We start from the raw sequence: 55,189 nt of genomic DNA, 5'->3' as shown, positions 1-55,189 counted from the left end.
TTCGCGGACGCCGTCGCCCGGGTGGACGCGCTGCGGGAGGATCTCGGCTGACCCGGGGGTTCGGCGGCTGCCGTCCGTCGGTGGTCACGGCGGCTGCTGTCCGCCGGTGGCGGCGGCGGACGGCGCCCGGGGGGGTGCGCGGGCGGTGGTTCATCCCGGGTTCAAGGGGGCGACGCCCGGGCGGGGGCGGCGGTTCGCCCGTTCGAGCGGGAACGCGCCATCGTCGGTCTCCTTTTGGCCGGGTCGATGCTTCGAAGGGAAAACGGCGCTCTTGCGATGGAATCGCATGGCAGAGTCTTGGTCGTGGCACGTATGAAATGTCATATGTGCCATAACACATTGCTCGATTTCCGTCCCACGAGTTCATTCCTCACACCCTCCGAAGGAGGAGCCATGAACCGCATCACCCGGATCGCGGCGGGCGCGGCCGGTGCCACCGTCCTGCTCGCCACCCCCGTGCCGGCGCTCGCCGCCGGGCAGGAGTCCGACACGGTCACCACCTGCGGGTGGTCCGGCCTGCAGGCCGGGCTGTCCACCAGGGTCTGCGCGGACGTCACCGGCGACGACGTCGTGCTGTACGGGCAGATCGGGCTGGCCGGCCCGCCCTCGCCGGGGACGTCGTGGCCGCCGGCGCCGCAGGAGCTGCGCACCAGCCTGTCGGCGGACGTGGTCGGCGTCGGCCCGATCGGCGTGGCGGCCGGGCGGACCGTCTTCAAGGTCAGCACCGTCCGGGTGGACGGGATCAGCGCCACCGCGCCGTGCGGGTCGGTCGTGCACGCCTCCTTCGCGGTGGAGGGGAGCTTGCGGGGACCGGCCCCGGTCACCGTCGATGTGCCTGTAGGCTGCTGACGGCTCGTCATCCAGACTGCCGGGCCCGGGAGTTGGCAGCGTCCCGGGTCCGGCCCTTCGCCGTCCCGGTCCGGCCGTCGATGTGGGAGTGGTCACCTTCCGCTGTGACGACTTGAAGAAATCTTCATCTGTGGCGATGATGCCTACCGGCCGCGGCACGGACCCCGCCCGGCCGGGCGACCAGGCCGCCACCGAGCCGGATCGAGGGAGGGAACGGGCCATGCCGGTCCCGCTGTACCAGGCCAAGGCGGAGTTCTTCCGCACCCTCGGCCACCCGGTCCGGATCCGGGTGCTGGAACTGCTCCAGGACGGCCCCCGGCCGGTGCGCGAGCTGCTGGCGGAGATCGAGATCGAGCCGTCCAACCTCTCCCAGCAGCTCGCGGTGCTGCGCCGCACCCAGCTGGTCACGGCCACCCGTGAGGGCAACACGGTGGTGTACGCGCTCAGCACCCCGGACGTCGCCGAGCTGCTGCGCGCGGCGCGGCGGATCCTGACCGAGTTGATCACCGACCAGGGCGCGCTGCTCACCGAGCTGCGCGCCGCCGGCGGCCGGTCGCCCCGCTGAGCCAGCAGTCGGCAGTCAGCAGCCTGGAGGTTCGCGCCCACCGGCGGCGACCGTGACCGACCCGAGGAGAGCAGTTCCATGAGTGACAGCACCGGCGCTGCCGACAGCACCCGCACTGCCGACGGCACCAGCGAGGAGAAGCGCCGCCGCAAGGCGATGCTGATCCGCGCGGGGATCTACATCTTCGCCACCCATCTGTTCGCGGGCTTCGTCCTGCTGCTGTTCGCGCTCGGCGACCGCAAGTAGCACGGCCGCCCGGTCGTCGGCGGCGCGCCTTAGCGGCCCCGGTCGCCCGGCACCAGGTAGCGGTCGCTGGTGCTGGTCCAGGCCTGCACGCCGGCGACCAGCTCCCGGGTGCCGTCCAGGTACCAGCGCCCCGCCGGGTGGCGTCGGCCCAGCTCGCGGCAGAGCTGCTCGTTCTCCCGGCGCAGCGCGGTGACCCGGGTGCGCACCGCGCGGACGGCCCGGCTGCGGGTGCAGCCGCGAACCCGTTGCAGGGTGAGGACGGTGTTGAAGGCGGCGGCGCTCTGCCGCTCCTCGCGCTCCAGCGAGTAGAGGTCGTTGATCAGCGTGGCGGCGTCGGCGGTGTTGGCGCGCAGGCGGTGCAGTGCGGGCTCCGCGTGCAGGGCGGCGGGGGCGTCGGCGCCGTGGACCCGTTCCAGTATGTTCATGAACGGGTAGAGACAGCTGCCGTGGCGGCGCAGCCGCATGGTGTCGGCGAGGCCGAGTCCGAGGGCGGGGACGGTGCCGCGGGCGCGGTGTTCGGCCTCGGCGGGGAAGGTGGCCAGGCAGGCGTGCCACTCGCGGGCCGCCCTGGCGCGCCAGGCGGGGGAGGTCGACCGGCTCTGCCGGTCCCACAGTTCCTGCCAGGCGGTGACGAGCCGGTCGCCCGGGGGCTCGGGGCGGGCGTCGCCGTTGAGGGCGGAGATCAGCGGGTCGACCAGGGCGTGGGCCTCGGCGGGTCGGCGGCCGGGCGGGCCGTCGAAGCGGTCGTCCAGGACGGTGAACCAGCCCAGCATGTCCACCAGCAGGTCCAGTTCGGTGCCGCGGGCGCGCGGGAAGGCGTGGCCGATCAGCTCGTGCAGGGCGTAGGCCCGGTAGCCGGGGAGCTCGGTCGGGGCGAGCAGGCCGTGGCGGACCGCCCAGTCGGCGTGCCGGTCGGCGGCGGCGCGCAGTTCGGCGGACGGGCGCGGCAGCGGTACGGCGGCAGGGGTGCCCGGACCGGCCGCGGTGCCCGGACCGGCCGCGGCGCCGGTGAACGGGCAGCCCGCCGGGCGCGGCCGGTCCGCCCGGGTCGGCGCGGGGACCTTCCCGATGGCGGCCCCCTCCTGCATGTCACGTACGGCCGCGGCCGCGACCCCGTCCGTGCGCGGTGCCAGCCGGACCCGCAGTCCGTGGGCCTGGACGGTGGTCCACACCACCTCCCGGGCCCGCGCCCCCGGGACGGCCGCCGGCCGCCAGCGGCGCAGGATGGCGGCGGCCGCGACGGTCAGTTCGGCCCAGGCGAAGGCCTCGCCGATGCACTTGTGCTTGCCCGCCCCGAAGGGCAGGAAGGAGGGCCGTCCGAGTCCGCCGCCGTCCTGCCAGCGTTCGGGCCGGAAGCTCAGCGGCTCGTCGTAGCGCACCGGGTCGCGGTGCAGCGCCGTGAGGCTGTACAGCAGTTCGGTGCCGGCCGGGATCCGGTAGGGGCCGAGGTCGACCGGTACCCCGGCGGTGCGCATCAGGAAGGCGTTGGGCGCGTGCAGCCGCACCACCTCCTGGGTGACGGCGCGGGTGTACGTGAGCCGGGCGAGCGCCTCGGGGGTGGGGGTGGTGCCGGCGGGCAGGTGCTCGTCCAGTTCGGCGAGGACGCGGGCCTCCACCTCGGGGTGGCGCAGCAGTTCGTCGAGCAGCCAGGTGAGCGTGGTGGAGACGGTCTCGGTGCCGGCGCCGAACATGGTGATGGCCTCGGAGCGGACGTCCGCCTCGGTGAGTGGACGGCCGGTGGCCGGGTCGGTGGCGGCGCGCAGCAGGGCGGGCAGGGTGCCGCCGCGCTCGTTCGAACGGGCTTGTCCGGGACGGCCGTTGACGGCCTGGTCGACCACCCGGTTGAGCACTCGGACGGCGGCGTCGAAGCGCCGGTTGACGGGCAGCGGGAGCCGGGCGAGGGCCGGGTGGGGGTAGAGGGACTGGACGATCTGGCCCTTCACCAGGTCCGGCAGGGCCCGGTGGAAGGCGAGGGTGGCGTCTGCGGTGAGTCGGGCGCCGAACAGCGAGCGGGTGACGATCTCCAGTGCGAGGTGGTTCATCTCCTTGGCCACGTCGAGGACTTGACCGGGGCGCCAGCGCCCGGCCCGCTCCTCGGTGACCTGGTGCATCACGGCCAGGTACCCGGCCATCCGGTCCGGGCCGAAGGCGGGCTGGATGATCCGGCGGCGGTCGCGGTGGGCCTGCCCCTCGGACATCAGCAGGCCGTCGCCGAAGGCGGTCTTGAGGGTGTCCTGGACGGCGCCGCGCGGGCAGTCGTGGGCGAGGGCGACGAGCAGGGTGTGGACCAGCCGGGCGTCGGTCACCACGCAGACGGTGCGCGGCCCGAGCCGGATGCGGACCACGCCGCCGTGGCGGGCCAGCGAGCCGAGGAAACCGAGCGGGTCGCGCAGCAGGGCGGCGGCGTGGCCGAGGCCGGGCAGTGCGCCGGGGGCGAACGGGGGGACTGCGGCGCGGGGGGCGGGTGCGGCGGGTGGTGTGGCGGGTGGCGTGGGTCTCGGGGGGACGATTCGTTTCTGTGTCTCCGCCAGCAGGGCATTGGTCGGCAGGGCCATGACACTTCCTCTCACCAGAGGGGCCGGTGCGGCGGTACCGGGGGAGGGCACCGGCGGGCCGGCCGGGTGGCGGGGTCCGGCGAATGCGAACCCCGCGTACGCCAGGGGGCAGAGGGCGCACGCCATGGGAAACGCGCCGGTCCGGCGGGCGTTGCGTCGAACGTGCTCCTATCACTCCAACGGACGATCATCGCGACCCCCTCCGGCGGGTCCGCCCGACCGGCGCCGACGACGGCCTGCAGTACCGATCTGACCTGCGCCGATACCCGGATCCTGGCGGGTCGTGCGGCACCCCGGCGGGAGGGTCTTTGGACCCTCGCCGCACGCCCGCGCGAGGGCCAGCATGGTGTACGGAGAAGGAGGAACCTGATGACCCGTCTGCGCCACCGGCCCGCCGGCTCGGGCTCACCGGGCGCCCGTTCGTCTGCCGCACCGGCCCCGACGACGGTCGGTCCCGGGTGCTCCACCGCCGCTACGACGGCCACTACGGCCTGATAGCGCCGGTAGCGGACGGCCGCGGCGGGGCAGGAACCCCCTCGGCGCGGGACTGATCCGCGAGGCTCCACCACCCTCCGGACTCCACCAACTCCACGACAGGGGAATCGGGACTATGGACTGCGACGACGAGGTCATGCTGACCGTCCGGATCACCGCCGCCGAGCGGGCGCTGCTGCGGGACCTCGCGCGCGGCCACGGCGGCGACCTCTCCGGGGTCGCGGTCGACGGGTTGCTGGAGGTCATCCCCTCGCTGCACGACGACGGTTCGGTGCTGCCGCTGCTGCGGGTCCTGGCCCGGCCCGCGCCCTTCGCCGTCACCCTGTGGCTGCCCGCCCCGGTCGCGGACCTGCTGCCGCTGCTCGGCGAGCGGCTGGTGCGCACCGGTGGGCCGGCGGCGGGCCCGGCCAGCGCCGCGCTCTCCGCCGCGCTGCGGCTGTGGCTCGCCGGGGACCGCGCGGTGCTCGCTGCCGGGCTGGCCCGGTTGCACGGCGGCTGCGGCCCGCTGCCGGAGTCGGCGGACGGTGGCGCGGGCCGGGTCAGAGTCGCGGCCTGAGGAGTGGAGTGAATCGTGTGACGGGTCGTCATATCCGTTGCGACGAAGGCGTGTCCGGTTCGCATACTTCCCCTCCCGGGCCGCTGGCCACGGCTTCGCGGGAGGTCTAGCATTCGACACGACCGCCGGGGTCGCAGGCCCCGGGGCTCCGGCCGGGTGGCCGCCACCACCCCTGTGCCGGGGAGCGCGTACCCCCCGAGTGCGCTCCCCGGCACTTCGCCGCCCGCGCGGCGCCCGCCCGCACTCCACGACCTGCCCGCCGGGCCGCCGGCTCGAACGGGTCCGGGAATTTCGCAAGAGGTTTCTGTTATTCCCGATCGCCCCGGCCGCTCTCCCTCGTGTCGGAAGGTCCGAGCCCCTCACCACAGGGCCCGGGCCGTCGCACGAGGAAAGGAACGCGATGGGACACCGGAGCAGCGAACTCCGTCGGCGCAGGCGCCGCAGGCTCACCCGCAGGAGCGCCCTGGTCGCCGTGGCGGTCGCGGCCGGGCTGGTCGCGGGCACCCTGGGGCTGCGCACCGCGCTGGAGCCCGGGGCGATGCGCAGCACCGTCACGGCGGCGGACGCACCGGTCGACGCGGTCGCGGACGACGGCGGGTCGGGGGAGACCGGCACCGCCGAGGGAGCCACCAGGGCGCCCGCCCCGAAGCGGGACGAGAAGGCGGCCGCGCCCAAGGCGATACCCAAGGACCAGCCCGACCGCGGCCTGGTCTACGCGGGGTTGAACCTGCCGACCAGCGACCGCTGCGGCAACATGCTGGAGGTCACCGGCAGCGCCCAGTGCAGCCACGGCCCGGACGCGCCGCCCAAGGAGGTGGACATCCACAAGGACGTCCCCCCGGTCGCCGCCCCGGCCGCCCAGGCGCCCGCGCTCACCCCGCCGTCCGCTGCCCAGCCGCCCGCCGCCGCCGACCTGTTGAAGGGCGCGGCGCCCGTCCTCGACGCCGCCCAGAAGGCGCTGCTCGGCGACGCCGGTGCGAACGCCGCCCCGCAGGACGCCGCGGCCCCCGCGGCCGGAGCGGCCGCCGGATCGGGCCTGGTCTGCGAGGGTGACGGCAGCAGCGGCAACCGCGTCCAGGTGGTGTACGTGCACACCCCGGGCAACGACCGGTTCGCCCAGTACCTGCCCTCGTTCAAGAAGTGGGCCGCGGACGTCGACGTCATCTACAACGCCAGCGCCGCGGAGACCGGCGGGGTGCGGCACGTCCGCTTCGTCACCGAACCCGACTGCACCGCTTCGGTGTTGAACGTCCAGATCTCCGACTCCGAGATCCAGGACTTCAACGCGAGCAACCGCGCCCTGGCCGCACAGGGGTTCAACCGCAAGGACCGCAAGTACATGATGTTCACCGACGCCAAGGTGTACTGCGGGATCGGCACCTTCGCCGGCGACGAGCGCTCCGGGCAGGACAACCTGAGCAACTTCGGCCCCTCGTACGGCCGGACCGACTCGGGCTGCTGGGGCGGGCACACCGCCGCGCACGAACTCGGGCACAACCTGGGCGCGGTGAACAACAGCGCGCCCAACTCCAGCAAGGCCGGGCACTGCACCGACACCTGGGACCTGATGTGCTACTCGGACGCCCCCTACTACCCGAAGATGCGGGTCGTCTGCCCGGACCGCGCGCATGACGACCGGCTCGACTGCGGCCACGACGACTACTACAACACCGCGCCCGCGCCCGGCAGTTACCTGGCCACGCACTGGAACGTCGCCAACAACCGCTTCCTCATCGCGGGCAACGGCAACGGCGGTGGCGGCGGCACCGGTCCGAACCCCACCCCCACCCCCACCCCCACTCCGACCCCGACCTCGGGGCCGACGCCTACGGGCACGCCCACCCGGACGCCCTCGCCGTCCCCGACGCCCACCGGCAGCCCCACCGCCACGCCCACCGGCTCCCCCTCGCCGACCGCGACCCCGACCACGGGCAGCACCAGCCCTGAGGTGACGGTCAGTCAGATCACCCAGAACTCGGTCATGCTGAGCTGGAACCCCGTCCCGTCGGCCGCCGGCTACGACGTCCAGCTGAACGGCCAGACCATCGGCACCGTCCGCTCGACCGTGGTCGGCCTGGTCCGGCTGGCCCCCGGTACCGGTTACACCGTGGCCGTCGCCGTCCGCGACGCCGCCGGAGCGGTCGGCAAGCCCGGCCGCGCGGCGAGCTTCCACACCCTCGCCGACGCCGGTCGCCCGCAGCCCGGCACCCGCTACACCATGGTCAACGGCCTCACCGGCCAGGCGGCCGACCTGTGGGGCAGCTCGATGAACGACGGCACCGTGGCGATCGGCTACCAGCGCACCGGCTACGCCAACCAGAAGTGGCAGTTCGAGGACGCCGGCCAGGGCGCCGTGCGGATCAAGTCCGCGCGCTCCGGCAAGTGCCTGCAACTCGGCGGCACCCCGGTCGCCGGACAGTACCTGGCGCAGCAGCCGTGCTCCGACGCCGCCGCGCAGAAGTGGCAACTCACCGCCACCGACGGCGGGTTCACCCTGACGGCGGACGGTTCCGGCCTGGTGCTCGGGCTCAGCGACCGTTGGTACTACGGTGGTTGGCTGCTGGAGTTGCAGCAGCCGAACGGCCGGCCGTACCAGAACTGGTCGCTGCTGAAGACCTCGTAGGCCCGCGCCGCCACACCTTGTAGGACCCGCACCATTTCGCACCATCCCGCACCGCGGGTGCGGCCGCCACCCCCCCGGTGGCGGCCGCGCCCGGCGCGCCACCCGCTCCACCGACCCTCACCCCACCGCCCGAGGACCGCCCGACATGCGAACCCGTACCCGCCCGCTGCTCGCCCCGCTCGCCCTCGCCGCCGTCGCCGTCCTGCCCGCCGCCGCACCCGCCGCCGCCCACGGCGACACCGTCCACCTGGACGTGGCGGGCCAGCAGAACGGCCGGGTCGACACCGTCGCCACCTGGGAGAACGACCACGACCCGGTCACCGAGGAGTTCGCCGGCACGCTCTCCGCGACCGCCGCCGACGGCCGGACCGTCGGCCCCTGGCGGCTGGTCGCCGTACCGGGCCGGCCCGGCAGCTACACCACCCGGGAGCTGCTGCCCGCCGGGCACTGGAAGGTCGCCGTCGACTGCGCCTTCCCCTCACTGGGCCACGGCGAGCGCGAACTTGACGTCGAGGCGGCGGCGATCAGCGACCCGGCGCCGGTGGACGCGGCCGCCCAGGCCACCGCCACGCCCACCACCGCCACGCCCACCGCCGCCCCGGCCTCCGTCGGCCCGACCGCCGCCCCGGCCTCCGAAACGCCCACCGCCGGCCCGACCGTGGTGGCCGCCGCGGCCACCGCCGCCGGGCCCGCCCACGGGAGCACCGACGACGCCACCACCTGGGCCGCCATCGGCACCGCCAGCGCGGCCGTGCTGCTGGTCGGCACCGGTTTCTGGCTGCGCGGCCGCACCCGCCGCTGACGGACCGGCCGTCGGCGGTCGGCGACCCGGTGATCCACGACGCGTGGCGAACCGGGAACCGGCCGCGCACGAATCACGTCCCACCGGTCACCGGGCGTCACGGGACGTCCGGCCGATCGCAAGGGAGCATCCGCGCATGAGGAAGGTCCTGATCACCGGCGGCGCCGGCTTCATCGGCAGCACGGTGGCCTCGGTCCTGCTCGACCGGGGCATCACCCCGGTCGTCCTGGACGACCTGTCCAAGGGCCGCGCCGAGTTCGTGGAGAACCGCGTCTTCTACGGGGGCGACATCGCTGACGCCGCCCTGCTGGAGCGGATCTTCACCGAGCACCCGGACATCGACGCCACCGTGCACTGCGCGGCCAGGATCGTCGTCCCGGAGTCGGTCGCCAAGCCGCTGTTCTACTACCGGGAGAACGTCGCCAAGACCGTCGAGCTGCTCGACGCCCTGCAGCGCCACGGCTGCACCCGGGTGGTGTTCAGCAGTTCCGCCTCGATCTACGCGCCCACCCCGGACGGCCGGGTCGACGAGGACTCCGCGGTCGAGGCGAACAGCCCCTACGCGCGCACCAAGCTGATGATGGAGCAGGTGCTCCAGGACTGGACCCGGGGCGAGGGGGCCGAGCGCCAACGGGTCATCGCGCTGCGGTACTTCAACCCGGTGGGCGCCGACCCGCGGCTGCGCACCGGTCTGCAGAACCTCAACCCCAGCCACGCGCTCGGCAAGCTGATCGAGGCCCACACCGAGGGCACCCCGTTCACCGTCACCGGCGTCGACTGGCCGACCCGGGACGGCTCCGGCATCCGCGACTACGTCCACGTGCAGGACCTCGCGGAGGCCCACGTCGCGGCGCTGCTCCGGTTCGACGAGGTGATCGCCCCCGACGCCGCCGACCGCTACCGGGCGATCAACGTCGGTACCGGCGAGGGCACCACCGTCCGCGAGCTGGTCGCCGCCTTCGAGCAGGCCGTCGGCGGCAAGCTGGACGTCCGCGAGGCCGGTCCGCGCCCGGGCGACGTGATCGGCTGCTACGCCTCCGTGGACAACGCCCGCGAGCTGCTCGGCTGGACGCCGCAGCGCACCCTCGCCGAGGGCGTCTCCGACGCGCTCGCCTGGCGCGCCAAGTGGGCCGCCCAGCTCGGCGCCAGCTGACCCCCGCCCGACGGCCACTTCTACTTCACGGCCTCGCCGGACTTCGCCCAGTTGTCGTGCAGGCGGTCCAGGTAGGACTGCGCCTGCGGGCCGATCTTGACGCCCCGCGCGAAGGCGAGCATGTTGCCCGCCCCAGCGTTGTAGCCGAGGGCGAGCAGCTCGTCCTTGTTCAGTGGGGCGCTCACCTTGGCGGGGAGTTGTCCGGCGAGGTCGTGGAGGTGCCAGGCGGCCGCCTGGACGGCCAGGTTGCGGTCGTCCGGCAGCTCCTCCCAGCGGCGGGAGGCGAACGGGCGGCCGGGCTTGGTGTCGTCGAAGGCGGCCCGGTGCATGTTGGCGATGCCGAAGGAGGCGTCCGGCTTGCCGCGCTGCCAGGCCCGTTCGAAGTCGGGGTCGTGCGGCTTGTACGCCTCGTTGTAGAGGATCGCCATCAGCAGCTGGGGGTTGACCCCGGCCTCGGCGGCGTACTGGCGCACCGGCGCCGCGTAGTCGGCGGGTTCGTAGCGGCCGGAGGGCTTCGACGGGGACCCGCCGGGTGCCGAGGGGGAGGCGCCGGAAGTCGACGGGGAGGCGGCCGAGGACGGTGAGCCGGCGGGCGCCGCCGAGGTGGCCCCGGTCTCGTGGCCGCCGCTGCGGACGATCCCCCACCCGGCCGCCGCCAGGACGGCGATCACGATCCAGCGCCCCCAGCGCGGCCCCTTCTGCTCCTCGCCCACCGCTGCCGACCCCTCCCCGTTCGCCCGTCACCCAGTTCGACCGTCGTACGGTCGGCCGTGCCTCGCGGGAGGCCCGGCCGGCCCTATTCGGCGGGCTTCCCGGCCCCGTCGAGGTTGCGCAGGAAGTCCTTCGCCTTCTCGACACCGGTGTCGATCTGCCCGCTGTACTTGCCGTCCGTACGGTCGTCGATCACGTCGCCGACCTTCTCCAGGCCCTGCCCGAGCACGTCGCTGTGCTCGCGGGCGAGGTCGGTGGCCTTGTCCGCGATGTTCTTAAGACTTTCAAACATGGTGACGCTCTACTCCTCTTATGCGTTCCTGTTGGTGTGCCGACGTGGCGGGGATCATGGTCATCCTAACGAGGGCCTGCCGTGCGGTCCGCCGCTGCCGAACGGCGGCGGGTGACTTTGCTGAAATGGGTTTGTATGCTCCACATCAGCCTCTACAGGCCTGTAGACGGTGGGTGTTGCCGCAGGACGGATGGCGTCCCGGCACGAGGGGTGGCGTGGTCGCGTCGCCGCAGCCGAAACGATCGAGGGAAGTGCGCATGGCCGGCCAGCGGGCGAGAACGCCGTACCAGGACGCGGGACCTCGCACCGAGGACGCCGCCGTGCCCGCCCAGCGCTCCCGCGCGGCCGACGGCGAGCCCGACGCGCCGCGGGAGGCCCGCGCCCAGCGTGCCGGGGCCTCGCGCCGCCGCCAGCAGGCCCGTCGGCGCGGCGGACTGGTCGCGGCGCTCGCCGCGGTCGGGCTGCCGCTGCTCGGCGGGATCGCCGACGAACTGGGCGGCCCCGGCGTCGGCATCCTCTTCGCGGTCGGCGCGGTGCTCGGCACCGGCATCGCGGCGGTGCTGTGCAGCCGGTCCGGGCGCTGGTGGGTGGTGACCGCCGCCCCCGTGGTGGTGCTGCTCACGGCCTCGGGCGTCGAGTACGCGGCCAACCCCGACAAGTACCAGGGCAAGGGCCTGGGCACCGGCGCGGTGCGCTGGGTGGTCGGGGCGTTCCCGGTGATGGCCGAGGCGCTGGCCGTCGCGCTGCTGGTGATCGTGGTGCGGGCGGTGCTGGACCGCCGCAGGCCCCCCCGGGCCGGTGCCCCGAGCGGAAGGGGCCGCCGTGGCTGAGCGCACCGAGCGCCCGCGCGGCCGGGCCCCGCGCCGTGCCCCCGCCGCACGCCGGGCCCCCGCCCCGCGTCGGGGCCCCGCCCCGCTGACCGTGGCCGGCCGCAGCCTGGCCTGCGCCGTCTCGGTCGCCGTGCTCGGCGCCAGCGGCTTCACCTGGTACGAGTACCGCAGCCTGGACGACGGCATGATCAAGTCCGGTGCGCTGAACGAGGCGAAGAAGAACGCCCCGCCGCACCTGGACAAGTCCGTCAACCTGCTGCTGATCGGCCTGGACAGCCGCAAGGACATGGACGGCAACGACCTGCCCAAGCAGTTCGTCGAGGACGAACTCCACGCCGGCTCCAGCGAGATCGGCGGCTACAACACCAACGCCCTGATCGTGCTGCACATCCCGGCCAACGGCGGGAAGGTCACCGCGCTGTCGGTCCCGCGCGACGACTACGTGCAGACCGTCGGCGCCGACGGCAAGATGCACAAGATCAAGGAGGCCTACGGCATCGCCAAGGAGGCCGCCGAGTCGAAGCTCGCCGGCAAGGGCCTGTCCAAGGCGGAGCTGGAGCGACAGAGCCGGGAGGCGGGCCGCTCGGCCACGATCCAGACCGTGCAGAGCTTCCTGGACGTCCCGATCGACCACTTCGCCGAGGTCAACCTGATCGGTTTCTACGACATCGCCAAGGCGGTCGAACCGATCCAGGTCTGCCTCAACCACCCGGTCGACGATCCGATCATCGCCCGGACCGCCGCGCACGAGGGCGGCGGCACCGGCCTCAAACTGCCCGCCGGGATCAGCTCGCTGGACGCCGCCCAGGCGCTGTCCTTCGTCCGCCAGCGCCACCACCTCACCAACGGCGACCTCGACCGCACCCACCGGCAGCAGGCGTTCATCTCCTCGGTCGAGTACAAGCTCAAGCAGCAGGGCATCCTCAACGACTTCGGACAGATGCAGAAGCTGTTCGGGGTGGTGAAGAAGGACGTCGTGATCGACAACGAGTGGAACATCCTCGACTTCGCCCAGCAGGCGCCCAACCTCACCGGCGGCAACGTCGAGTTCAACACCCTGCCCATCGCCGGGTTCAAGACCATCGGCGGGCAGGAGGTCAACACCGTCAACCCGGACCTGATCAAGAAGATCGTCCGCCAGCTGTTCAACCGCGAGCAGGCACCCGCCGCCCCGGCCGCCGCACCCGGCGACGCCCAAGGCGAGACGGCCCCGCCCGCGCCCTCGCCCAGCGCCGCGCCCAAGTCGGTGGTCGACGTCAACGCGGCGGCGGGCGCGGGAGCCGCCGCCACCGAGTCCAAGGCCCTGGTCGACCTCGGCTACCAGGCCGGCCGGATCGGCGACGCCCCCGCGCGGACCCGCACCACCACCGTGACGTACGGCACCGGCGCCAAGGCCGACGCCCAGGCGGTCGCCGCCCGCTACGGCGTCACCGCCGTACCGTCCCCGGCCGTCCCGGCGGGCCACGTCCTGGTCACCCTCGCCGCCACCCGGACCGCGACCCCCACCCCGGCCGCGCCCTCCTCGGGCGCCCCGGCCCCGACGGACGGCTCCAGCGACCCGGCCGCCGGGCTGCCGATGCAGGGGCCGGCGGTCAAGGCCGGCGGGATCCCCTGCGTCGACTGACCCGCGGTACGAGCGTCCGGCGGGGGCCGCCCGCCGGACGCGTCAGGTGTCGGGCCGGGGCGTGCGTCGGGTCAGCCCCGACCGGTCAGGCCCAACCGGCCGTCCTGAGCACCGCGGAGGCGACAGCCGGGAGCGGCAGGCGGGTGGTGTCGACGGTGAAGTCCGCGACGCCGGCCTGATCGAGGATCCGATGGAGCCCGTCGGCGCGCTCCAGGTGCCAGGGCAGCGACTCGGGGTCGTTGTCGGCTTCGTGCCGGCGCCTGAGCCGGCCGTGCACGACGGGGAGGTCCGCCGTCAGACGGCACACCTGGAGCGGCATGCCGAGGGCGGCCCGGTAGCCGTCGCGCTCGGCCGTGCTCTCGGCCACCCCGGCCAGGACGAACCGGCGCGCCCCGGCGTCCCGGTAGTTGGCGGTCAGGGCGCGCAGGTTGCGCAGCAGCAGAGCGCGGTTGAACGGGTCGCCCTCGGGGGCGGGCCACGCCTGGCGGAGCCGGTCCAGGTCCAGGACCGCGTGCGGCACACCGGCCGCCTGGAGGAGGTCGCCCACAGCGTCGGCGGCCGTGGTCTTGCCGACTCCGACGGTGCCGGTGATCAGCAGGGCACGCGGCTCCGCCCCGTTCGTGTGGTCCTGGTGGTTCAGCACTGCTCGCTCCTCGTCCGACTGCGTCCGGTCTTCGGCTGCTCCGCGCATCTTGGCCCGGGTGCGGGCGGCACGGCGGTCATCATGGGCGCGGAGCCTTCTCGCCGTGGACGGCGGTGTACTCGGCGGCCAGCCAGGGGGCGAGACCGTCGATCAGGACGGCCAGGGTGGCGCGGTCGCTCGTGGGGGTGCGGGCGACGGCTGCGGCCAGGCGCATCCCGTCGGCGCGGTCGGGGTAGTGGGCGGCGAAGGCCTCGGCGGAGGCGGTGAGGTCGCTGGTCCAGCCGTTGCAGCGGGGCATCACCAGGGTGAAGCCGGTGCGGACGAGGCGGCGGGAGACCGAGCGGCTGAGCGCGTGGAGGTCGGCGTCCGAACCGGCGGCGGCCAGCCGCGCGCGCCAGCCCGGGAGGGCGAGCCCGAGGTCGCCGTTGGTCTCGCGGGCGAGCAGGGCGTCCGGGCGGTAGCGGGGGAGTCGCTCGGCGAGGTCCTCGCCGAGCAGCGGGGTGCACAGGCAGGCGACGAACCAGCCCAGGTCGTGCCGCTCCAGCTCGCTGAGCAGCGTGCCGGTGTCGAACAGGAGCACGCCGACGCCGTCGACCTGGGGGAAGTCCGCGTCGAGGGCGGCTTCGAGGGCGCCCGCCGCGCGCCGGTCGTCGGGGGTGGGCGCCCGGTGCAGGGCGAGCAGCAGGTCGAGGTCGGAGACCCCGGGGACGGCCGTGCCGCGCGGGACGCTGCCGTACAGGTACGCGCTGTGCAGCCGGTCGGGGCCGAAGGCGGCGGCGATCCGCTCCCGGGCGGCGTCGACCACCGCGGTGAACTCCGCCGGGACGCGCTCCAATGAGCCCTCCCGCGCGATGTACCCGTCCCCGTCCAGCCCCTGAATGTCCATGGGGCGAACCCTGCCGTACCGTCACGTGGTTGACCAGCGAATTTCCGGGGCCCGGGCGAATTGTCAGTGGGGCGTGCCAGCATCCATTGCACACGAACACGAGGGGAATTCTCATGGGGACTTGGGACATCGGCCATTTCGACAACGACACCGCGGCGGATTTCGCCGGTCGCCTCGACCGCGCCGCGCCGGACGAGCGCGCGGGCCTCGTCCGGGCGGCGCTGGAGCGCGCCAACCGGAGCTCGGGGCACCTGGACGATGACGAGGGCGCGCAGGCCGTCGCGGCGGCGGCGCTGGTCGCCGCCCAGTGCCCGGGTGGCGGGGCGGTGACGACCGCCTACGGTCCCGAGGAGCCGATCGGCCCGCTGCCCGTCGAGCTGCGCCCGCTCGCGGTCGGGGCGCTCGACCGGGCGATGGCGGAGGAGTCGGAGCTGGTCGCACTGTGGGACGAGGCGGGGGCCGGCGAGCTGTGGCGGGAGCGGATACGTGCCCTGCGGGAGATCCTGGCACCGGCGGAGCCGACGGCGGCGGTTACGCCGCCCGGCGTGTGAGGTCGGCTCAACTGCGCTGCGCCGTCAGCCAGTAGACGAGCGCGGCGAGGCTGGTGGCGGCCCCGAGCAGGCAGACGGCGCTCCAGCCGCCGTGGTCGTACACCAGGGTGGAGGCGATCGCGCCCGCTCCGCAGCCGACGGAGTAGAGCAGCATGTAGCCCGCGGTCAGCCGGCTCCGGGCCTCGGGGCGGACTTGGTAGAGGAGGTGCTGGTTGACCACGTGCACGGACTGCAGGCCGTAGTCGATCACGACCACGGCGAGCACCAGCCACCACACCGAGTGCGGCAGCAGCGCGGCCGGGAGCCAGGCGGCGAGCATGGCCACCAGGCCGAGGCCGGCGGTGCGTTCGGCCCGGCCGCGGTCGGCCTGACGGCCCGCGTGCCCGGCACCGAGGGCCCCGGCGGCTCCGGCCAGCCCGAACAGGCCGATCTCGGTGTGGCTGAGCTCGAAGGGCGGGGCGGCGAGCGGCAGGACCATCGGGGTGAGCAGGACGGTGACGGAGGTGAAGGTGAGCAGGGCGAGCACGGCGCGCACGCGCAGCACGCGCTCCTCGGCGAAGAGCGTGAACACCGAGCCGACCAGGCGCGGGTAGCCGATCCGCCCGGCCGGGCGGCGGCGCTCGGGCGGGAGGGCGGCCGCGACGGCGCAGGCCATGGCGCCGGTCGCGACGGCGGAGGCGAGGTAGACGGCGCGCCAGCCGGCGAGGTCGCCGATCGTCCCGGCGACGGTGCGGGCGAGCAGGATGCCGACCACGATCCCGCTGGTGACGGTGCCGACCACCCGGCCCTGGTCGCCCGGTGCGGCGAGCGAGGCGGAGTGGGCGACGACGACCTGGGCGACGACCGCCAGCACCCCGACGGCGGCCATCGCGGCCAGCAGCAGCGGAGCGGAGGGGGCGACGGCGACGGCGAGCAGGGCGAGGACGGAGAGCCCGAGCTGGGCGGTGGTCAGGGCGCGGCGGTCGAGGTGGTCGCCGAGCGGGACGATCAGCAGCAGGCCGAGCGCGTAGCCGGTCTGGGTGAGGGTGCCGACCAGGCCGATGGCGGCCGGGTCGATGCCGTAGTCCCGGGCGATCAGGTCGAGCAGCGGCTGGGAGTAGTAGACGTTGGCGACGGCCAGGCCGCAGGTGACGGAGAGCAGCCAGGCGACGGCCGGTGACAGGCCGCGCGGCGGCCGCGCCGGCGTGTTCGAACTCGCCCCGGCCGCCGACGGCAGCCCGTACCAGGAGTACCTGCTCACCGAGAAGGGCCGCGCGCTGTTCCCGGTGATCACCGCGCTGCGGCAGTGGGGCGACCAGTGGTTCTTCGCCGAGGGCGAGCCCCGGGCCCGGCTGGTCGACCGTGCCTCGGGCGCCCCGGTCGCCCCGGTGGAGGTGCGCTCGGCGGACGGGCGACTGCTCGGCCCGGGCGACGCGAAGGTGCTGCTGCCCTGAGAACGCGCCGCCGCCACCGGCCGACGGACGGACGGTGGCGGCGGGGATCCGGCCCGGGCGCGCGCCCGGGCCGGGGTCGGGGTCAGGGCGTGGCCGCGCTCGGGCAGGGCGGCAGGGTCGACGGCGCCGTGCTCGCGCAGGTCGCCACGGGAGTCCGCGGCGCGGTGCCGGTCGCGCTCGTGGTGCCGGTGCCCGTCGTGCCCGTACCTGTGGTGCCGGCGCCAGTGGTGCCCGCGCCGCTGGACGTGCTTCCGGTCGTGGTCGAGGTCGTCCCCTCGGCCGTTCCGGTGGGGCTCTTGCTGGTCGTGGTGGCCGATTCGCTCGGGCTCTTGGTGGTCGCACTCCCGGTCTCGGAGGACGGCCCGGAGGTGCCCGTCGTCGAGGACGTGCCGGACGGAGTACCCGAGGAGGTGGCTCCCGAGGACGTCGCGCCCGACGTCGTCGCCCCGGAGGAGGTCGCGCCCGAGGACGTGGCTCCCGAGGACGTGGCTCCGGAGGACGTCGCCCCCGAGGAGGTCGCCCCGGAGGTCGTCGCCGAACTCGACCCGGACGACGGGCCGGAGGCCGTCGCCGTCGGCTTGGGCGGCATCCACGGGACCGGCGGCGGGATGCCCGGAGGCATCGGGCCCTTCGGCGGTTCGGCGTGCTTGTCGACCACCTCGATCCGCCCGGTCAGCCGGGAGAACCAGCCGCCCGTCTCGATGTTCACCAGGATGATCTCGGTCACCGGCTGCGGCGCCGGCGTCACCACGATCAGGGTGGTCGGCTCGAAGCCCGTCCACACCTTCCCGGTGTACTTGGCGTTGCTCACCAGCACCGCCGGCTTCAGCGGGTTGCCGCAGGCGCAGCGCACCCGGGGCACGCCCTGGGCGTCCACCAGGACGGCGGTGCCCGCCTGCAGCACGGACTGGTACTCCACCACGGCGCCGCTCTTGTAGCTGTGGTTGGTGATCCGGGTGTCCACCCGCAGGTACGCCGAGGTCAGCGAGCGCAGGTAGGACGGGATCGCCGACTGGTCGATGCCCGCCGCCGAGGCCCAGGCCCGTCCGGCGTCGCCGCTCGACACCATGCCGATCAGCCGCTCGGTGTCGCAGCTGGGCTTGCTCATCGTCCCGCCGTACAGCCCGGCCGAGGTGCCCTGCACGCTGTGCAGGACGGCGGGGGAGCCGCTCTTCGTGGCGCCGCCGGGCTGGGCGGCGCCGCTGGTGGGCGCGGGGGCCGGGGCACTCACGGCCTGGGTTTCCACCGATGGGGTGAACGGGGCCGGCCCGGGGTCGGCCGGAGCCTGCAGGGCGACCTCGTTGGCGGTCGGGACGGCCTCCTTGGTGCCGCCGTGGTTGGTGACGACCAGCACGGTCGCCACCACGGCCGCGACCAGCACGCCCGCCGCCACCCCCAGGCCTTTGCCGGAGCGCCACCACGGCCTGCGCGGGCCGCGCCCGCCGCCCGCGGACGAGCCCGAGGGCGGCGGCACGGACGGCGGTCCGCCCGTGCCGCCACCCGACGGGGGGCCGGCCAGCGGGCCGGACGGGGGCCCGGAGGGCGGGCCCGGGGGCGGCTCGCTCGGCGGACCGGAGGGGGGCGGTTGGGAACTCATCGAGGCTCCGTTTCGCAGGCAGCCGGCGCGAACGGCCGGCACGGGAAGCTCCTGCCACTGGGTTCCATTTCTCCCCCGGTGCCCCGTTCGCCGCAACAGCAGGTGCCCCCGCCGTCGCCGAGCGTGCCCCGCGGCGGTCGGTCACCCTGGGAACGGACCGGGCCGGAACGGACCAGGCCCGTTCGAGCAGAGGGAGGCGGCATGCAGCAGCCCACCACCGGGGCCGGCGGCCCGCCCGGAGCCGTCCGCGGCTGGCTGGACGCGCTCGCCGTGGTACTGGGCGGGCTCGTCGCGATGGCGGCGGTGGCCGCGCTGGGCCTCTGGCTGGCCGGCGCCGCCGACCTCCCGGAGGGCGGCTTCCCGCCGGTGCTCGCCGCGACGCTGGCGCTGGCCGTCGGCGGATCGGTCCAACTCGACGGCGGTGCGGGCCAGTTCGCCGCCGTGGACGCCGGGATCAGCGCGATGCCGCTGAGTGTCTCGCTGGTCGGCGCGGTGGTGATCGCCGAGGTGTTCCTGCGTCAACTGCGCTTCCGTGCCGTCGCCGGAGGCGGTGAGCTGCTGGGCCGGATCGCCCGGACGGTGGTGCTCTGGCTGGTCGCCCTGGTGGTGATCACCGTCACCGCCAAGCACACCTTCGTGATCCCGCTCGGCGGCGGCCTGGCGGAGACCATCGGCGGCGCGCTCGGGCTCACCCCGGAGGTCGGCTTCCACGCGGACGGCCCCACCACCATCGGCATCGGGCTGGCCTGGCTGCTGCTGGTGCTCGCCGCGGTCTTCGCGGTGTCCCGCCGGGCGCCGCTGCCGGGCGGCCTGCTGCGGTACCAACTCGCCGTCCGCCCGGCCGCGTTCGCGCTCTGGACGGTGCTGCTCGGCTATGTCGCGATCGGCGCGGTGGCCGGGGTCGTCACCGCGATCGTGCACGGCAACGCCCGCTCCACCATGGCCGTGCTGCTGCTCGCCCTGCCCGACCTGGTCTGGCTCGCCTTCGGCCTCGGTCTCGGCGCGGTCTGGCACGGCCGACTGGTCGGCGCGCTCGGCCTGCCCGTGCCCGAACCGCTCAGCGCGGTGCTGCGCGCCCCCGGCGGGAAGGAGGCCACCATCGACCTCGGCACCCTGGCCGACCACGACGCGCGCAGTTGGTGGTTGCTGCCGGTGGCCGCCGTGCTGCTGACCGCGGCCGCCTTCCTCGCCGCTCGCCGCTCCCCGCGTCGCGTCCGGCTCTGGCAGCACGCCGTCCGCTTCGCGCTGGCCACCGCCGTCACCGTGCTGCTGGTGGGCCTGTGGACCCGGATGGACGCCGACTACGGGCTCTCCGTGCTGGGCGTCGGCCTCGGCCAGGGCGGGCTGGGGGACCTGCTGGGCTCGCTGCTCGGCGGTGACAACCCGCTGGCGGCGCTGGGCAGCGGCAGCCTGACGCTGCGCCCGGAGCTGTGGACGGCGGTGCCGCTGGCGGCGGGCTGGGGGCTGCTGACCGGGCTGGTCGGGGCGCTGCTGGCGGCGCGGGTGCGGCGCCGCGGGGAGGTCACCGAGGAGACCGCCGGCGGCTGAGCCCGGCCGCCCCGGCCCCAGCCCCGGCCGCCCCAGAGCCTGCGGCCGCCGCGGTCTCAGAGCAGCTCGGCGAGCAGGATGGCCGCCGCCGGGAGCGCCTGGCCGAGCGCGCCGCGCCACAGCTTCGGCTCCGAGACGAACAGGGTGAGCCCGCCGGCCACCATGAAGGCCCCGATGTAGAGGATCACCGGCCGCCCCGACCCGGCGTGCCCGGTGTGCAGCAGGACCAGCCCGGCGACCAGTCCGAGGGCCAGGAACAGGTTGTAGAAGCCGACGTTGAACCGCCACAGCCGGACCTCCGGGGCGTCCGCCGTGCTGCCGGTGAGCAGGTAGCGCACCCGTGGGTGCCCGTACAGGTAGCTCTCCAGCGGCCACACCACGAGGTGGATCGCGGCGGCGAGCATGGCGAAGACCTGGCTCACGGCGTTCATGGTCGACGGTTCTCCCTAACGGCTCCCGGACGGCGGGTGGACGACCGGAACGGCCCAGGCGGGCGGGTCCGGCACCGGGGCGGGAGCGGGGGCCCGGGCGACCGCCGGGACGACCTGGGTGGGCGGGCCGTCGCCGGTCCACGGCGCGGGCCCGGTCGCCGCGCGCAGCTCGGCGACGAACTGCAGGCAGCTGTCGTACCGCTCCCCGGGCGCCTTGGCGAGCGCCCGGGCCAGCACGGCGTCCACCGACTCGGGGAGGTCCGGGCGGTGAAGCCGCAGGTCGGGCGGCGGGTCGTTGAGGTGGGCCCAGAGCAGCGCGAGGTCGCTCTCCCGGCGGAACGGCGGGCTGCCGGCGAGCATCTCGAAGACCACGCAGCCGAGGGCGTACTGGTCGCAGCGCCCGTCCAGCGGCCGACCGGAGATCTGCTCCGGTGCGGCGTAGTCGAGCGTGCCGACGATCTGGCCGACGCTGGTCAGCCCGCTGAGGGAGAGGGACTTCTTGGTGAGCCCGAAGTCCGCCAGGTAGAGGTGCTCGGGGTGCTCGTCGTCGGTACCGGCGGCGACCAGGACGTTGCCCGGCTTGACGTCCCGGTGCACCAGCTCGTGGTCGTGGGCGGCGTCCAGGGCGGAGGCGATCTGCAGGGCCAGCCGGGTGGCGCGCTCGATCGGCAGCGGGGCGTCCCGGCTGATCAGGGCGCGCAGGTCGCCGCCCTCGACGTAGCGCATCGCCAGGTAGAGGATGCCCTCGTGCTCGCCGGCCTCGAACACCGGGACGATGTGCGGGTGGTCGATCCCGGCGGCGGCCTCGGACTCGTGCATGAAGCGCTTCCGGAACACCTCGTTGCGGGCCAGCTCGGGGGCCAGCAGCTTGACCGCGACGGTCCGGCCGAGCCGCAGGTCCTTGGCCCGGTAGACCACGGCCATCCCGCCGCGCCCGATCTCGTGCTCGAGCCGGTAGCCGGCCACCTTCCGCCCGACCAGTCCGGCGGGCAGGCTGGCGGCCGGGGGCGGTTCGGCGGGGATCACGGCTCACCCGTCCGGGTGGGCGCGTACGGGCCCTGCGCCTGCGGGTCGCGCTCCGGCACGGCGCCCGGGGTGGCCCCGGGCGCGGTGCCCGGCGTGACCGCGGGCCCGGCGGACGGCCGCCGGTCGGTGGCCGCGTAGGTCTGCAGTTGCAGCCCGTCGCAGTAGCACCAGCGGTCGTGCACCGGGTCGAACACCCAGAGCGCCTCGCCGTCCGCCACCAGGCCGATCCGCAGGCCCCGGGTCCGCTCCCGGAAGGCCTCCAGGTCCAGGGTGCCCGCGGCGAGGTCCTCCAGCAGGGCGCGGTGCCGGGCGAGCGCCGCCTCGGCCTCGGCGAGGGCGGGGCGCGGGTCGGCGGTGCGGGCGGGCGGTCCGCCCGCGGCGGGCGGCGGGTGGGGGAGCGCGACCAGCAGGCGGCCGTCCACCCAGGCGGTCCAGCCGTTGGAGCAGAGCACCTGCGCCCAGTCGCCCTGCCGGGCGATCAGCCGGACCGGGAGCAGCGGGTCGAGCCGGGCGGAGGGCCGTGCCGGGTCCGGCGCCGTCCAGGTCGCCAGGCCGCCCGGCGGGGCGACGTGGGTGGGGCGGAACGCGAACTCGTCCATGGGCGGGCACATTCCCTCCGCCGCGCCGGCCGGTGCCGGGGGCAGGGGCCGCGTGCGGCACTCGCACCGCAGTTCGCCTCCCACTCTACCGGCGGGGGCGGGGGCGGCTACTTGCGCATGACGGACGGCTCGTGCCGCCGCAGCAGGGCGAGCACCGCCAGCCCGTACGCCACCGCGAGGGCGGCCAGTGCGCCCATGCTGACCAGCCACCCGGTGCGCTCGGGGCGGAACATCGGGTCCGCGGTGATCGGGGTCGGCACGGTGAGCCGGTTCAGGTCGACGGTGCGGGCCATCGCGGACAGGCCCCACCGGGACGGGACCAGCCAGGCGAACTGCTCCAGTCCGGGCACGCCGTGCAGCCGGAGCATCAGGCCGCTGAACACGACCTGGACGATCGCCAGGAGCACCAGCAGCGGCATCGTGGTCTCCTCCTTGGTGACGAGGGCGGAGACCACCAGGCCGAGCACCATCGAGGTGAAGGCGAGCAGCGCGACCTCGACGATCAGCTCCGGCAGCTGGGGCATCAGCACACCGGTCGTCACCGGCGGCGGGGCGTTCGGCCGCGGCTGGGCGGTGAGGGAGACCCCGGCGAGGCCGACCACGGTCAGCACCGCGGCCTGGGCCACCGTGACCGCGCCGAGCACCACCACCTTCGACACCAGGTACGCCGACCTGGACAGCCCGACCACCCGCTCCCGCCGGTAGATCGCGCGCTCCTTGACCAGCTCGCGCACCGCGTTCGCCGAGCCGGTGAGCACCCCGCCGAGGCAGAGCGTGAGCAGGCAGTTGATGGCGTTCTCGTCGGTGAGCCGGGAGCCGGCCATCGCCCGGCACATCAGGCCGATGACGAACGGCAGCACGATCATCACGGTGAGGAACAGCCGGTCGGCGGCGAGCACCGCGGCGTAGCGGCGCACCAGGGTGCCCAGTTGGGAGGCCCAGCGCTGCGGCTTCTCCCGGCCGACGGCCGGAGCGGCCGGCTCCGGCCGGGGCAGCGCGGGCAGGGGGTGTGCCGCCTCGGCCGTCACGTACCGCTGGTACTGCGGCGAGGCGCGGAAGCGGTCCCGGCAGCGGCCCTCGGTGTCGCTCTCGAAGGCCTCGAAGGCCTCCGGCCACTCCTGCTGCCCGAAGTAGGCCAGCGCCTCGGTCGGCGGCCCGTAGTAGGCGGTCCGGCCGCCGGGGGCGAGCACCAGCAGGCGGTCGCACACGTTGAGGCTCAGCACGCTGTGCGTCACCACGACCACCGTGCGGCCGTCGTCGGCCAGGCCGCGCAGCAGGTGCATCACCGAGCGCTCCATGCCCGGGTCCAGGCCGGAGGTCGGCTCGTCGAGGAAGAGCAGCGAGGGCTTGGTGAGCAGCTCCAGGGCGATGCTGACCCGCTTGCGCTGGCCGCCGGAGAGGCTGGCGATCACCTGCCGCTCGCGCGCCTCCAGGCCCAGTTCGCCGATCACCTCGGAGACCCTGGTCTCCCGTTCCTCCTCCGCGGTGTCCCCGGGGAAGCGCAGTTCGGCGGCGTAGGACAGGGCGCGGCGGACGGTCAGCTGGGTGTGCAGGATGTCGTCCTGGGGGACGAGGCCGATCCGGCGGCGCAACTCGGCGTAGTCGCGGTAGAGGTCGCGTCCGTCGTACAGCACGGTGCCCTCGTCGGCGGGGCGCAGCCCGGTGAGCGCGTTGAGCAGGGTGGACTTGCCGGCGCCGCTGGGGCCGGCCACCGCGAGCAGGGCCTTCTCGGCGAGCGGGAAGCCGACGTCGTCCAGCAGCACCCGGTGGTCCGGGCCGACCCGGACGACCAGGTGCTGGACGTCCAGGGAGACTTCACCGGTGTCGGTGTACTCGACCAGCCGGCCGTCGGCCAGGCAGAGCGCGGAGTGGCCGATGCCGACGAGGTCGGCCGGGCCGACCGGGGCGCGGCGCACCGGGCGGCCGTTGAGGTAGGTGCCGTTGTGGCTGTCCAGGTCGACGATCTCGTGCCCGCCGCCGGGCAGTTCGCGCAGTTCGGCGTGGTGCCGGGAGACCACCAGGTCGTCCAGGACCAGGTCGTTGTCGGGCGCCCGGCCGATCCGCAGGGTGCGGCCGGGCAGCTCCAGGACGGCGCTCGGGCTGCGGAAGGTGCCGGAGCTGCGCGGGGCGAGCAGCACGGTGCGCTCGCCCGGGGCGGGGTCGGGCAGTCCGGCGAAGGTCGCGGACGGGCCGGTGGCCGGATCGCCGAAGCGCAGCCGGGTGCCCGGGCCGACGTCCTCGTGGTCGATCCGGCGGCCCTGGTCGAAGGTGCCGTTGGTGCTGCCGACGTCCTCCAGCAGCCAGTGGTCGGCGGCGGCGCGCAGCACCGCGTGGTGCCAGGAGACCCGGGGGTCGTCCAGCACGATCTCGCTGGTCGGGTCCCGGCCCAGGTGGTAGGCCCGGGTCGGGTCGATCAGCCGCGATTCGCGGTCGGTGACCAGGACGAGGGGCGGCGCGGTGGGCGCGCCGGGGCGCTGTCCCATGCTCGGCATTCTATCGTCGGCGCCCCCGAACGGCCTTTCCGGATCCTGACATTGGACTGGACCACTGCCTCGGCGCGGCACTATCGTTCGGCGTGCCCGCAGGCCACGCCCCGGTTTGGAGACGCATGAGCACCTGGCCGAGACCGCGCGACTCCCGCACCGTCCGAGCCGGCCGCGCCGACGGCCGGGTGCTGCGCCTGGGCCTGATGGACACCATGCTCGCCGACCTCGCCGTCTCCGTCGTGCTCTGCTTCGACCGGCCGCTGGACGAGGACCGGCTCGCCGCCGGACTCGCCCTCGCCCTGGAGCGGGTACCGGTGTTCGCCGGGCGGCTGCGCACCGAGGGCGGCGTGCTCCGGGCGGTCTGCGACGACTCCGGCGTGCCGCTGGAGCTCTACACCGTGGACGGCACCCTCACCGAGGCGATGGGCCGGGTGGTCGCGGCCGGCTCCGAACTGGTCGACCCGGTGGACGCCCGGGCGGCGCGCACCGGCGGTGCCCCGCTGCTCACCGTACGGGTCACCCGGACCGCCGACGGCGGGACGGTGCTCGGCTGCTCCTGGCACCACGCGATCGGGGACCTGCACAGCTTCATGCTGCTGCTGCGGATCTGGTCCGCGGCGGTCGAGGGCGAACCGCTGCCGGAGGCCGAACTCGTCGACGACCAGGACGCGTTGCTGGACGCGGTACTGCCGGCCGAGGACTGCGGACGGCCCGGCTTCCGGCTGCCGGACCCGGCCGAGGCGGAGCTACTGGCCCGCGAGGTCGCGGCCGGGCCGCGCGCCAACCGGACCGTCCAGATCGCCTTCACCGAGGCCGAAGTCGGCCGGATGCGCGAGGAGTTCGGGGCCGCCGCCGGGCGGCGGCTCTCCGCCGGGGACGTGCTCTGCGCCCATGTGCTCGCCACCCTGCGGGAGTTGGACGGCGACCGGGACGAGCGGATGCTCACCGTCCCGGTCAACGCCCGCCGCCAGTTGGGCCTTTCGCCCGCCCTGGTGGGCAACCTGCTGAGCGAGGTGCACGTGCCGCACCGGCCGAAGGACGGGCCGGCGGTGCTGGCGGGCGCACTGCGGACGGCGGTCGAGGAGTTCCCGACCGCCCACCTCAACCTGCGCTCCAACCTGGACTTCCTGGCGGGGCTGGGCCGTTCGCGGCTGGGGGAGTGCGTGCCGCTGGGCTTCGACCCGCGGCAGCGCCGGTTCAGCTTCTCCAACTGGAGCCGCTTCGGGGCCTACCGGGTGAGCTTCGGGGCCGGCTCGCCGGTGTTCGTCAGCCCGGCCGCCAACTACCCCCTGCCCTGGGTCAGTTGGACGATCGAGGGGTACCGCGGCGAGGGCTGGCTGACCACCGTGGTGCTGCCCGCCCGGCTGGCCGCCCGGGTGCGCGGGGCGGACGGCCGGGCGGCGCTGCACCGGTTCCGGGCGGCGGGTGACGAGCCGCCCGGCTCGGCGGCGGTGCTGCCGAAGGTGCTCTGAGGGTCACTCCCGTGCGGTGGGCTGGAAGGACTGCTCGATCGCGGTCCAGAGCCGGAGTCGGGCCTCCAGCGCTGTCCGGACCGTCTCGGCGCAGGAGTCCCACAGGGCCTGGTCGTCGCCGCACAGGTCGATCAGCATCTGCATCGCCATCGGGGTGTGCTGCTCGCCGTCCACCTCGATGTGGCGGGCCAGGTAGTCCTTGAAGACGGTGAGCACGCCGTCGGGGTCGTCGATCCCGACCACCTGGGTGAACATGTCCGGGATCAGGTCCTCCCGGCCGAAGGCGAAGGCGGCGGCCCGGGCGTGCACCGGCGCGTTCTCCACGATCGACCAGGTGACGGAGGTGAAGTCCACGGCCGGGTCGGGCACCCCGGCGGCCTTGAGGGCCTCCGGCACGGCCTCGCCGGAACCCAGCAGCGCCAGGAAGTCCGCCACCGGGCGGGGATCGGCACCGGCCTGGCGCATGCCCTCGACGTACAGCTCGAAGTGGCTGGTGTAGCCCTCGCCCAGCTCGTCGCTCTCCTCCACCAGGACGATCTCGTTGATCAGTCGTCGGCTGGCGGTCGGGCCGCTCGGGACCCACGGCACGTCCACGCAGGTGAGGTCGCGCTGCAGGCTCTTGAGCAGCGACATGAAGTCCCAGACCGCGAAGACGTGGCTGTTCAGGAAGGTGCGGACGCGCGCGATGCTGGTGAGCGAGCGGTACACCGAGTGCTCGACCACCTCGCGGCGCAGCGGGTCGATGGCCTGCTGGAGGCTGGTGAGGCCGGGGTGCGAGCGGTCCCAGTGGTAGCGGTTGGTCGACATCGGTGCTCCTGTTCTCGGGGGTGGGGGTGGGTGCGGGGGTGGGTGCGGGGGTCAGCCGGTCTTCATGACGGACCGCAGCGCGTGCCGCAGCTGCTCCCGGCCGGGCTGGACGGCCCGGTCGAGGGCGGGGGCGAAGGGCAGCACCGCGCCGTCCGGGCGGGTGATCCGGCGGGGCGGGGCGATCAGGCGCATCTCCTCGGCGGCGGTGGCCAGCACCTCGGCGCCGAAGCCGCAGCTGCGGTTGGAGTCGTCCACGACGACCAGCCGGCCGGTGCGATCCAGCGACTCGGCGAGCGCCGGCCAGTCGAAGGGGTGGACGGTGCGCGGGTCCAGGACCTCCACCGAGAGCTCCGGTGCCAACTCCTCGGCGACGGCCAGGGCGTCGTGCACCAGGTGCCCGAGGGCGACCAGGGTGACGTCCGTGCCGGGCCGGTGGATCCGGGCCCGCCCCAGCGGGACGGGCGCCAGCTCCCAGGTGACCGTCTCGCGCACCGGCAGGGCCGCCGCCGGGGCGAACACCACCACCGGGTCCGGGTCGCGGATCGCCGAGCGCAGCAGCCCGTAGGCGTCGGTCGGGGTGGCGGGCACCACGGTCTTCACCCCGGCGTGCGCGAACAGGCTGTACGGGTGGTCGGAGTGCTGCCCGGCCCAGCCGTCCCGGGAGCCCGAGCCGGGCACCAGGCAGGTCAGCGGGACGGCCGCCTGGCCGCCGGTCATCAGCGAGAACTTGTGGGCCTGGTTGACGAGTTGCTCGAAGACCAGGAAGAGCAGCGAGGGGATCTGGAACTCCAGCACCGGCCGCCGCCCGGCCAGTGCGGCGCCCATCGCCATCGCGGTGAAGGCCTGTTCGGAGAGCGGGGTGTCCACGATCCGCCCGGGGCCGAAGCGGTCCAGCAGGCCCAGGGTCGGGCCGGCCAGGCCGGCGCCGATGTCCTCGCCGAACACGCAGACCGCCGGGTCCTCGGCGAGTTCGTCGGCCAGCGCCCGGTTGAGCGCCTTGGTGTACGAGAGCCTGGTCACGCCGACACCCCCGCCCGGGGCCGCAGGCCGTCGGCGTACAGGTGGTCCAGCGCGCCCGCCGGGTCCGGGTGGGCCGAGGCCAGGGCGAACTCCTCGGCGGCGGCCAGCTGTTCGGCCACCGAGCGGTCCAGTTCGGCGACCGTCGCCGGGTCGAGCGGGCCGGCGGCGCGGGCCAGCGGGTCGTGCTCGCGCCAGGCCGCGACCTCCTCGGGGGTGCGGTAGCGCAGCTTCATCCGGCGTTCCATGGTGTGGTGGCCCTCGTAGCGGTAGGTGCGGCACTCCAGGAAGCCCGGGCCGCCGCCCGCGCGGGCCCGCTCGACGGCGTGCCGGGCGGCGGCCCGGACGGCCTCGGTGTCCATGCCGTCCACCTGCTCGGCGGGGATGCCGAAGGCGGCGGCTCGGCCGGTGGCGGTGCCCGCGACGGCGGTGGCGGCGGGCAGGGTGGTGGCGTAACCGTTGTTCTCGCAGACGAACACCACCGGCAGCCGCCACATCGCCGCGAGGTTGAACGACTCCAGCAGCACGCCCTGGTTGAGCGCGCCGTCGCCGAAGAAGGAGACCGCGACTGGGCTGCCGGTGGTTGAGCCGTGCGTGTCGTGCGTGTCGTGCGTGCCGTGCGTGGTGTGCGTGCCGTGCGGGGCGTGCTTGGCGGCCCAGGCGGCGCCGACCGCGATCGGGGCCCCGGCGCCGACGATGCCGTTGGCGCCGAGGATGCCCAGCGACAGGTCGGCGGCGTGCATCGAACCGCCCCGGCCGCCGTTCAACCCGTCGACCCGGCCCGCGAGTTCGGCCAGCAGCCGGTGCGGGGCGGCGCCCCGGGCGAGCACGTGGCCGTGGCCGCGGTGGGTGCTGGTCAGCCGGTCGGCCGGGCCGAGCGCCGAGCAGACGCCGACCGCGACGGCCTCCTGCCCGATGTACGGGTGGATGCCGCCGGGGATTGCGCCGGTCTTCACCAGGCCGAGCGCCAGCTCCTCGAAGCCGCGGATCAGCCGCAGCATCCGGTAGCGCTCGGCCGGGGTGGCCAGCGGGGCGATCACGGCAGCGGGCGGTGCGGTCACAGCGTTCCCCGCCAGGTCGTCGGGCAGAACGCCGGGTCGGCGTAGTCCGGCCGGTCGTCGGCGGTGCGGCGCACCAGCACGTCGTGGTTGTACACCACCGGGCCGCCGTCCGGCCGTTCGTGCCGGCGGTACTCGTTGGCGCCGTCCTGGAGGTGCAGCGAGACGGCCCGGCGGGGGAAGGCGGCCAGGTTGGGGCCGCTGCCGTGGTAGGTGCGGCAGTGGTGGAAGGACATGTGGCCGCGCGGGATCAGCATCGGGACCTTCCGCACCCGCTGCCCGTTGAACGCGGCGTTGGCCTCCAGGATGGCGTCCAGCTCGGAGCTGTCGCGGTCGGCGAAGTGCCGGGTGGAGTCCTCCCCGGAGGGCATCTCCCGCCAGCGGTGGCTGCCGTCGACCATGGTGATGGTGCCGTTCTCCTCCCGGCAGTCGTGGAACGGGATGAAGGCGGTGAGCATGTCCTCAGACGTCGAGGTCTGCCAGTAGTGCTTGTCGAAGTGCCACGGCACCTGGTTGGTGGGCTCGCCGGGCACCGGCGGCTTGTAGATCAGGGTGGCCTGGAAGATCCGGATCTCCTCGGCCCCGGCGAGCAGTGCGGCGACCGCGCCGACCAGCGGCTTGCGCAGGACGGCGCCGATCGCGTCGCTCTCGTGGTGGACGTAGTCGTTGTGCCGCTGGATCGGCCCGTGCGAGGGCTCCCAGGCGGCCAACCGGGGCGGGCGGAGGGGCAGTTCGCGGTCGCGGTGGCCGGCGTAGTACAGCTCGGTGGCGGCCTGGAGGGTGTCCAGTTCCTCGTCGGTGAACAGCTTGCGGGAGAGGTACCAGCCGTGCTCGCGGTAGTGCGCCACCTCCTCGGGGGTGGGCAGCAGGGCGCGTTCGGCGTCGGTGAGGCGGAACTCGGCGATGGTGGTCATCGGTGGTGCTTCCCTTCTGGGGCGGTCAGCGGGCGGCGGCGGAGGTCTGTCGCTCGACCGCCTCGTAGAGCGCCTTGATGTTCGCGGTGCCGAACGTGCCCGCGCCCTGTCGCTCGATCAGTTCCAGGAAGGAGGTGCGCCGGGGGTGGGTCGAGCGGGCGAAGATCTGGAACAGCTGGCCGCCGTGGTCCTGGTCCACCAGGATGTGCAGGTCGCGCAGGGTCTCCACGGGGATGGCCGTACCGCCGAGCCGCTCGGTGAGCGCGTCGAAGTAGGCGCCCGGGGTGGTCAGGAACTCCACACCGCGGGAGCGGGCGGTCCGCACGGCGGTGGCGATGTCCCGGGTGCTGAACGCCAGGTGCTGCACCCCGGCGCCGCCGTGGGCGGCCAGGAACTCGTCGATCTGGCCGGGGCGGCGGGCGGTGTCGGGCTCGATCAGGGTGAAGGTGACCAGGCCGGAGGCGCTCTGCACCACGGTGGAGTCCATCGCCTGCTCGCCGACCTCGATGTACTCCTCGAAGATCGCGTGGAAGCCGAGCGCGGCCTCGCAGAACCGTACGGCGTCGGCGAGTTCACCGCCGGGCAGGCAGATCGCGACGTGGTCGAGGGCGTCCAGCAGGCCGGGCTCGGTGCTCTTGGCGGCCTCGCCGGGCCCGGCTGCGTGCATCGAGGTGAACCGCAGGGCGGTGTCCCCGAAGCCGGCGATCAGGCAGGCCTCCCGGTCCAGCACCCGGGCGCCGTGGCGCTCGGCCCGCTCCAGGGCGGCCCGCGGGTCGGCGCAGCCGAGGGCCAGGGCGGCGACGCCGTCCCCGTGCCGGGCGACGTAGGCGGACACCGGGTGGCCGGGGTCGGCGGCGGAGGTCATCCGCAGCCGGATCGAACCCTGGCGCAGGTCGATGGAGCGGGTGCCGTCCGCCGAGGTGCTCGGCGGCGCGGCGGTGAAGTCGTAGTCGGCGTGCAGTCCGGCGGCGGTCTTGTCGGCGTCCGCGCAGTGGAAGTCGACGCGGGCGATGGTCTGGATGGACAACGGGATCTCCCCCCGGAGGGATGGTGGTTCGGGGACCGGCGCGCGGCCGGGCGGCGCTGCCCGGAGGACACGCCCTACGGAGTGCGGACGGAGGCCGGGCCGAGGATCAGGCTCAGGTTGTGGCCGCCGAAGGCGAAGGCGTTGCTCAGCGCGGCGCGCACCGGGGTGGACCGGGCGGCGCCCCGGACGTGGTCCAGGTCGCAGGCCGGGTCCGGGTCGGTCAGGTTGAGCGTCGGCGGCAGCGTCCCCCTCGCCACCGCCAGGGCCGTCACTGCCGCCTCCAACGCGCCTGCGGCGCCCAGGAGATGGCCGGTGGCGCCTTTGGTGGAGCTGACCGCCGGCGGGTGCGCGCCGAAGACGGCGTGCAGGGCGGCGGTCTCGGCCGTGTCGCCGAGCTTGGTGCCGGTGCCGTGGGCGTTCACGTAGTCGATGTCGCCCGGCGCCAGGCCCGCGTTGGCGAGCGCCATGCGCATCGCGTCGGCGGCGCCGGTGCCGTCCGGGCGGGGCATGGTCGGGTGGTGGGCGTCGGTGGAGGCGCCCCAACCGAGCACGTCTGCGTACCCGTTGGCGCCGCGTGCCGCGGCGTGAGCGGCGCTCTCCAGGACCAGGACGGCGCTGCCCTCGCCCAGCACGAAGCCGTTGCGGCGGCTGTCGAAGGGCCGGCTGGACTGCTCCGGGTCCTCCCAACCCTGCGCCAGGGCACGGGCGTTGGTGAAGGCGGCGGCGATGGTCGGGTGCAGCGAGGACTCGGTGCCGCCGCACACCACCACGTCGGCGTCGCCCGCGCGGATCAGCCGCAGCCCCTCGGCGATCGCCTGGGCGCCGGCCGCGCAGGCTGTCACCACGGCCGAACTGTAGCCGCGGATCCCGTACTTGATGGCGATCCGGGCGGTGGCCATGTTGGAGAGCATGCCCGGCAGCAGGTACGGGCTGACGCCTGGGCGGCCGCGCTCCAGCCGGCGGTGCGACTGCTGCTCGAAGGTCTCCAGGCCGCCGCCCCCGGTGGCCAGCACCACGGCGGTGCGGTGCGGGTCGGCGTCCCGGCCGACCACCAGGGCGGCGTCGGCGAGCGCGTCGTCGGCGGCGGCCAGGGCGAGCAGCACGAAGCGGTCCACGCAGCGGGTCTCGGTGGGCGGCAGCACCTCGCGCCCGTCGACGGCGGGGGCGATCCCGGCGGCGGGCAGCCAGCCGTGCGCGGGGTGGCCCTCGGGGACGGCGCGCAGGCCGGAGCGGCCGGCCGCCAGCGCCTCGAACACCTCGGCGGGCTTGCGGCCGAGCGGCGAGACCAGGCCGATGCCGGTGATGACGGCGGCTTCGCGTCCGGTCACCGGGCGCTCACTGTCTCGAGGTGGCGCTGACGCAGCAGCACCTTGCGGACCTTGCCGGTCGGGCCGAGCGGGATGTCGTCGCCGGTGACCACCAGGACCTGGCGCACGGTCGCGGCGGTGGCCTCGTCCAGGGCGGCGACCACGGCCTTCTCGCGGTCGGCCGCGGCGGCGGCGCCCCGGTCGGCGTCCTCGGCCAGGAGTAGCAGCACATCGGTGACGACCCGACCGCCGTCCCGGACCGCGACCACCGTGCAGTCCAGCACGTCCGGGCGGGCGGCCAGCACCCGCTCCTCCGACATCGCGGTGAACAGCCTTTTGCCGTCGGCGAGTTCGAGTGAGTCGACGGCCCGGTCGACGTGGTACCAGTAGCCCTCCTCGTCCCGGTACATCAGGTCCCCGGTGAGGAAGCGGCCGCGCAGCCGGGTACGGAAGGTGGTGGCCGAGTCGTTCCAGTAGCCGAGCGCCAAGGTCGGTGAGGCGGTGGCGAGTTCGCCGACCTCGCCGGGGCCGAGCGGCTCGCCGTCCGGGCCGACCACCTCGCAGTCCACGAAGGCGTGCGGGCGGCCGACGCAGCGCCCGTAGCGTTCGGTACCGGGGCCGTGGGTGATGAAGAAGTGGGAGTGGCCCATCTCGGTGGAGCCGAGGCCGTCCACGAACAGCGAGCCGGGCAGCCTGGTCCGGCCCTCGCGGGTGACGGTCTGCCGGCTGCCGGTGGCGATCAGCCGGCGGATGTGCACCTCGTGGGCGCAGTCGCCGGTGTTCCACCAGAGCGCGACGGACGCCAAGTCCCGTGCGGCCAGGTCGTGGTGGGCGAGGTCGGACCAGGTGGCGGCGAAGCCGACCACCCCGGTGGGGCGCCAGCGCTCGATCGCGTCCAGCACCCCGGCGCCGGACTGGCCGGAGAGGCAGGCGAGTTCGGTGTGCGAGCTGAGCGCCAGGTTGAGCGCGATCAGCGTCGCGGCGTGCGGGGCGGGCAGGGCGCTGAGCATCCGGTCCTGGCCCTGCGGGCGGGGCAGCCGCAACCGGTGGCGGATCGCCGCGTACAGGCTCGCGTGGGAGTGCACAACGGCCTTGGGCATGCCGGTGGTGCCGGAGGAGTGGGTGATCGCCACCGGGTCCCCGGACCAGTGCCGGTACGGCTCCGGGGCGGCGTCCGGGTCGCCCGCGCCGAGGGTGGCGATCTCGGGCAGCAGCGGTGAGCCCGGGTCGTGGCCGGCCAGGGCGGCCAGGTGGGCGGGGTCGGCGAGCACCCCGGCGGCGCCGATCCGGGCGATGTAGCGGGCGGCCCGCTCGCCGTCCAGGTTGGGGTTGAGCAGGGCGGGGACGGCGCCGAGCCGGGCCAGCGCGAGGAAGGCGAGCACGTGGTCGGCGGCGTCGCTCGCGTAGACCACGACCGGGTCGCGCCGGGTGATGCCGAGGCCGTGCAGGGCGGCGGCGCGGGCCCGGACGGCGCGGTCGAGCTCGCGCAGGGTGAGCGGCTGCCAGGCGGGGTGGTGGTCCACCGGGGTGTCGAAGGTGAGCAGCGGCTCGTCCAGGCCCTGGCCGAGGGCGATCCGGGCGGTCAGCACGTTGCCGGCGCCCACGTCGGGGTCGTCCGCGAGGTGGGTGCGGAGACTGCGGATGGTCACGGGGGTGGATCCCTCCCTCGGGGCCGGGGCGGCCCGGGCGGCTGATCGGGTGTCGGGGTGCGGCGGGCGCGGACGGCGGCCTGGCGTCGGCTTGGCGGCGGTGGATTGTCGGCGGTGCGGGGGTGGGCCGGGCGGTCGCTGGTGTGCCGGGTACAGCTGCGTCAGGCGGCGGGCCTCATGGACGGCTACGGCCGGGGAGGCCCCGCCGGTTCAGTCGGCAGGGTGGGTGAGCAGCACGGCCACGGCGTGGTCGCCGTCGGCGGACTGCTCGGCGGCGATGACCAGGACGTGGTCGGCGTCGCCGTCGGCCAGCAGCAGCGCGGCCAGCTCGTACGCGTCCGCGGGGACCGTGCCGGGTACGGCCTCGGCCGGGCTGATCGCCACCACGGGGCCGGTCAGGCCCCAGCGGGCGGCGATGTGCCCGAGGACGGCGTTGGGGTTGGACTGGAAGAACAGCAGCGGGGCCGGGCGCCGTCCGGGCTCCGCGCTCAGGTCGATGGCGCGCGCGGTGGCGCGGTCGCCGCTCGCGCTGGCGAGCAGCAGGGCGGTGCGTCCGGGCGCCGGGGGCGGGCCGTGGTGGGCGCGCAGGCAGTGGTCGGCGGTGTCGGCGATCAGCGGGCCCAGGCCGGAGGGGAGGAAGCCGGGCAGCGGTGGCGGGGGCCCGTCGAGGTCCGGGCCGGGGCGACGGGCCTCGGCGAGGACGCGCAGGGCGGTGGTGGCAGGGGTGGTCATGGTGTGGTGTCGGGGTCAGGCGGCGGCCAGCAGCAGGGCGGTGTTGGCGCCGCCGAAGGCGGAGTTGAGGCTGAGTGCGTAGTCCGGGCGGGCGGTGTGCGGGCCGTCCAGCACGAGGTCGAGCCGGACGTCCGGGTCGGGGCCGAGCCAGCCCGCGTTCACCGGGGTCAGGCCGGTGTCCAAGGCGCCGACAGTGACGGCGAGTTCGAGCAGGGCGGAGGCCTCCAGGGCGTGGCCGTGCACGGATTTGCTGGAACTGACCGGCAGTTGGTCGGTGTGCGGGCCGAACACCCGCCGCAGGGCGGTGGCTTCGGCCTGGTCGGCGAGGTCGGAGCCGGTGCCGTTGGCGTTGACGTAGCCGACCTGCTCCGGGGTGACGTCCGCGCGGGCCAGCGCGGCCTCGATCGCCCGGGCCACCCCGGTGCCGTCCGGTTCCGGGCGGCAGACGTGGTGGGCGTCCCCGGCCCGGCCCCAGCCCGCGAGCCGGGCGAGCGCGGGCGCGCCGCGCCGTTCGGCGGCCGGGGCGGACTCGACCAGGACGGCGGCGGCCGCGTCGCCGAGCAGGGTGCCGGTGCGTCCGGCGCTGAACGGGCGCAGTTCGCCGTCCCGGGCCAGGGTGCGTCCGGCGTCGAAGACGGCGAACACCCCGGGTTCGACCAGATGGCCGGCCGCGACCAGGACGCGCTCGTGCCGTCCACCGGCGACCAGGGCGGCGGCGTCGGCGACGGCGGTGGCCGCCGCCACGCAGGCACCGGTGTACACCCGGGTGACGCCCGGCGCGCTCCAGTGCGCGCGGACCCCGGCCGCCACCGCGTCGGCGGTGGCGCGGGTGCGCTCGTCACTGTGCAGGGCGAGCAGGACGGGCAGTGCGGCGCCCTCGGCGGCGGTCAGCCCGGCCTGCCGGCAGGCCTGCCCGATCGCGTCGAGCACCGCCCGGGCGAGCGGGAAGGTGCTGGCCAGCGGCACCGTCCCGGGCAGCAGGGCGGCCCGGGTGGTGCGGCGGGCGCTCACGTCGAAGCGGGTCACCTCGGCGAACGCGGCCTTGCCGTGGGCGGCGGCCTCGGTCAGCGCGGCGAGCCCGCGCCCGGCGGCGCTGAGCACCCCGAGACCGGTGACCGCCGGGCGGGCGGAGGCCGCTACGGGCTGGGGCGCGGAGGGTCGGGACGCGGCGGGCCGGGGCGTCGGGACGGGCCCGGGCGTGACGGCGTCGGTCACGGCCGCGCCCCGGCGTGTGCGGCCAGCACCGTCGAGCGCAGCAGCTCGGTGGCGTCGTCGACCGTCCGTACGGCGCCGAAGTGCTCGTCGTCCAGGTCCACCTGGATGCTGTAACGCTGCTCGAACTCGGCGATCAGCCAGGTCAGTTCGAGCGAGCCGAGTTCCTCGGGCACGGTGTCGGCGGCGCGCTGCCCGAACGCCGCCAGCATCGCCAGGACCTCGGCCCGGTCGGGGAGCCTGCCGGGCGCGGAGCCCGCGGGGCGGGCGGTGCCGGTCACGCGGCGCTGCCGGCGGCGGCGGGGAGGGCGTCGATCCGCTTGACGACGTCGGCGGTGAACTCGTCCAGCGTCATCATCGCGGTGGTCTCCATCTCGTCCAGGTCGAACTTGATCCCGAACTCGTCCTCGACCTGCACCGAGAGCTCGGCCAGCGCGAGCGATTCGAGGTCCAGCCCGGCCGGGCCGAGGTCGGTGTCCCCGGTGACCTCGGAGATGTCGTACTGCATCTCGGTGAGGGCGGCCAGAACGAACGCGCGGATGCGGTCCTGCATGATGGTGGGCTCCTTGTCGGGGTGGTGCGGAGGGTGGCCGGCGGTGGTGTGTCGGTCAGTGCACGGCGGCCGCGGCGGTGTCGCGCAGGGCGGCCGGGTCGCGCAGCAGCTTTCCGGTGGCGGTGCGGGGGAGGGCGGGCAGCAGGACGATCCGGCGCGGCCGCTTGTAGGCGGCGAGCCGGCGGGCCAACCCGTCCTGGACGAGGGCGGGTTCGGCCCCGGCCTCGACGGACAGGTAGGCCTCGATCGCCTCGCCGTCGAAGACGACGACGGCCTCGCGGACCTCGGGCAGTGCGGCGAGGGTCTGCTCGACCTCGGTGAGGTCGACCTTCAGTCCGCCGATCGAGACCTGGGAGTCGAGCCGGCCGAGCACGGTGACCAGGCCGGTCGCCTCGTCCAGCGCGGCGGCGTCGCGGGTGTGCAGCCAGCCGTCCGACCAGCGGCCCGGGTCGTCCAGCCCCGGGTACGGGGAGGAGGCGGCGCCGAGCTGCAACTCGCCGGCGACGAGTCGCATCCGCATGCCGTGGACGGGGCGTTTGGCGGGGTGCAGCGTGCCGTCGAGGTCGGTGGCGATGACCCCGGTCTCGGTCATGCCGTACATGGTGCCGAGCGGCACGCCGTACCGTTCGGTGAACAGCGCGGACAAGCCCGGGCGGCCCAGTTCGCCCGCCACGACCATCCGGCGCAGCTGCGGCAGCGGCGGGGGAGCGACCGTTCCGGCCAGCAGTTCGGCGTGGAAGGGCACCCCGACGACGGTGGTCGGCCGCTCGTCGGCGGCGACCGCGGCGAGGATCCCGGCCGCCGTCATCCGCTCCGGAACGGTGAGCGCGGCCCGGGCGTGCAGGCTGTTGAGCAGCCCGCCGACCAGCCCGAGCACGTGCACCACCGAGGACAGCAGCACGACCCGCTCGCCCTCGCCGGGGAAGTCCACCAGCCTGCGGTAGCAGTCGAGTTCGCGCAGCAGGTCGGCGGCGGTGCGGGCGATGACCTTGGCCGGGCCGGTGGATCCGGAGCTGAGCTGGATCAGCGCGTGCCCGGTGCGGGCCGGCAGCCCGGCCGGCAGTGCGGTGGCGACCGGCTCGACCTCGGAGAAGCCGCGCAGCGCCGCGGCGGGCCGGTGGGCGGAGCCTACCAGCACCTGCGGGGCGAGCCGGGCCACCGCCGCGTCCACCTCGTGGTCGGTCAACCGGTGGTCGAGCAGCGCGACTTGGGCGCCGAGCCGCCAGCAGGCCAGCAGCACGGCGACGAACGCCACCGAGGGCGGCAGCCGCAGCGCGGCGGTGCCGCCCGGGCCGAGCCCGGCGGCGGTCAGTCGGACGCACTGCTCCTCGACCAGGGCGCGCAGGGCGTTCCGGTCGAGGGGTGCGCCGAGGCGCAGGCACTCCTCGCCGCCCGGCCCGGCCAGCAGCGACCGCTCGACCCAGTCCTGCGGGGCGTCGGCGTGCGGCGGTGCGGAAAGCGGAAGTGAAAAGGGGGAAAAGCCGGTCAACGCGGCTCCACACAAGTGAGGGGGATTTGACATGGACGCAATGGGCGTCGTTCTCAACCAATACGGTCAATTCCGTTGCCAGACCTTGGCACAGACGTTTGGTCAAATCAAGGTCTATACCAATGTGGTCGTTGCTCCTACGCTGCCCAACCGGGACTGGTCCGCGCGTGGCCGTCCGGGAAACGAGGATGCCCGTGGGAGCACTCACGCTGGCCGGGATCGAGCACGCCGCACGCGATCGACTCCCCCCGGAAATCTGGGACTTCATCGAAGGCGGCAGCGGCGCGGAACGCACCCTGGCGGCGAACCGGGAGGTGTTCGGGCACTATGCACTGCGCCCGCGCACCCTGGTCGACGTCTCGGCCTGCGACCCCGCGCTGACCCTGCTCGGCACACCGCTGCGAGCCCCGCTCGGCATCGCCCCGATGGCCTACCACCGGCTGGTCGACCCGGAGGGCGAGACCGCCACCGCGCGCGCCGCCGGGCGGGCCGGAGCCCTGCTGGTCGCCGCGATGTTCGCCAGCCGCACCCTCGAGGAGATCGCCGCGGCCGCCACCGGCCCGCTCTGGCTCCAGCTCTACTGGCTGCGCCGCCGCGCCGCGCTGGCCGCCCTGGTCGAACGCGCCGAGACGGCCGGCTTCCGGGCCCTGGTGCTGACCGTGGACGCGCCCCGGATCGGCCGCCGGCTGCGCGACCTGCGCAACGGCTTCGCCATCCCGCCCACCGTCCGCGCGGTCAACCTGGACGAGACCCTGATGTCCGCCAGCCACCGCGCCGCCGACGGCAGTTCGGGCATCGCCGAGCACGCCCGCGAGCAGTTCGACCCCACCCTGACCTGGGCCGACCTGGCCTGGCTGCGCGAGCGCACCCGGCTGCCACTGGTCCTCAAGGGGGTGCTGACCGCCGAGGACGCCCGGCTGGCCGTCGAACACGGCGTGGACGCCCTCCTGGTCTCCAACCACGGCGGCCGCCAGCTCGACGGCGCGCTCCCGGCCCTGGCCGCCCTGCCCGAGGTGGTCGACGCGGTACCCGCCGAGCTCCCGGTGCTGTTCGACGGCGGCGTGCGCACCGGCACCGACATCGCCGTCGCCCTCGCCCTCGGCGCCCGGGCGGTGCTGATCGGCCGACCGGCCCTGTGGGGCCTGGCCACCGGCGGTGAGGCCGGGGTGCACCGGGTGCTCCGGCTGCTGCACGAGGAACTCGACCACACCCTGGCCCTGTTGGGCCGCCCCCGGCTCGCCGACCTGGGCCGCGACGCCCTCGCCCGCTGGCCCCGAGCGGACGGCTGAACCGCGCCGCACCCGCAGCACGTTCCTCCAGAAGGAGAACCGATGACCGAACCGACGAGCACGCCGACGACCGGACTTACGACCGGACCGAACGACCGCTTCCCCGGCTGGGACTGGGACGACCCGGAAGGGCTGGACACCCGCCTGGACGCCTTCAGCGCCCAGGTCGCCACCTGCGGGAAGCTCGAGGCCCGCCCCGGCGCGCTGCCGCACGACCACCGGGACTTCCGCGAACTCGGCCTCACCGGCATCGAGTTCGCCGCCTTCCGGACCGCCCACCCGGAAGGCCTCGGCACCGACCTGGCCACCCTGCGCGGCCCCGCGGGCGAGACCGGACCGGGCCCGGCCACCGAGCCCGGCACCCTCTACCGGGTCGACGGCGACCGCTGGTTCACCCAGCTCGACATCTCCCGCCCGCTGCCCTTCGCCGACGCCAGCGTCGACTGGGTCTACGCCGAGCACCTGATCGAGCACGTCCCCCTGCCCGTCGCGGTCGGCTGGCTGCGCGAGGCCCGCCGGATCCTGCGCCCCGGCGGCGTGCTCCGGCTCACCACCCCCGACCTGGCCCGCTACCTGGTCGGCTACGCCACCGGCGACGGCTTCCTCGCCAAGCACCGCCGCCGGCTCGGCGCCCTCGGCTTCGGCCCGCCGATGCCCGCCCGCCCGGCCTTCCTGGTCAACCAGATCTTCCGGTACTACGGCCACCAGTGGATCTACGACCTGGACGAACTGCGGCACGTCCTCACCCGGGCCGGGTTCACCCCCGACCAGATCCGCCACTGCGCCTACCGCCAAGGCCTCCGTTCGGACGTCGCCGACCTCGACACGGCCTTCCGCACCGACGAGACCGTCTACGTTGAGGCCGACCGCTGAGCCACCGCTGAGCCACCGCCGAGCCCGCTGAGCCAACACCGAACCCCGCTGAACCCCCGCCGAGCCGCCGCCCGGCCCCGGCCGGGCCACCGAACGGACCGCCACCCATGCCCCTGCACCCCCAGGCCGAGGCCCTGCGCGCCCGCCGCGCGCGCAGCGGCGCACCGCCGCTCTACACCCTCACCCTCGCCGAGGCCCGCGCCGCCGACCTCGCCGACATCCGCGCCGCGGCCGGCACCCCCGAGCCGGTCGCCGCCGTCGAGGAGCACCGTATCCCCGGCCCCGGCGGCGAACTCACCCTGCGGTTGTACCGGCCCGAACCGCCCGGCCGCCGACTGCCCGCCCTGCTCTACCTGTTCGGCGGCGGCTGGACGCTCGGCTCGATCGACACCAGCGACGCGATCTGCCGCCGCCTCAGCAACGCCGTCGGCTGCGTCACCGCCTCCGTCGGCTACCGCCCGGCCCCCGAGTACCCGTTCCCCGCCGCCCTGCACGACTGTCGTGCCGCGCTGGACCAACTGGTCGCCCGGGCTACCGAGTTCGGCATCGACCCGGACCGCCTCGCGGTCGGCGGCGACAGCGCCGGCGGCAACCTGGCCGCCGCCCTCACCCTGCTGCTGCGCGCGGAGGGCGGCCCCGCGCTGCGCCACCAACTGCTGGTCTACCCCAACACCGACCACGCCGCCGACACCCCCTCGCTGCGCGAGCACGACGACCCGCTGTTCTTCAACCGCCGCTCGGTCGCCTGGTACTGGAGCCACTACCTGGCCGATCCGGCCGACGGCGCCGCCCCGTACGCCTCCCCGCTGCGGGCCGCGGACCTGTCCGGCCTGCCGCCTGCGACCGTCCTCACCGCCGAGTACGACCCGCTGCGCGACGAGGGCGAACAGTACGCCGAGGCGCTGCGCGCCGCCGGGGTGCCGGTGGAACTGCGCCGCTACCAGGGCGTGCCGCACGGCTTCTTCGCCATGACCGGCACCCTGGACGCCGCCGCCGAGGCCCAGGCGCACGCCGCCTCCCGACTGCGGGAGGCGCTGCGGTGACCGACCTCGACCTGGCCGACCTGCACGGCTCGCTCGCCGACCCGCTGCTGGACGCGATGACCTTCCTCAACGAGGTCACCACCCGCTACCCCGGGGCCGTCTCCTTCGCCCCCGGCCGCCCCTACGAGGGCTTCTTCGAACCCGAGGACGTCCCCGCCTACCTGGACGGCTACCTCGACCACCTGGCCGACCGCGGTCTGGACCGCGACGCCGTGCGCACCGCGCTGTTCCAGTACGGCCCCACCAAGGGCATCATCGCCGACCTGGTCGCCCGCACCCTCGCCAACGACGAGGGCCTCACCGTCGACCCCGGCGCCCTGGTGCTCACCGTCGGCGCCCAGGAGGGCATGCTGCTCGTCCTGCGCGCGCTGTGCGCCGGCCCGCAGGACGTGCTGCTGGTCAGCTCGCCCTGCTACGTCGGCGTCACCGGCGCCGCCCGGCTGCTCGACCTGACCACCCTGCCGGTCCCCGAGGGCCCCGACGGCGGCCCCGACCCGGAGGCCGTGCGCGCCGCCGCCCGGGAGGTACGGGCCGGGGGCCGCCGCCCGCGCGCCCTGTACGTCGTCCCGGACTTCGCCAACCCCTCCGGCACCAGCATGCCGGTCGCCGCCCGCACCCGGCTGCTGGAGGCGGCCGCCGAGGAGGGCCTGCTGGTCGTCGAGGACAACCCGTACGGCTTCTTCGCCCGCACCCCGGGCCCGCGGCCCACCCTCAAGGCGCTGGACCGCCGCCGCCAGGTGGTCTACCTGGGCTCCTTCGCCAAGACCTGCTTCCCGGGTGCCCGGGTCGGCTACGTGGTCGCCGACCAGGAGGTGGTCGGCCCGGGCGGGCGGCGCAGCCTGCTCGCCGACGAACTGGCCAAGCTGAAGAGCATGACGACGGTCAACACCCCCGCGCTCAGCCAGGCCGTCATCGGCGGCATGCTGCTGGCCCACGAATGCAGTCTGCGCGCCGCCAACGCCCGCGCCACGGCGCACTACGCGGCCGGGATGGACACCCTGCTGCGGGAGCTGGACCGGCACTTCCCGGCCTCCGAGCGGCGCCGGCTGGGGGTGGACTGGAACCGGCCGGAGGGCGGCTTCTTCGCCGTCCTGACGGTGCCCTTCCGGGCCGACGACGCGGCGATGGAGCGCTGCGCCCGGGAGTTCGGGGTGCTGTGGACTCCGATGACGCCGTTCTACCCGGCGGGCGGCGGCGAGCACCGGCTGCGGCTCTCGATCAGTTCGCTGACGCAGGCTCAGATCATTGACGGGGTTGCCAAGTTGGCGGAGTTCATCCGTTCCTGAGTACCCGGGCAAGCCTAGGGGCCCGGCTCGCACCCCCGAGCCGGGCCCTTCCGCCGTGATGGTGTACCGGCGCGCCCTACCGCACCCGGGTGGAGAACAGCCGGGCCGACCAGTACACCGCCACAACGGTCATCACCGCGACCACCAGCAGCCCCTGCCAGACCGCGGCGTCCCCGGCGTGCCCGGAGAACAGCGCGCGCATGCCCTCCACCGCCCAGTAGAAGGGGTTCCACCTGGCGAGCTGCTGCAGCCACTCCGGCGCCAGGGTGAGCGGCAGCAGCACCCCGGAGAGCAGCGCGATCGGCTGGGCGATGGTGTTCACCACCGGCGACATCGCGGCGTCGGTGGGCACCATCAGCGCGATCCCGAAGGAGATCGCCGAGGTCATCAGCGCCAGCAGGGCCAGCAGCAGGTAGGCGAGCAGCAGGTTCAGCGGGCTGACCCGCAGGCCGAACGGCAGCGCGATCAGGGTGATCAGGACGGCCTGCACCAGCAGCGCCACCATCTCCCGCAGGGCCCGCCCGAGCAGCAGGGCCAGCCGGCTGACCGGGGTGACCCGGGAGCGCTCGATGATCCCGGCCTTGAGCTCGCCCAGCAGGCTGAACCCGGTGAACAGCCCGCCGAAGATGCACAGCACGGCCAACAGGCCCGGCACGTACACCTGGTAGGCGTCTGCGTAGCTGCCGGCGCCGTCGGGGGCGAGCACCTTCTTCAGCAGCGGGGCGAACAGCAGCAGGTAGAACAAGGGCTGGATGATGCCGACGGCGATCCAGATCGGGGTGCGGATCATGAGCAGCAGCTGGCGCTGGAGGATCAGCCAGGTGTCGCGGGCGAGCTTCACGGTCTCCCCAGGGGGTCGGGCAGGCAGGGCGGTGGGGCAGGGTCAGGACTGCCGCAGCGAGCGGCCGGTGCGGGCCAGGAACACGTCGTCCAGGCTGGGCCGTTGGAGCTGCACGGTGCCGGGCGTCACGCCCGCCGCCTCCACGGCGCGCAGCAGCTGCGGGATGGCGGCCGCGCCGTCCTCCAGGTAGAGCCGCAGCCCCTCGTCGCTCGCCTCCAGTCGGTGCAGGTACGGCTGCGGGCGCAGTACCGCGGCCGCGCGCTCGGCGACGTCCTCGCCCGGGACGAGCCCGAGCAGCACGACGTCGCCGGAGATCTCGCGCTTGAGCGCCTCGGGCGTGCCCTCGGCCACCACCTGGCCGTGGTCGACGATGGCGACCCGGTCGCAGAGCGCGTCGGCCTCGTCCAGGTAGTGGGTGGTGACGACCACGGTCATGCCCTCGGTGCGCAGTCGGCGGATCTCCTCCCAGACGTGGGCCCGGCTGGCCGGGTCCAGCCCGACCGTCGGCTCGTCCAGGAACAGCACCCGCGGCTGGTGGATCACCCCGAGGGCGATGTCCACCCGGCGGCGCTGGCCGCCGGAGTAGGTGGCGCACGGCCGGTCGCCGAACCCGCCCAGGTCGAAGGCCTTGAGGGCGTCTTCGGCGGCGCGGGCGGCCTGGGCCTTGCCCGCGCCGTACAGCCGGGACTGGAGGACCAGTTCCTCGCGGGCGCTGACGTTGTCGGTGGTCCCGCCGCCCTGGGCGACGTAGCCGATCCGGCGGCGGACCCCGGCCGGGTCCTTGAACAGGTCGGCCCCGGCGATGTCGGCCCGCCCGCCGTCCGGGCGGATCAGGGTGGCCAGCATGCGCAGGGTGGTGGTCTTCCCGGCGCCGTTGGGGCCGAGGAAGCCGTAGATCTCGCCGGCGGCGACGGACAGGTCGATGCCGCGCACGGCATCGACGGTGGAGTCCTCGCCGCTCCGGCGGGAGGTCTTCTTGCGGTAGGACTTGCGCAGTCCCGCGGTCTCGATCAACCGGAACTCCCGTACGGGGATGGGCTGCCACGGCACCCGGGAAAGGGCGGGCTCGGCGCCTGGGAAAGGCGGTGTTGCTGCGACACCCTAGGGGCGGACCCCGTCCGGAGACAATGGCCTAGACCAATGGACGTGTGATCACCCGATCTGCTAAGGGGCGGTCACCGGCCCAGCTGAGTCGCCCGTCACCGGCCCCGTCGACTCGCCGCCACCGGCCAGTGCCTCCAGCCGGTCCGCCGCGGCGGCCGCCCCGCCGCCCGCCAGCAGGTCACGGCCGACCTGAACCGCCCGTTCCCGGTGGCCCGTTGACTCGAGTACGGCGGTGAGCGCCGCCGCCAGCCGCTCGGGCGTCACCCGGGCGAACGGCACCCGCAGGCCCGCCCCGGCCGCCGCCACCTGCGCGGCGACGAACGGCTGGTCGTGCCGGATCGGCGCCGTCACCAGCGGCACGCCGTGCGCCAGCGCCTCGCCCACGGTGTTCATCCCGCCGTGGCAGAGCACCGCGTCCAGCTCGCCGCGCGCCAGCAGTTCCAGCACCGGCGCCCGGTCCACCGCCACGGCGTGCGGCGGGAGTTCTTGTGCCGGGGGCAGCAGCTCGCGCGGCGCCGCGAACACCGGCTGCACCCCCGGTCCGCACAGCTCCAGCGCCCGGGCGGCCCGCGCGTGGAAGTCCGCGCCCAGCCCGCCGGCCAGCGTGCCCATGGTGACCAGCACCCGCCGCCGCCCCGGCAGTAGCCGCTGCCACGGGAAGTCCGGATCGTGCGGGCGCGCCGTGAGCACCGGCCCGACCAGCGCGTGGTGTGCCGGCGGGGTGCTCCCGGTCAGCGCGGGCCCGGTGGTGGCCAGGACCAGGGCGGGGGAGGAGCGCGGGTCCAGGTACTCCTCGGCGGGCAGCCGGGCCCGCTCCCACAGTCCGCGCAGCAGTCCGGTCATCCACGCCTCGACCTGCGGCAATGCCCGGTACGGGCGGCCCAGTTCCATCGCCCCGGGCGCGAAGGACGCCCACGGCAGCCCGTGCCGGTGCGCCACCAGCGCGCCCGCCGGGGTGTGCTGGTCGACCAGCAGCACGTCCGGCCGGTACTCCCGCACGATGGTGTCCAGCGGCTTCGCGGTGAACCGGGCGTACGGGACGATGAAGCCCTCCCAGAGCGAGCGCAGCGCCGCCAGGCCGTGTCCGCGCTGGGCACGGAAGGCCCGGGTGCCGGTGCCGAGCACCCGCGCGTCCGGGCCGAGCAGCGGGCGCAGCACCGATTCGGTGCCGGTCCAGGCGACTTCGTGGCCGCGCGCGGTCAGCTCGGCGGCGATGCCCGCGGCCGGGTTGACGTGTCCGGTGAGCGGCGGCATCACCAGCAGGAACCGGGTCATCGTCCGTCCTCCTCGGGGAGCAGGGCCTGGATGTCGGCGACGGTCAGCGCCTCCAGGGCGGCCAGGTCCAGTCCGGCGCGCAGACCGGCCAGGTCGGCGGCCGGGCCGAAGCGTTCGGGCAGCCGGACGGCCAGCTCGGCGAGTTCGCACTCGTCCAGCAGCAGGTCGCCGTCCAGCCGGGCGCCCGGGCTCAGCCGGTCGGCCCAGCCCGGGGGCGCGTCGGCCACCTCGGCCAGCAGGGCGGCCAACGACCGGTTCAACGGCCCTTCGGGGGCGGGCGGTTCACGGTCTGACATGGGAGGTTCTCCGGTCCGGTCGACGAAAGCGGATTGGGGGTGCGCGGCGGCCCCGGGGCGGTGCGGGGGTCAACGGGGACGACAGCCGGAGGAAGGCGGCTTCGAGGGCGCCCGAGGAGGCGGCCGCGCAGGAGAAGGGCCCGAGATCACTTGTGCGACCAGGCGGGCGTCGGAATACTAGCCCGCGTGACCGCACTGGAGGCAGTGGCCGTTCACCTCCCCCCACACGCCGTTCCCATCGAGGCGGTGGGCGAGCGCATCGGCCTGACCCCACGTCAACTCCGTCTCTTCCGCCGCTTCCACGGCCTGGACCAGCTGCGACTGGATCCGACCGGGACGCTGCCCGACCTGCTCGACGCAACCCTCGACAACCTGCCGGAGCTGCGCGGACGCGAGCGGCACGTCCGCTTCGTGATCCACGCGCGCAGCATGCCGGTGGCCGTGCCCTACCCGCTCAACCCCCTGCGCGAGGTGCTCGCCGCGCGCGGGCTGGCGCACGCGAGCGCCTTCACCGTGACCCACCACGCCTGCGCCGTGGGCCTGTTGGCCATCGACCTGGCGGGCCGGCTGCTGGCCGGGGACCCCGATCCGCAGGCCCTCGCGCTGGTGCTGGCGGGGGAGAAGACCTTCACCAAGGACGCCCAGCTGGTGCCGGAGACCGGCATCTTCGCCGAGGGCGCGGCGGCCTGCCTGGTCAGCGCGGACGGCCCGCAGCACCGGGTGCGCTCCTTCGCGGTGCGCCAGCGCCCGGAGTTCGACGGCCGGCTGGCCGAGGACGCCGAACTGCTCGCCCGCTACCAGCGGGAGTACCCGAACGTCATGGTGGAGGCGATCGAAGCAGCCCTGCACCAGGCAGGTCTGGACCTCTCGGACCTGGCCGCGGTGCTTCCGCACAACGTCAACCAGGCGTCCTGGCGGATGATCGCGCGCCGGATCGGCTACCCGCTCGACAAGGTGGTGCTGGACAACGTGCTGTCGGTCGGGCACAGTTTCGCTGCAGACAGCCTCATCAATCTTCACACCGCCACCACGCGGGGGCTGATCCGCCGCGGCGACCACTACCTGATCGCCGCCGCCGGCGTCGGGGCCACCTTCTCCGCGATGGTGATGCAGTACTGACGCGCCGTCGGCCCGGGCCCGCTCGAACCACCGGGCGCGCTCCCCGCGTTGTGATCCCAGAGCACACTCCTTGAAACCCAGAGCACACTTCCCACGCACGACGGGACGGGACACCCATGTCAGAACAATTGGTCCAGACCACTGATCCCGAGCTGCGCGAGCGCATCCTGCACGGCATCGGCGAGCTCCTGCCGCGGGTGCTCAAGCGCGAACTGCCCGAGATCCCCGCGGACGCCTGCCTGTTCGACGACCTCGGGCTGACCTCGGCCGGCACCATCGAACTCATCCTGGAACTCGAGGAGTCGCTCGACATCCAGGTGGACGTCGAGCAGATCACCGAGGACGACCTGCGGTCGGTCACCAAGCTGGCCGACTACGTCGCCGGGCACCTCATCGCCGAGGACTGACCGGGTGGCCGCCGGTCCCCCCGGTTCCCCGGCCCCCGGTTCCCCCGCCCCCGTCGGACTGCGGATCACCCGGGCGCTCGCCCGGTGCTCCGACGGCCGCTCGGAGGCCTCGCTCGACCCCGACCTGCGGGTCTTCGTCGCCGACCTGGTCCGCCCGTACGGCCTGCCGCTGCGCGAGGACCTGCTGCGCGAGGGCGTCGGCCACTCCTATGAGGAGCTGGCCGCCGGCCTGCTGCGCGAGGCGCTGGCCGAGGACGAGCCGGTGGACCTGCTGATCCTCGCCTTCGACACCCCGGACGTGCGACCCGGTGCACCGTCCTCGCTCGCGCTCAGCCGGTCCGTCCCCGGCGAGCCGCTGGCCTTCGCGGTCTGCGACCAGGGCACCGCCGCGGCCTTCACCGCGCTGCGGCTGGCGGCCGAGTACCACCGCGCCGGAGCCTGCCGCCGGGCGGTGGTGGTGCTCGCCGAACAGACCGCGCTGCACTACGAGCCGGCCGAACCGGTGGTGATGCCCGAGCGGCACGCCGCCGTGGTGCTGGTCTGCGAGGAGGCGCCGGGCGCCGGGCTGGCCGTGCACCAGTGGTCCGGCCCCGACCGGCCGGAGCCGTCCGTCCGGGCCCGGGCGGAGGAACTCGGGCCCGGGGCGGCGGTCCTGGACGCGACCGGTGCCGACGGCGGGTTCGCCGCGCAGCCGTTCACCGGCCCGTGGGCGGAGCTCGCCGAGCGGCTGCCCGGGTGGCGGGCGCAGCGGCGGCCGCTGCTGGTCGCCGGGCTGGACCGCCGACTCGGGGTGCTGAGCACCCTGACCCAGCCGTGACCGGGGTCGACCTGTGGCTGATCGACGCCGACCAGCCGCCGGAGGTGGCCGCCCGGCTGTGGCGGACGCTGGACGCGGACGAACGGGCCCGCGCCGAACGGGCGGACGCCGGGCGGCGGAGCCGGTTCACCGTGGTGCGCGGCGCCGTCCGGGAGCTGGTCGCCGCGCGGCTCGGCATCGGCCCGGCCGAGCTGGTCTGGCGGTACGGGCCGCAGGGCAAGCCGGAGCCGGTGGGCGCGGGTGGGCTGCGGGTGAACTGGTCGACCGCGGAGCCGCTGGCGGTGCTGGCCCTGGCCGAGGGCCGGGCGGTCGGTGTCGACGTGGAGCCGCTGCGCGACGCCCGGCGGGCGGAGCGGATGGCTGCCCGCTGGTTCCCCTTCGAGGAGGCGCGGTTCGTCGCGGAACCCGCCGAACCCGGCGAGCGGGCAGCCCGGTTCACTGCGCTGTGGTGTCGCCGGGAGGCCTGTGTGAAGGCGTACGGCGGACGGCTGGTGCAGGCGCTCGGGGTGTCGGTGGCGGGGCACTCGCCGCTGCTGCTCGCCGACCCGGGCCCGCTCGGGGCGGGGCCGGTGGGGCTGTGCGACGTGCCCGTTCCCGGGCCGTACCGGGCTGCCGTCGCCACTGTTGGCGGCTGTCCTGATCAGGTCAACTCTGTTGTCTGGTCGCCTCATTGGTGGACCATCAGAACTGTCGGACCCTTCTGGACGATCACCGGCAGCCGCTGGTAGCGTCCGGCCGCACTCCCCGCTGAGACCTTCCCGGCGAGCCGAAAGGCACGTACGACGTGACTGCGCACAACGCCGCACCGCACGACTCCGCTCCGCACGACTCCGAGCCCCTCGGCGCGGCACCGTACGACCCGGTCGGGGCGGGCCGGCGGATCACCGTCCGCTTCGCCGCGACGAGCGGCGGCTCGGGCCCGCTCACCCGCGGCCAGGACAACATGATCCGCTGCATCCGGCGCGACGCCCCCGAGGCGATCAACAAGGAGTCGGTCTGGCCCGTGCCGCCCGGCACCACGCTCGCTGCCGGGCTGAACGCCCTGCGCCTGCTGGTCGAGCGGCACGAGTCGCTGCGGACCTCCTTCCCGCCCGGCCCCGGCCCGGAGGCCTTCCCGGAGAGCCAAGTGGTGCACGGGGATGGCCGGTTCGCCGTCACCGTGGTCGAAGCGGGAGGCCTGGAGAGCCATGAACTGGACGCCTTGGCAGCCGAGTTGGGGCAGGCGGACGTCGCAGTCCCGGTGCCGTTGGACGCCGTCCCGAGGATCCGTTGCACCCTGCTCGCCGACGGGCCGCACCTGCTCCGGCTGATCGCCGTGGTCTGCCACGCCGGCGCCGACGGCGCGGCCACCGCCCTGCTGATCCAGGACTGGTACGCCCTCGCCGCCGGGAAGGACCTCCCGCCCGTCACCGCCCCGACCCCGATCCAGCTGGCCGCCGCCGAACAGAGCCCGCAGGGCCGCCGCCGGGCAGCCGGCGCCCTGCGCCACTGGGCCCGGGTGCTGGGCACCGGCCCGCAGGTCGTGTTCGCCGACTCCCGGATCGCCGGCCCCCCGCGCGACCACGGCGCCCTGATGGTCCGCTCGCGCAGCGCGGCTGCCGACCTCGCCGCCGTCTGCCGACGCACCGGTGCGAGCCCCTCCGTCGTCCTGCTCGCCGCGTTCTCCGCCCTGGTCGCCCGCCGGGCCGACCGGACCGAGCTGGCCGTCTCGGCCCTCTCCGCCAACCGCCAGCGCGCCGTGCTGCTCGACCACGTCGGCACCCTGGCCCAGGACGCCCTGATCCTGCTCGACACCGGCACCGCCGACCTCGACCAGCTGATCGGGCGCGCCAAATCGGCCTCGCTGAGCGCCTACTGGCACAGCGTGCTGGACGCCGAGCAGGTCTGGCAGCTGGTGGAGGACGCCGCGCACGTACGCGGCTCCCGGTTCGCCCGCCAGGTCGTCGTCAACGACCTGAGCCTCACCATCCCCGCCGCCGTCGCCGACGCCCAACCGGCGGCGACCGCCGATCCCGAGCTCACCGTGCTGCCCGCCCCGCCGCTGCCGGTCCGGCTGATGTTCACCATCCTGCGGATCAGCGGCAGCCTGGACTTCGCCCTGATCGCCTGCCCCCAGGTGCTCGACCCCGAGGAGACCGACCGCTTCGCCCGCGCGCTGCTCGCCCTGCTCGCGGCCGCCGCCGAAGGGCCCGTCCCGCTCGCCGACCTGCGCGAGGCCCCCGGGCCTCCGGCCACCGACGGGGACTGCGATGGTTGCGACGGCGGAGCCGACTGGCGGGTCGTCGACGGCTCCCGGATCGACCTGGCCGCCGTCCGGAGCCTGGTCGGGGCGGCGCTCGACGCCGCCCTGGACACCGGTCTCGACAGCGGCCCCGACCTCCCCCGGGATCCCCGGCCGGGTTGCCGGGTGTCCGTCGAGGACGGCAGGTTGACCGTCGACCTGGCCACCGCCGACCCCCACCTGACCCCCGCCGACGTGCACCGCGCGGTGGTCGCCGCGCTGCCCGGCCGGGACACCGCGATGGCACCGCAGCACTACCGCATCCGCTACCGCGGCCCGGACGGCGAGCGGCTCGGTGCGGGCAGCGGCCGGGACCCGGAGGTCGTCGCCCGGCTCGCCGCACTCACCTGAACGTGGGACCGCGGGGCGGTCGGGCGGCACTCACCCCGACGGGTCCCGGCCGTCCCGCGGTTCGTCGCGCGGTTGGTCCTGGGGTTCCTCCTTCCGCGGGAACCCCGGTCCGCCCTCGCCGAACTCCCAACAGGGGTCCCACGAGCAGCCCGAGGTGGCCCCGGAGGTGAGCCCCCACGGGCTGGGCACCTCCTCCTCTTCCCCGTCCTGCAAGGGCAGCCGGTCGATCACCGCGACCAGTGCGGGCGGCAGCTGCGGCGCCAGCCCGTGGTGCACCCGGGAGAGGATGTCCCGCCGAACGTCCTCCGGCAGCAGTGGTCGGCTCATCCGCAACGGCCTCGGCCCGGGCGGCCGTTCGGCCGTCGACAGCTGTTCCGACCAGGCCCGCCAGTAGTCGGCGTCGTCCGTCTCGCCGAGCATCAGGTGGTGCAGGTGGAGGCAGTACGCGGCCGTCCCGCTGCCCGACCCGGCCGCGAAGCGCCACCAGAACTCGGCACCCTCCTCCTTGCCGGTGGCGTACAGCAGCGCGCCGAACACCTCCGCTCCCTCCGGCTGGATCCGGCGCGCGTTGACCAGCAGGTCCAGTCCCCGGGAGGCGCACGGCGCGCCCAGCACCAGGGCGACCACCAGGCCGAGTTCGAAGGCGGCCTGCTCGTGTTCGGTGGGCAGGTGGGCGGGGGCGGCGGTGATCCGGGCCTGCCGCAGGGCCGCGATCCGCTCGGCGTGGGCCCGTTCGGGTCGGGGCACTTGGAACACCGTGCGCCCCCCGCCCGCCGGGTACGCCCCGCCCGCCGTGCGCCCCCCGTCGACGGGCCGCTCCGCGCGGTCGGCGGTCACGCTTCGCCTCCCCGGTCCGGGAGTTCGCCCACCCCGAGCCGGCGCGCCAGCCGCTCCCGGGCGTGCCGGAGGTTGGAGTGCACCGTGGCCACCGGTCGTCCCAGGTACGCGGCGATCACCTTGGCGTGCAGGCCGAGCAGGTAGCGCAGGATCACCACGTCCCGCTGCCGGTCCGGGAGTTCGAGGATCGCCGCGTACAGCCGGACCTCGTCCGCCTCGCTGTGCAGCAGCCCGTCGGCGACCTGCTTGAACGCCCCGATCACGGCCGCGAAGGTGACCGCCTCGACCTCGACCGGTTCCTCGGCCGCCACCCAGTCCCCGACGTGCCGGTTGGCCAACCGCCAGGCGTACGCGGCCGGTTCCTCGAAGCGCAGGACCTGCGGCCAGCAGCGGGCCAGGTCGGCCTTGACCGCCTCGACCACCAGCACGGCGTCGGCCTGGCTGCCTATCCGGGTCAACGCGAGGGCGTGCCAGGCGGGTTCGTGGGTCTCGCAGAACGCGGTGTAGGTGAGGTCCAGTCGCAGCGCCGGCTCCATCACCGCCGTGCGCTCCGCCCCGGCCGCCCCGGTGTGCTCCACCGCCGTCCCCCCACGGTACCCGCGCGCGGGGGAACCCCTGTCGATCGTCATCGAGCCTGCTTTCCGTGGCCGTCGGCTGCTGGCCGGGCCACCCGAGGATCGGGCTGTCCGCGCCCATCCTCATTCCATCAGGCCGGTCACTCCAGGCTGCAACGCGAATACAGATTGTCATCCCATGTGATTCTGTGGTGATGCGTTGGTGACGCGGCGTGAAATCCGGCCACCGGAGCGACGATTGACCCCCGGATAGGGTGGGCAGCAATCGGACGGTCTCCACGATGCCGAGGGGGAGGGCGATGAGCCTCTACGACGGGGTCGACCTGCGGCTGAACGTGCCGCACTCGGCCCGGATGTACGACTACTACCTGGGCGGCTTCACCAACTTCGCCGCCGACCGCGAGGCCGCCGGCCACGTCCTCGCGATCGCCCCCTGGGTACGTGAGGCCGCCCGCGCCAACCGCTCCTTCGTGCACCGCTCCACCCGCGCCCTCGCCCAGGCCGGCATCGACCAGTTCCTCGACATCGGCACCGGCATCCCCACCTCGCCCAACCTCCACGAGGTCGCCCAGGGCATCCGACCCCGCGCCCGGGTCGTCTACGCCGACAACGACCCGATCGTGCTCACCCACGCCCAGGCGCTGCTCACCAGCACCCCCGAGGGCCGCACCGCCTACGTCGAGGCCGACGTCACCGACCCCGCCGGCCTGCTCGACTCGCCCGGCCTGCGCGACACCATCGACCTCACCCGCCCGCTGGCACTCTCGCTCAACGCGCTGCTGCACTTCGTCCCCGACGCCCACGGCGCGTACGAGCTGGTCGAACGCCTCAAGTCCGTGCTCGCCCCCGGCAGCGCCCTGGTGATGACCCACCTCACGCCCGACTTCGCCCCCGAGCAGATCGGCCGCATCGTCGGCGTGTACGAGGCCGCCGGCACCGCCCTCCAGGCCCGCACCCGGGCCGAGGTCGCCCGCTTCTTCGACGGCTGGACCCTCCTCGAACCGGGCGTCGTCCCCCTCCCGCACTGGCGGCCCGACCCCGACGAGCCGCCCGTCCCCGCCGCCGACGCGGCCGGCTACGCGGGTGTGGCCATGCGCCCCTGAACCGGCGGTTCGACCCGCTGACGAACCATCGGGGCGGCCGCCGCGTCCTGGAGATCAAGGACGCGGCCCGCCCGCGAGATTCGATCAGAGGGGAACCATGCACGTGCAGCCTTCGGAAGCCCGGCACAGCCGCCGCGCCGTCCTGGCCCTCGGCGTCGGAGCGGCGGCCGTCGCCGTCACCGCGTCGACCGGCACAGCGGCCCACGCCGCCACCGGCACCGGTACCGGTATTCACCAGGCACTCGCCGAGCTCGAACAACAGCACTCCGCCCGGCTCGGCGTCCACGCCCGCAACCTCGCCACCGGACGCACCGTCCGCTACCGGGCCGACGAGACCTTCCCGATGTGCTCGACCTTCAAGACCATCGCCGTCGCCGCCGTCCTGCGCGACCTCGACCGCGACGGCGAGTACCTGGCCCGGCGCATCCACTACACCCAGGCCGACCTCGACCGGGCCGTCGGCGCCCCCGTCACCGGCCTGCCCGCCAACCTCGCCGACGGCATGACCGTCGGCGAACTCTGCAAAGCCGCCATCGACCACAGCGACAACGCCGCCGCCAACCTGCTGCTCCAGCGGCTCGGCGGGCCGACCGCCGTCACCCGCTTCTGCCGCTCCATCGGCGACCGGATCACCCGTTTGGACCGCTGGGAGCCCGAACTCAACTCGGCCGAACCGGACCGCATCACCGATACCACCACCCCGCACGCCATCGCCCACACCTACCGCCGCCTCACCCTCGGCCACGCCCTCCCACCCGGGAAGCGCGAGCAGCTCCTCACCTGGCTGCGCGGCAACACCACCAGCACCCATCGCTTCCGCGCGGGCCTGCCCGCGGACTGGACCCTGGCCGACAAGACCGGCACCGGCAGCCACGGCACCGCCAACGACGCCGGCATCGCCTGGACCCCGAACGGCGACCCGGTCGTCCTCGCCGTCCTGACCACCCACCCGCAGGACCAGGCCGCCAAGGCCGACGAGCCCCTCGTCGCCCGTACGGCGGCCCTCCTCGCCGCCGCCCTCGGCTAGCCGTCGTCCCCGCCGTCCCAGGGATCCCCGGGACGGCGGGGACGCCCGGGACGGGCTCCCGGCGGTGCCAGGGTGTGAGCGGGCGGCGCCGACGGGGCGCACGCCACGCCCTTCACCCACTCGGGGACCACCATGAAGCTCTCCCTGCGGAACGCCGTGTCCGCGGCCTCCACCCTGGCGCTCGTCGCATCAGGCCTGCTGTTCGCCTCGGGCTCGGCCTCGGCCGCCACCTCCTGCTACGCCGACACCTGCACGGGCCTCGACCCGGCCAACACCATCTGCCAGAACGACGCGCGGACCGTCGACTACACGGCGCCCGACGGTGACGCGCAGCTGCGCTACAGCCCGACCTGCCGTGCCGCCTGGGCGCGCGCGACCGGCGGCAGCTACGGCGGTACCCAGATCACGATCCGGGTCGAGAACGAGAAGGGCGCTTCGTTCTCCGCCGTGTACAACGGCAACGGCACGATCTACACCCGGATGGTCAACGACAAGGACATCAAGTCCCGGGCCTACTTCCAGTACGACAGGAACTGGGGGTACTCGGGGTGGTACTGATCGGCACGCGGGCCGTCACGGCGGCCCCGCAGGCGCCGGCCTGACGGCCCCGGCCGCCCCACCCGTGCACCCCCGCCGCCCCGGGCCCAGACTGGGTGGTGAACCGATGCCGCCCCGCGAGGGAGACGCATGCTGCTGGGACTCACCACCGCGCTGGTCGCCACCGTCTGCTTCGGGTTCGGGGCGGTGTTCCAGGCGCGCGGGGCGCGGTCGGCGCCGCGCGCGGACCGGGTGCGGGCGGGGCTGCTGGCCGCGCTGCTGCGGTCCTGGCAGTTCATCGTGGGGACGGCGCTGGACATCCTCGGCTTCGTGCTGAGCATCGTCGCCCTGCGCAGCCTGCCGCTGTTCCTGGTGCAGGCCGTCACCAAC

Annotated in this window: 56 protein-coding genes (2 of these 56 cut by a window edge); 27 read left to right on the top strand and 29 right to left on the bottom strand. The window is 74.8% G+C overall.

The window, feature by feature from the left end; translation table 11 throughout:
• From ACFVXG_RS18310 to ACFVXG_RS18295, 4 genes are all read left to right on the top strand, one after another.
• Positions 1–51 carry the end of a glycoside hydrolase family 3 N-terminal domain-containing protein gene (locus ACFVXG_RS18310; RefSeq protein WP_387928706.1) on the top strand. The gene continues 1,134 nt to the left of window position 1, outside the view, so 51 of the gene's 1,185 nt are visible here — the last part of the coding sequence; its start codon lies off the left edge, out of view; it ends in the stop codon at positions 49–51.
• Positions 52–393: 342 nt separating this feature from the next.
• Entirely contained in the window at positions 394–849 is a 456-nt protein-coding gene (locus ACFVXG_RS18305; protein WP_387928705.1) for a hypothetical protein, read from the top strand.
• Positions 850–1,069: 220 nt separating this feature from the next.
• Positions 1,070–1,414 (top strand): metalloregulator ArsR/SmtB family transcription factor, encoded by a 345-nt coding sequence (locus tag ACFVXG_RS18300; protein ID WP_350502847.1) that lies wholly within the window; start codon positions 1,070–1,072, stop codon positions 1,412–1,414.
• A gap of 78 nt (positions 1,415–1,492) precedes the next feature.
• Positions 1,493–1,660 (top strand): DUF6126 family protein, encoded by a 168-nt coding sequence (locus tag ACFVXG_RS18295; RefSeq protein WP_387928704.1) that lies wholly within the window; start codon positions 1,493–1,495, stop codon positions 1,658–1,660.
• A 29-nt stretch (positions 1,661–1,689) separates the two neighbouring features.
• On the opposite strand, the gene ACFVXG_RS18290 is transcribed toward ACFVXG_RS18295, so the two are convergent.
• On the bottom strand, positions 1,690–4,215 hold the full coding sequence (locus tag ACFVXG_RS18290) for a cytochrome P450 (RefSeq protein ID WP_387928702.1): 2,526 nt from the start codon (positions 4,213–4,215) through the stop codon (positions 1,690–1,692).
• Positions 4,216–4,825: 610 nt separating this feature from the next.
• Here ACFVXG_RS18290 and ACFVXG_RS18285 point away from each other — a divergent pair.
• The 4 genes from ACFVXG_RS18285 to galE all read left to right on the top strand — a co-directional run bounded on the left by ACFVXG_RS18285 (position 4,826) and on the right by galE (position 9,844).
• Positions 4,826–5,266, top strand: a complete 441-nt coding sequence (locus ACFVXG_RS18285; RefSeq protein WP_387928700.1) for a hypothetical protein — start codon at positions 4,826–4,828, stop codon at positions 5,264–5,266.
• A gap of 400 nt (positions 5,267–5,666) precedes the next feature.
• Positions 5,667–7,889, top strand: a complete 2,223-nt coding sequence (locus ACFVXG_RS18280) for an RICIN domain-containing protein (protein ID WP_387928698.1) — start codon at positions 5,667–5,669, stop codon at positions 7,887–7,889.
• A 145-nt stretch (positions 7,890–8,034) separates the two neighbouring features.
• Entirely contained in the window at positions 8,035–8,691 is a 657-nt protein-coding gene (locus tag ACFVXG_RS18275; RefSeq protein ID WP_387928696.1) for a hypothetical protein, read from the top strand.
• A gap of 136 nt (positions 8,692–8,827) precedes the next feature.
• Positions 8,828–9,844, top strand: a complete 1,017-nt coding sequence (gene galE, locus ACFVXG_RS18270) for a UDP-glucose 4-epimerase GalE (protein WP_387928695.1) — start codon at positions 8,828–8,830, stop codon at positions 9,842–9,844.
• 20 nt (positions 9,845–9,864) lie between these two features.
• Here galE and ACFVXG_RS18265 read toward each other — a convergent pair whose 3' ends face one another.
• Positions 9,865–10,557, bottom strand: a complete 693-nt coding sequence (locus ACFVXG_RS18265; RefSeq protein WP_387928693.1) for a lytic transglycosylase domain-containing protein — start codon at positions 10,555–10,557, stop codon at positions 9,865–9,867.
• Between the two features lie 83 nt (positions 10,558–10,640).
• Positions 10,641–10,847, bottom strand: a complete 207-nt coding sequence (locus ACFVXG_RS18260; RefSeq protein WP_387928691.1) for an antitoxin — start codon at positions 10,845–10,847, stop codon at positions 10,641–10,643.
• 257 nt (positions 10,848–11,104) lie between these two features.
• Here ACFVXG_RS18260 and ACFVXG_RS18255 point away from each other — a divergent pair, with 257 nt between their 5' ends.
• Both ACFVXG_RS18255 and ACFVXG_RS18250 read left to right on the top strand, forming a co-directional pair.
• Positions 11,105–11,677: a DUF6542 domain-containing protein gene (locus ACFVXG_RS18255; protein WP_387928689.1), complete on the top strand. Its 573-nt coding sequence runs from the start codon at positions 11,105–11,107 to the stop codon at positions 11,675–11,677.
• Positions 11,670–13,301 carry an LCP family protein gene (locus tag ACFVXG_RS18250; protein WP_387928687.1) on the top strand — a complete coding sequence of 544 codons (1,632 nt, stop codon included), beginning with the start codon at positions 11,670–11,672 and terminating at the stop codon, positions 13,299–13,301. Before ACFVXG_RS18255 ends, ACFVXG_RS18250 begins: the two co-directional genes overlap by 8 nt.
• A gap of 85 nt (positions 13,302–13,386) precedes the next feature.
• On the opposite strand, the gene ACFVXG_RS18245 is transcribed toward ACFVXG_RS18250, so the two are convergent.
• Both ACFVXG_RS18245 and ACFVXG_RS18240 read right to left on the bottom strand, forming a co-directional pair.
• Entirely contained in the window at positions 13,387–13,944 is a 558-nt protein-coding gene (locus ACFVXG_RS18245) for a hypothetical protein (protein WP_387928685.1), read from the bottom strand.
• Between the two features lie 79 nt (positions 13,945–14,023).
• Positions 14,024–14,830 carry a nucleotidyltransferase gene (locus ACFVXG_RS18240; RefSeq protein WP_387928683.1) on the bottom strand — a complete coding sequence of 269 codons (807 nt, stop codon included), beginning with the start codon at positions 14,828–14,830 and terminating at the stop codon, positions 14,024–14,026.
• 113 nt (positions 14,831–14,943) lie between these two features.
• Between ACFVXG_RS18240 and ACFVXG_RS18235 the strand changes: the two genes are divergently transcribed.
• A complete protein-coding gene (locus ACFVXG_RS18235) occupies positions 14,944–15,381 on the top strand; it encodes a DUF4259 domain-containing protein (RefSeq protein ID WP_387928681.1) in 438 nt (145 codons plus the stop codon).
• A 7-nt stretch (positions 15,382–15,388) separates the two neighbouring features.
• On the opposite strand, the gene ACFVXG_RS18230 is transcribed toward ACFVXG_RS18235, so the two are convergent.
• Positions 15,389–16,621 (bottom strand): MFS transporter, encoded by a 1,233-nt coding sequence (locus ACFVXG_RS18230; protein ID WP_387928680.1) that lies wholly within the window; start codon positions 16,619–16,621, stop codon positions 15,389–15,391.
• Here ACFVXG_RS18230 and ACFVXG_RS18225 point away from each other — a divergent pair.
• Positions 16,566–16,814 carry a winged helix-turn-helix transcriptional regulator gene (locus tag ACFVXG_RS18225; protein WP_387928679.1) on the top strand — a complete coding sequence of 83 codons (249 nt, stop codon included), beginning with the start codon at positions 16,566–16,568 and terminating at the stop codon, positions 16,812–16,814. The two genes, ACFVXG_RS18230 and ACFVXG_RS18225, sit on opposite strands and share 56 nt — an antisense overlap.
• An 82-nt stretch (positions 16,815–16,896) precedes the next feature.
• Here the strand turns inward: ACFVXG_RS18225 and ACFVXG_RS18220 are convergent, their stop codons facing one another.
• Entirely contained in the window at positions 16,897–18,288 is a 1,392-nt protein-coding gene (locus ACFVXG_RS18220; RefSeq protein WP_387928677.1) for a DUF6777 domain-containing protein, read from the bottom strand.
• A gap of 324 nt (positions 18,289–18,612) precedes the next feature.
• Between ACFVXG_RS18220 and ACFVXG_RS18215 the strand changes: the two genes are divergently transcribed.
• Complete coding sequence (locus tag ACFVXG_RS18215) at positions 18,613–19,959, top strand: streptophobe family protein (protein ID WP_387928675.1); 1,347 nt, start codon at positions 18,613–18,615, stop codon at positions 19,957–19,959.
• Between the two features lie 56 nt (positions 19,960–20,015).
• Here the strand turns inward: ACFVXG_RS18215 and ACFVXG_RS18210 are convergent, their stop codons facing one another.
• From ACFVXG_RS18210 to ACFVXG_RS18195, 4 genes are all read right to left on the bottom strand, one after another.
• Positions 20,016–20,390, bottom strand: coding sequence for a DUF1304 family protein (locus ACFVXG_RS18210; protein ID WP_350502864.1), 375 nt, complete (start codon positions 20,388–20,390; stop codon positions 20,016–20,018).
• A gap of 15 nt (positions 20,391–20,405) precedes the next feature.
• Positions 20,406–21,416, bottom strand: coding sequence for a serine/threonine-protein kinase (locus ACFVXG_RS18205; protein ID WP_387928672.1), 1,011 nt, complete (start codon positions 21,414–21,416; stop codon positions 20,406–20,408).
• On the bottom strand, positions 21,413–22,015 hold the full coding sequence (locus tag ACFVXG_RS18200) for a hypothetical protein (protein ID WP_387928670.1): 603 nt from the start codon (positions 22,013–22,015) through the stop codon (positions 21,413–21,415). The genes ACFVXG_RS18205 and ACFVXG_RS18200 overlap by 4 nt, the downstream gene beginning before the upstream one ends.
• Before the next feature lie 107 nt (positions 22,016–22,122).
• Entirely contained in the window at positions 22,123–24,498 is a 2,376-nt protein-coding gene (locus tag ACFVXG_RS18195; RefSeq protein ID WP_387928669.1) for an FHA domain-containing protein, read from the bottom strand.
• A 125-nt stretch (positions 24,499–24,623) separates the two neighbouring features.
• On the opposite strand from ACFVXG_RS18195, the gene ACFVXG_RS18190 reads away from it, so the two are divergent.
• Entirely contained in the window at positions 24,624–25,973 is a 1,350-nt protein-coding gene (locus ACFVXG_RS18190) for an acyltransferase (RefSeq protein WP_387928667.1), read from the top strand.
• A gap of 3 nt (positions 25,974–25,976) precedes the next feature.
• Here the strand turns inward: ACFVXG_RS18190 and ACFVXG_RS18185 are convergent, their stop codons facing one another.
• The 12 genes from ACFVXG_RS18185 to ACFVXG_RS18130 form a co-directional block, all read right to left on the bottom strand.
• Positions 25,977–26,780 (bottom strand): DUF3050 domain-containing protein, encoded by an 804-nt coding sequence (locus tag ACFVXG_RS18185; RefSeq protein ID WP_387928665.1) that lies wholly within the window; start codon positions 26,778–26,780, stop codon positions 25,977–25,979.
• A gap of 51 nt (positions 26,781–26,831) precedes the next feature.
• Positions 26,832–27,800, bottom strand: a complete 969-nt coding sequence (locus ACFVXG_RS18180; protein WP_387928663.1) for an alpha-ketoacid dehydrogenase subunit beta — start codon at positions 27,798–27,800, stop codon at positions 26,832–26,834.
• A complete protein-coding gene (locus ACFVXG_RS18175; protein ID WP_387928661.1) occupies positions 27,797–28,858 on the bottom strand; it encodes a thiamine pyrophosphate-dependent dehydrogenase E1 component subunit alpha in 1,062 nt (353 codons plus the stop codon). The genes ACFVXG_RS18180 and ACFVXG_RS18175 overlap by 4 nt, the downstream gene beginning before the upstream one ends.
• A complete protein-coding gene (locus ACFVXG_RS18170; RefSeq protein WP_387928659.1) occupies positions 28,855–29,769 on the bottom strand; it encodes a phytanoyl-CoA dioxygenase family protein in 915 nt (304 codons plus the stop codon). The genes ACFVXG_RS18175 and ACFVXG_RS18170 overlap by 4 nt, the downstream gene beginning before the upstream one ends.
• 25 nt (positions 29,770–29,794) lie before the next feature.
• The gene (hppD, locus tag ACFVXG_RS18165) at positions 29,795–30,796 is read right to left on the bottom strand and encodes a 4-hydroxyphenylpyruvate dioxygenase (RefSeq protein WP_387928658.1); all 1,002 of its coding nucleotides are present in this window, start codon (positions 30,794–30,796) and stop codon (positions 29,795–29,797) included.
• Positions 30,797–30,870: 74 nt separating this feature from the next.
• The gene (locus tag ACFVXG_RS18160; RefSeq protein WP_387928656.1) at positions 30,871–32,124 is read right to left on the bottom strand and encodes a beta-ketoacyl-[acyl-carrier-protein] synthase family protein; all 1,254 of its coding nucleotides are present in this window, start codon (positions 32,122–32,124) and stop codon (positions 30,871–30,873) included.
• Positions 32,121–33,752: a class I adenylate-forming enzyme family protein gene (locus ACFVXG_RS18155; RefSeq protein ID WP_387928654.1), complete on the bottom strand. Its 1,632-nt coding sequence runs from the start codon at positions 33,750–33,752 to the stop codon at positions 32,121–32,123. Before ACFVXG_RS18155 ends, ACFVXG_RS18160 begins: the two co-directional genes overlap by 4 nt.
• A gap of 210 nt (positions 33,753–33,962) precedes the next feature.
• Positions 33,963–34,484 (bottom strand): beta-ketoacyl synthase N-terminal-like domain-containing protein, encoded by a 522-nt coding sequence (locus ACFVXG_RS18150; protein WP_387928653.1) that lies wholly within the window; start codon positions 34,482–34,484, stop codon positions 33,963–33,965.
• Between the two features lie 15 nt (positions 34,485–34,499).
• Complete coding sequence (locus ACFVXG_RS18145; protein WP_387928651.1) at positions 34,500–35,699, bottom strand: beta-ketoacyl synthase N-terminal-like domain-containing protein; 1,200 nt, start codon at positions 35,697–35,699, stop codon at positions 34,500–34,502.
• Positions 35,696–35,977 carry an acyl carrier protein gene (locus ACFVXG_RS18140; RefSeq protein ID WP_387928649.1) on the bottom strand — a complete coding sequence of 94 codons (282 nt, stop codon included), beginning with the start codon at positions 35,975–35,977 and terminating at the stop codon, positions 35,696–35,698. Before ACFVXG_RS18140 ends, ACFVXG_RS18145 begins: the two co-directional genes overlap by 4 nt.
• On the bottom strand, positions 35,974–36,249 hold the full coding sequence (locus ACFVXG_RS18135; protein ID WP_387928647.1) for a phosphopantetheine-binding protein: 276 nt from the start codon (positions 36,247–36,249) through the stop codon (positions 35,974–35,976). Before ACFVXG_RS18135 ends, ACFVXG_RS18140 begins: the two co-directional genes overlap by 4 nt.
• 55 nt (positions 36,250–36,304) lie before the next feature.
• Entirely contained in the window at positions 36,305–37,738 is a 1,434-nt protein-coding gene (locus tag ACFVXG_RS18130) for a class I adenylate-forming enzyme family protein (RefSeq protein WP_387928645.1), read from the bottom strand.
• A 188-nt stretch (positions 37,739–37,926) separates the two neighbouring features.
• Between ACFVXG_RS18130 and ACFVXG_RS18125 the strand changes: the two genes are divergently transcribed.
• From ACFVXG_RS18125 to ACFVXG_RS18110, 4 genes are all read left to right on the top strand, one after another.
• On the top strand, positions 37,927–39,027 hold the full coding sequence (locus ACFVXG_RS18125; RefSeq protein ID WP_387928643.1) for an alpha-hydroxy acid oxidase: 1,101 nt from the start codon (positions 37,927–37,929) through the stop codon (positions 39,025–39,027).
• Between the two features lie 42 nt (positions 39,028–39,069).
• Positions 39,070–39,900 (top strand): class I SAM-dependent methyltransferase, encoded by an 831-nt coding sequence (locus ACFVXG_RS18120; RefSeq protein WP_387928641.1) that lies wholly within the window; start codon positions 39,070–39,072, stop codon positions 39,898–39,900.
• A 107-nt stretch (positions 39,901–40,007) separates the two neighbouring features.
• Positions 40,008–40,943, top strand: coding sequence for an alpha/beta hydrolase (locus ACFVXG_RS18115; protein ID WP_387928639.1), 936 nt, complete (start codon positions 40,008–40,010; stop codon positions 40,941–40,943).
• Positions 40,940–42,229 carry a PLP-dependent aminotransferase family protein gene (locus ACFVXG_RS18110; protein WP_387928637.1) on the top strand — a complete coding sequence of 430 codons (1,290 nt, stop codon included), beginning with the start codon at positions 40,940–40,942 and terminating at the stop codon, positions 42,227–42,229. Before ACFVXG_RS18115 ends, ACFVXG_RS18110 begins: the two co-directional genes overlap by 4 nt.
• A 76-nt stretch (positions 42,230–42,305) precedes the next feature.
• Here ACFVXG_RS18110 and ACFVXG_RS18105 read toward each other — a convergent pair whose 3' ends face one another.
• From ACFVXG_RS18105 to ACFVXG_RS18090, 4 genes are all read right to left on the bottom strand, one after another.
• Positions 42,306–43,070: an ABC transporter permease gene (locus tag ACFVXG_RS18105; RefSeq protein ID WP_387928635.1), complete on the bottom strand. Its 765-nt coding sequence runs from the start codon at positions 43,068–43,070 to the stop codon at positions 42,306–42,308.
• A gap of 42 nt (positions 43,071–43,112) precedes the next feature.
• Positions 43,113–44,084 carry an ATP-binding cassette domain-containing protein gene (locus ACFVXG_RS18100; RefSeq protein WP_387928633.1) on the bottom strand — a complete coding sequence of 324 codons (972 nt, stop codon included), beginning with the start codon at positions 44,082–44,084 and terminating at the stop codon, positions 43,113–43,115.
• A 150-nt stretch (positions 44,085–44,234) separates the two neighbouring features.
• Positions 44,235–45,449, bottom strand: a complete 1,215-nt coding sequence (locus ACFVXG_RS18095; RefSeq protein ID WP_387928631.1) for a glycosyltransferase — start codon at positions 45,447–45,449, stop codon at positions 44,235–44,237.
• Entirely contained in the window at positions 45,446–45,745 is a 300-nt protein-coding gene (locus tag ACFVXG_RS18090) for a hypothetical protein (RefSeq protein ID WP_387928629.1), read from the bottom strand. The genes ACFVXG_RS18095 and ACFVXG_RS18090 overlap by 4 nt, the downstream gene beginning before the upstream one ends.
• Positions 45,746–45,931: 186 nt before the next feature.
• On the opposite strand from ACFVXG_RS18090, the gene ACFVXG_RS18085 reads away from it, so the two are divergent.
• The 5 genes from ACFVXG_RS18085 (at position 45,932) to ACFVXG_RS18065 (ending at position 50,720) form a co-directional block, all read left to right on the top strand.
• A complete protein-coding gene (locus ACFVXG_RS18085; protein ID WP_387928627.1) occupies positions 45,932–46,864 on the top strand; it encodes a 3-oxoacyl-[acyl-carrier-protein] synthase III C-terminal domain-containing protein in 933 nt (310 codons plus the stop codon).
• 116 nt (positions 46,865–46,980) lie between these two features.
• Positions 46,981–47,271, top strand: a complete 291-nt coding sequence (locus ACFVXG_RS18080) for a phosphopantetheine-binding protein (RefSeq protein WP_350502889.1) — start codon at positions 46,981–46,983, stop codon at positions 47,269–47,271.
• Between the two features lie 4 nt (positions 47,272–47,275).
• Positions 47,276–48,088 carry a hypothetical protein gene (locus ACFVXG_RS18075; protein WP_387928625.1) on the top strand — a complete coding sequence of 271 codons (813 nt, stop codon included), beginning with the start codon at positions 47,276–47,278 and terminating at the stop codon, positions 48,086–48,088.
• Positions 48,085–48,816, top strand: coding sequence for a 4'-phosphopantetheinyl transferase family protein (locus ACFVXG_RS18070; protein WP_387928623.1), 732 nt, complete (start codon positions 48,085–48,087; stop codon positions 48,814–48,816). The genes ACFVXG_RS18075 and ACFVXG_RS18070 overlap by 4 nt, the downstream gene beginning before the upstream one ends.
• A gap of 56 nt (positions 48,817–48,872) precedes the next feature.
• Complete coding sequence (locus ACFVXG_RS18065; protein WP_387928621.1) at positions 48,873–50,720, top strand: condensation domain-containing protein; 1,848 nt, start codon at positions 48,873–48,875, stop codon at positions 50,718–50,720.
• Between the two features lie 30 nt (positions 50,721–50,750).
• Here ACFVXG_RS18065 and ACFVXG_RS18060 read toward each other — a convergent pair whose 3' ends face one another.
• Both ACFVXG_RS18060 and ACFVXG_RS18055 read right to left on the bottom strand, forming a co-directional pair.
• Positions 50,751–51,557 (bottom strand): hypothetical protein, encoded by an 807-nt coding sequence (locus ACFVXG_RS18060; RefSeq protein ID WP_387928619.1) that lies wholly within the window; start codon positions 51,555–51,557, stop codon positions 50,751–50,753.
• Complete coding sequence (locus tag ACFVXG_RS18055; protein ID WP_387928617.1) at positions 51,554–52,186, bottom strand: RNA polymerase sigma factor; 633 nt, start codon at positions 52,184–52,186, stop codon at positions 51,554–51,556. Before ACFVXG_RS18055 ends, ACFVXG_RS18060 begins: the two co-directional genes overlap by 4 nt.
• A gap of 245 nt (positions 52,187–52,431) precedes the next feature.
• On the opposite strand from ACFVXG_RS18055, the gene ACFVXG_RS18050 reads away from it, so the two are divergent.
• From ACFVXG_RS18050 to ACFVXG_RS18035, 4 genes are all read left to right on the top strand, one after another.
• Entirely contained in the window at positions 52,432–53,235 is an 804-nt protein-coding gene (locus ACFVXG_RS18050; RefSeq protein ID WP_387928615.1) for an SAM-dependent methyltransferase, read from the top strand.
• A 97-nt stretch (positions 53,236–53,332) separates the two neighbouring features.
• Entirely contained in the window at positions 53,333–54,262 is a 930-nt protein-coding gene (gene bla / locus ACFVXG_RS18045; protein ID WP_387928613.1) for a class A beta-lactamase, read from the top strand.
• 132 nt (positions 54,263–54,394) lie between these two features.
• Positions 54,395–54,820, top strand: a complete 426-nt coding sequence (locus ACFVXG_RS18040) for a DUF2690 domain-containing protein (protein WP_387928611.1) — start codon at positions 54,395–54,397, stop codon at positions 54,818–54,820.
• A gap of 129 nt (positions 54,821–54,949) precedes the next feature.
• A protein-coding gene (locus ACFVXG_RS18035) for a hypothetical protein (protein ID WP_387928609.1) crosses the window boundary here: on the top strand, positions 54,950–55,189 show its beginning. Its footprint extends 648 nt past the window's final position; only the first 240 of its 888 coding nucleotides appear in the window; it begins with the start codon at positions 54,950–54,952; its stop codon lies off the right edge, out of view.

Source organism: Kitasatospora sp. NPDC058162 (assembly GCF_042884005.1).
Lineage (GTDB): Bacteria > Actinomycetota > Actinomycetes > Streptomycetales > Streptomycetaceae > Kitasatospora.
The sequence above is the reverse complement of the archived record's forward strand: the minus strand, read 5'-3'. Positions and strand labels throughout refer to the sequence as shown.

Bases quoted from the DNA above. Each gene is read 5' to 3' on its own strand.
- ACFVXG_RS18305 (WP_387928705.1), top strand. From the start codon at position 394: ATGAACCGCATCACCCGGATCGCGGCGGGCGCGGCCGGTGCCACCGTC.
- ACFVXG_RS18300 (WP_350502847.1), top strand. From the start codon at position 1,070: ATGCCGGTCCCGCTGTACCAGGCCAAGGCGGAGTTCTTCCGCACCCTC.
- ACFVXG_RS18295 (WP_387928704.1), top strand. From the start codon at position 1,493: ATGAGTGACAGCACCGGCGCTGCCGACAGCACCCGCACTGCCGACGGC.
- ACFVXG_RS18290 (WP_387928702.1), bottom strand. From the start codon at position 4,215: ATGGCCCTGCCGACCAATGCCCTGCTGGCGGAGACACAGAAACGAATC.
- ACFVXG_RS18285 (WP_387928700.1), top strand. From the start codon at position 4,826: ATGGACTGCGACGACGAGGTCATGCTGACCGTCCGGATCACCGCCGCC.
- ACFVXG_RS18280 (WP_387928698.1), top strand. From the start codon at position 5,667: ATGGGACACCGGAGCAGCGAACTCCGTCGGCGCAGGCGCCGCAGGCTC.
- ACFVXG_RS18275 (WP_387928696.1), top strand. From the start codon at position 8,035: ATGCGAACCCGTACCCGCCCGCTGCTCGCCCCGCTCGCCCTCGCCGCC.
- galE (WP_387928695.1), top strand. From the start codon at position 8,828: ATGAGGAAGGTCCTGATCACCGGCGGCGCCGGCTTCATCGGCAGCACG.
- ACFVXG_RS18260 (WP_387928691.1), bottom strand. From the start codon at position 10,847: ATGTTTGAAAGTCTTAAGAACATCGCGGACAAGGCCACCGACCTCGCC.
- ACFVXG_RS18255 (WP_387928689.1), top strand. From the start codon at position 11,105: ATGGCCGGCCAGCGGGCGAGAACGCCGTACCAGGACGCGGGACCTCGC.
- ACFVXG_RS18240 (WP_387928683.1), bottom strand. From the start codon at position 14,830: ATGGACATTCAGGGGCTGGACGGGGACGGGTACATCGCGCGGGAGGGC.
- ACFVXG_RS18235 (WP_387928681.1), top strand. From the start codon at position 14,944: ATGGGGACTTGGGACATCGGCCATTTCGACAACGACACCGCGGCGGAT.
- ACFVXG_RS18215 (WP_387928675.1), top strand. From the start codon at position 18,613: ATGCAGCAGCCCACCACCGGGGCCGGCGGCCCGCCCGGAGCCGTCCGC.
- ACFVXG_RS18210 (WP_350502864.1), bottom strand. From the start codon at position 20,390: ATGAACGCCGTGAGCCAGGTCTTCGCCATGCTCGCCGCCGCGATCCAC.
- ACFVXG_RS18200 (WP_387928670.1), bottom strand. From the start codon at position 22,015: ATGGACGAGTTCGCGTTCCGCCCCACCCACGTCGCCCCGCCGGGCGGC.
- ACFVXG_RS18195 (WP_387928669.1), bottom strand. From the start codon at position 24,498: ATGGGACAGCGCCCCGGCGCGCCCACCGCGCCGCCCCTCGTCCTGGTC.
- ACFVXG_RS18190 (WP_387928667.1), top strand. From the start codon at position 24,624: ATGAGCACCTGGCCGAGACCGCGCGACTCCCGCACCGTCCGAGCCGGC.
- ACFVXG_RS18185 (WP_387928665.1), bottom strand. From the start codon at position 26,780: ATGTCGACCAACCGCTACCACTGGGACCGCTCGCACCCCGGCCTCACC.
- ACFVXG_RS18170 (WP_387928659.1), bottom strand. From the start codon at position 29,769: ATGACCACCATCGCCGAGTTCCGCCTCACCGACGCCGAACGCGCCCTG.
- ACFVXG_RS18150 (WP_387928653.1), bottom strand. From the start codon at position 34,484: ATGACCACCCCTGCCACCACCGCCCTGCGCGTCCTCGCCGAGGCCCGT.
- ACFVXG_RS18135 (WP_387928647.1), bottom strand. From the start codon at position 36,249: ATGCAGGACCGCATCCGCGCGTTCGTTCTGGCCGCCCTCACCGAGATG.
- ACFVXG_RS18125 (WP_387928643.1), top strand. From the start codon at position 37,927: ATGCCCGTGGGAGCACTCACGCTGGCCGGGATCGAGCACGCCGCACGC.
- ACFVXG_RS18120 (WP_387928641.1), top strand. From the start codon at position 39,070: ATGACCGAACCGACGAGCACGCCGACGACCGGACTTACGACCGGACCG.
- ACFVXG_RS18115 (WP_387928639.1), top strand. From the start codon at position 40,008: ATGCCCCTGCACCCCCAGGCCGAGGCCCTGCGCGCCCGCCGCGCGCGC.
- ACFVXG_RS18095 (WP_387928631.1), bottom strand. From the start codon at position 45,449: ATGACCCGGTTCCTGCTGGTGATGCCGCCGCTCACCGGACACGTCAAC.
- ACFVXG_RS18090 (WP_387928629.1), bottom strand. From the start codon at position 45,745: ATGTCAGACCGTGAACCGCCCGCCCCCGAAGGGCCGTTGAACCGGTCG.
- ACFVXG_RS18080 (WP_350502889.1), top strand. From the start codon at position 46,981: ATGTCAGAACAATTGGTCCAGACCACTGATCCCGAGCTGCGCGAGCGC.
- ACFVXG_RS18055 (WP_387928617.1), bottom strand. From the start codon at position 52,186: ATGACGATCGACAGGGGTTCCCCCGCGCGCGGGTACCGTGGGGGGACG.
- ACFVXG_RS18050 (WP_387928615.1), top strand. From the start codon at position 52,432: ATGAGCCTCTACGACGGGGTCGACCTGCGGCTGAACGTGCCGCACTCG.
- bla (WP_387928613.1), top strand. From the start codon at position 53,333: ATGCACGTGCAGCCTTCGGAAGCCCGGCACAGCCGCCGCGCCGTCCTG.
- ACFVXG_RS18040 (WP_387928611.1), top strand. From the start codon at position 54,395: ATGAAGCTCTCCCTGCGGAACGCCGTGTCCGCGGCCTCCACCCTGGCG.